Genomic DNA, 46,636 nt, shown 5'->3' with positions numbered 1-46,636 from the left:
TGGATCGAGTGCAGCATAATCAGTGGGCAACGGAAAACGGATCGAGCGCCAATGCCGCCCTGATCGTTCGGTCGCCGGGGACCGCATCTCGGATGGAGAACACCGTCCAAAGCAGTTCGCTGATAGTGCCGCGATGCCGGTCAGGACAGCGTAACTCGACGCGATCACGCCGCCATGCGCCTGCGCGGTATCGGACCAGCTTCGCGCGCAGCACAATCGCTGCCTGACGATCCGTCATGCCGGTGCAGAAGCGATGCGCAGCGGTTCGCAGCAGGTGGTCGCGGATGGCTCTGGCAAGAACATCGGCGGGAGGACGGCGACCGCGACCGTCAATAGGCATCAGACGATGATCGAGCGGCCGCGTCATGGCAGAAACCTGCCGCCGGGTGCGAGCTGCCGCAGGACGCGCGTGCAGGCGGCTTCGATCTCGCTCAAGGTCAGCGTCGCATGGCATCCCGAGCAGAACGCGCTGGTCACGACGATGTCGGGCGCGCCGACCGGCACCGACAGCAGGAACGCGCCGACGCGCGTCTCACCGCCATGGAAGGGCGTCTTGCAGGCGATGCAGATCGGTCGGCGGCTCGCGATGTTGCCGTACCAGTTCTGCACCGCGTGATGAAGGATCGGGTGACTATCGAGCGGCGTGTCGGCGCTGACCAAGTTCGTGGTCAGGTCGCTGTGCCGGATCGATTTTACGGAAGCCCGGCGGGCGTGCCTGTTCATGCGATGCTTCCCTGATGCGAATGATAAGCGACCGCCTCTGCACGCCACAGCGCGGCCCGCTGGTGCGCGTTCGCGTTGGCCGGTGTCGAGCCCGGCCAGCTCCGGCCAACGCATGGACGCGCAGGGTATGTTGGCGCATCAGGCGGAGACATCCCGCTCCAGTTGTTCGAGGTCGTACGCAACACGGAGCGCGACCATGTTCAGCGCCTTCAGCGTGGCGAGGCATATCTCGCCATTGGTCAGGCCGTCGTTGTAGGTCGGGCATTCTCTGAAAATCTGGCCCCTGCCGCTGCTCAGGTCGGCCTTGCGATCAAGCAGCACCATGAGCTGGTCTGCGATGAACTGCGCTGTGATATCGCTTCGGGCCTGATCAAGAATTTTCGTCATTGTAACGTCCTCCTTTGCTTTCTGCCGACATCCGGTCGGCGCGGGTCTTTGATGCCGCTCGTCGCGCGGGCGTAGGGCGTCGTCATGGCTCAGTGAATTCTCCCCTCGCGATGCAGCGTCAGCTCCTGTGCGATCACGCGAAGCAGCTTGAGCTGCCGGATCGAGCAGGTGCCCAGAAACTCGTCCAGCCTGCGTTCCGGCTCCGCGACCGGCCCGATCTCGCCGCGCCCCTGCAGCACAAACAGCATCGCCGCGATCAGCCTGACCTCCGGCACTCGCTCACGCAGCTCCACGATCATGACCTCACGTCGTCTCTGATTTCTGCTCTGCGTCATGCGCTCTCGCTCCTCTCGGTTGTCATTGCCGGTACGCTGCTTGGCGGCCCAAGCCCTCCGCAATGTTGATTGCGTTTTCGATGCACGCGACTGGATCATCCTCGTTAGCAGCGACATCGATCAAATCGAACACGCGCTCGGTAGCGCTGTCCGGATCGAGCGCGCGCTCGGCATCGTGGAACCTCGCGACCAGCGCCTCGCACCCTGCGCCGAGCACTTTGCGGCTATGATCGAGCACGGCGGTGCGCTCGGCATCGGCGTCAGCGTGCGAGCCGTTCGGGGGCCGACCTACTGAGGGTGCGGGGTTGTCGCGATTGGGAGGTTGTCGAGGCAGTGAAGATGTTGATCGTGGCGCGATGTCCGGCTCGCTCCAAGCGCCGTCAGGCGCGCTTGGTTGAGATGCGAGCGGCTCGGGAACTGCGCTGCTGCCGTCCGCGCACTCACTATCAGCACGGGTGGTGTTAGAACTATCCCCACGGGCAGTGTTGGCCCCGCGCTGTGGCGCGGCCACCGGGATTATATCCTCTGGGATTACTTCTACTGGTAAGTCATCCCGGTGGGCCGGGTATTTGGATGGGCCAAAATCGGGATTTGCGGGCTGCTCAAACCGGGATTTGCGGCTGCGTTTGACAGGCGCGCTAAATCCCGGCCCACCGGGTTTTTCGTCCAGCTTAAATCCCGGTCCATCGGGTATTAAAACGTCCGGTATGGCGGGCCGGTAAATCGCGGTGCGCTTGCCTCTCCCGCGCTTGCCTCGCTTGACCTTGACGAGCAGCCCAACGGCGACGCCGACCTCCAATAGTCCTTCGACGGTTGACTTGGCCATGTCGATGTCTGACGCGAGATTTGCGGCGCTGCGCCATGTGAGCCCGCTTTCTTTGTTGAGCCATTGCGTTGCCATCCTCACCGCAAGGTGCAGGAATGATCTCGGGACCATCTCAGCGACGATAGCGGCATCGATGCACGCAAACCATGTGACCTTGTCGGTTGCGCCCTTGATGGTGCCCCACTGCTCAACGGGGACTTCAAGGTCGGGGCGGTAGTTTGTGCGGTCTTGCGGGCGGGTTTTCGATGGCATACAAGGCGGCATCCTTTCGGTGCAGAACGAGGGATTGATCGGTCCTCTGGTTTGTCGGCCGCCTAATCCAACATCAGAGGCTTGAGGTTTGAACGCGGCGAGCTTCGGCGGCTCGCCGCGTTTTCATGTGTAGATCAGGAGATCGCTTCCAATTTGGCTCAATCGAGCGCGTCCTGCCATTTGACGATCTCGTCCTCGTACCAGAACACCCGCTTGGCCGAGGCATGATGCGGCGGCGGGAATTTATCCCCCTTGATCTTCCGCCAGAGCGTAGCGCGCGAGAACGGCACGATCTCCAGCACCTTCTCCTCGCTCAGCATGCGACGCGGGCGCGCGCTGCGCGGTGCAGCATCTTCCGCTTCGAACGCAAGCAGCTTTGCTTCGGTCGCCATGTCCGTGTTTGCCATGGCCGTCACTCCCCGATGCCAGAAGGGGCAGCGGCCTCGCGTTTCTTGGGCGGTCGTCCCCGGCGCGGCAGCGTCGTCGGCACGGGCCGCGTCCGTGCAGCGAGCATGCGCTGACGTGCCGCGCGACATTCCTGCCCGACCCAACGGGCTACGTTGCCGCCCACATTGACCGGCGGCGGATAGAGACCGCTGGCGATGCCGCGATACAGCGTCGAGAGGTGGATCGGCTTCTTCGTGCCGCCGAAAAACTTCTGGACGGTCTGCCGATCCCAAAGCTCAAGATCGTCGGGGTCGGTCGTTACGGAGGTGTTTGGAATTTTGTCGGCGGGATGATCGTCTGTCATCATCAGGTCGCTCCATATCTCGGGCGACTTCTCCCCATAAGCACATTTTAATTCCAGTAAACCCCTAAAAAAAGTTGGAGCCGAAAATCTGCATCGAGCGTCAACTTTGTTGACGCTAATGAGGAGGCCCGGCCAGCTTCACGCTGACCGGGCCGTACTTATCGAGGTTGACGTTTATCAGGCCGCGAGCCGCAGCTTCGGATTGACGGTTGCGGGCCTGCCGATGATCCGCCGCAATTCCGCCGCGACGCCGTCAAGCACCGCGCGCTTTTCCTTCATCCGCTTGCTGTGATTGTAGACCTTGCCGGTGACGGTCGGCACGATGGTGTCGCCCTTCTTGCTGGCCGCATGATCGAGGCATCGCGCGATCCACGCATCGTCAAAGCCGAGGTCGCCAGCCAAGGTCGCCGCCGTCCGCCTCAAATCGTGTGCTGTGAATGGCTTCAATCCCAGAAGTCCGCACAGTCCCGGCGTCTTTCTCTTGTTCGGGTTCTTCTCATGCTTGGTGCCGCGCAACGCTGTTCCCATCGCTAAGCGGTGGATCGGCTGGCCCGGATAGACCGGGCTTTCAAAAACAAACTGCTGATCATCGTCGGCCAGCGCCTCGCGGATGATCTCGACCGCCAGATCGGACAGCGGCTGCTGGATCATCCGCCGCTTCTTCACCCGCTTGAGCGGGACATCGAGGCGCGGGTTTTCGCCGTCGAGGTCGAACAGTTCATCACGGCGCGCGCCCAAGAGTTCGCCGGAGCGCAACATCGAGACCAGAGCGAACTTCAGCGCGAGGCACGTCGGGCGAGACCAGGGAAGGTCGGTCCTGTCGAGGCCGTGCCACAGCGTCCGGATTTCGTCCTCTGAAAGCACGCGCGTGCGCGGGTGCTCGGTGTCGAGCGGCGGCAGGTTGGCGCAAGGGGACGCGGCGACGTATTCGCGCGGCGGCTGCATCGCCCAGTTGAACAGGCCGGACGCCGCGCGGCGCATATGGCGGGCGTTGGCAATCGACGGCTTGCCGCCGTGTCGACCGGCGACGATGTCGTCAGACAATTGCGCAATGTCGCTCCGGGTCACCTCGCTCGCGATCTTCTTGCCGAGCCGGGGACTGAGGAAGCGCCGCAGGTGGCTCTCGACGTTGGCGTGCGTTTCGATCCGGGGCCGCATCTCGCCGTCCGCCTTCTTGACCGGCGTTTTCATCCACTCGGCGCGCTCCGCGATGATCTCATCGACGGTCTTGCCGCGCTTGGCCTGCTGCGCCTTGCGGTCGCGGAAGGTTTCGGCGAGGGCGGCAGCGCCCAGCCCCCTGAGCGCATAACACTTTGCGCGGGCGTCATCGACGCTAAACGCCGGGCTGTGGATGCCGAGCCACGCCGTGCGCTGCTTGCCGGTGCCCGGGTCGCTGAACTTGAGCGAGAAGGCCGTGACGCCGGACACGGTCAGGGAGGCGAAGAGGCCGCGCGCCTTGGCGTCGTAAATCTTCTCCCGCTTGGTGACGCGCCGTTGACACAAGCGGTCGGTGAGGATGACGGCGCGGTTCCGCGCGCGCTTGGCGGGCGCGGTGGGTGTGGTAATCTCGGTACTCATGGTTCAGCTCTCCAAAGGGTGGGACCATGGACCGGGCCTTCGCTTTTCGTGGCAACGGTGGGCGAAGGTCCCGGCCCTATATTTGGCAGACGCGCTGAAAGCCGAAACCGCAGGGTAATCGAAAACCCCTTGTTTTAAAGGCTTTTGTTGATCTCAAGTCGTCTACCAACGTCTCAAAATATAGACGTGTGGTCCTGACGCCCTAGCGGCAGGTGTCTTTTCCGATTGCGCAGTGCGCGTTGCGAAGACGGTGACAAAAAAGCCCAGTCTCGCCGGGGAGAGCACGAAATAAGCCGTAGCCCATCGCGCAGGGAAAGCCGGATTGCTCCGGTTACACCTGTGGTCCTACCCCCGAGCTTTCTACCCATTGCTCGGGGCCCATGGGTGCGATCGGCACCCGGCTTTCCCTGCGCCCTCTGTTCAAGAGAGGGCGGAACGAAGAGCAAAGCTCGGGCGAAACACGCCGCGAGAATGCGGATGTGTGACCCACAGATCGTGCAACAAATTTCAGCGTCGCCCCCGGCGAAGGCCGGGACCCATTGCCACGAATGCGAATTGTTGCGCGACGCTGGGGCCACGGCCTGTTTTTCAACAACGCTACCCTGTGGTTATGGGTCCCGGCCTTCGCCGGGACGACGAATGGAGAAAGCCTGCGCCGGCTTTCGCTTTCAATCCCGATACGATGGATCCGCCCGGTCGAGCTTGCGCAGCAGCGCGGGCCAGGCGAGTTCGCCGTTGCGGGCGGCGCGGCCCGGCTTCGGCAGCATCCGCTCATAAGTGTCTTCGAGGATATTTTGCGGCGGATAGATCAGCTTGGTGTTGCAGGACAGCGCCATCACCTGGGTCTGGCAGGCGCGCTCGAGGCGGAACAGCACGTTGAAGGCGGCGGGCACGGTACGGCCGACGACCAAGAGGCCATGATTGCGCAGGATCATCGCCTCGTTGTCACCGAGGTCGCGGACCAGGCGTTCGCGCTCGTCGACATTGTCGGCGATGCCCTCGAAGTCGTGATAGGCGATGTGCAGGAAGCGCATCGAGGTCTGCGCCAGCGGCAGCAGGCCGCATTCCATCGCCGAGACCGCCATGCCGGCCGGGGTATGGGTGTGCGCGACGCAATCCATGTCGTGCTTGGCCATGTGGATGGCGCTGTGAATCACGAAGCCGGCGACGTTGACGTCGTACTCGGTGGCGTTGAGCAGCGTGTTGCCCTCGACGTCGACCTTGATCAGGCTGGAGGCGTCGATCTCCTCATACAGCATGCCGTAGGCATTGATCAGGAACTGGTCGGTGGTGCCGGGCACGCGGCAGGAAATGTGGTTCGCGATCATCTCGGTCATGCCGTACATCGCCGTCAGCCGATAACAGGCGGCAAGATCGACGCGGGCCTGCCACTCCTCGGCGCTCACCTGCTCGCGAACCGATTTGACGACCTTGATCGCGGGCGAGCTGACGGGGGGATTCATGGCGTTCTCTCCTCGAGATGTCTGCGGGGCCGCGGCCCGATTGTTGCGGCGGACCATGGCAGAATCCGCGCAGCGGCAAGCTGCGGCTGCGCCTGCGTATTTGCAGGTCTGGCGGGCAAAAACCGAATGCGGAGCGGATTGGCGCGCCGCGCCTTCAATGCCACAATGCGGAAAACATCCGAGGCGCACCAAAATGAGCGATCGCTATGGCCAGTTCTGGGTCTGCGTGCGCTTCGGCCGCAACAATGTGCTGATCCTGTCCACCTATCTGGTGCAGGTCATGGAGCCGTTCTCGCTGAGGCCCTGGTGCCCGACATCGGCGCCTTCGACGTGATGGCGATCAAGTCGCGGGTCCATTTCCGGCGCGGCTTCGACGACAATGGATTTGCCAAGACGATCCTCCTGGTCGAGCCCGACGAGCCGTTCCTCGGTACCACGCATCTCGACAAGCTGCCGTACAAGAACGTCGATCTCGCGCAGTTCTATCCGTACGGCAATCCGGCATTTTCGGAGGTATCGTCATGACGGAGAACCGCTATCGCCTGATCGGCTCGACCGCCTCGCCCTATGCGATCAAGTTGCGCGCGCTGATGCGCTACCGCCGGATCCCACACGACTGGGTGATCATGACCAAGGCGCTTCGCGAGGCAACCGCGCATCTGAAGCCGATGCTGATCCCGGTGCTGCAATATCCCGACGGCAGCTACCGCGGCGAGACCACGACGCTGGCCTATGATCTGGAGGCGCGACATCAGGGACGGTCGGTGATCCCCGAGGACAGGGCCATCGCTTTCATCTGCGATCTGCTCGAGGACCTCGCCGACGAATGGGCGGTGAAGCCGTTGTTTCTCTATCGCTGGTGGGATCCGGAAGATCAGGCCTATGTCTCGCGCTGGGCCGGCGAGGAGTGGTCGACATCGGAGGCCGAGGCCGGCAGCCGCGAGGAAATCGAAGAGTTCCGGCAGCGGCAGATTTCGCGCATGGTCATTCTCGGCGCGACGGATGAGAACAGACCGCTGCTGGAGGAGAGCTACCGGCGGACGCTTGCAGCGTTCGAGCCGCATGTCGGCATGAGCAACTATCTGTTCGGCAGCCGGCCGTCGCTGGCGGATTTTGCCTGGTTCGGCCAGCTCAGCGAGATGGCGACCGACCCGACCCCGATGCGGATCATGCGCGAGCGCGCGCCGTTTACCGATCACTGGGTACGGCGGCTCGACGATGCATCAGGTGTCGAGGGTGACTGGTATCCTCGTGAGCAGGCGCTTGGCGGGTTCGTCGAGGCGCTGCTTCGGATCGCCGGCGAACTTTATCTGCCGTTCCTTGCGGCCAACGCGGATGCCTTCGCCAAGGGCCTCGAACGGCTCGAGATCAACGTCTGGGGACTGCCCTACGCGCTGGCGCCGTTCAAATATCAGGTCAAATGCCTGCAGCAGCTGCGCCAGAAGTTTACTGCGCTCGATGCCGGCGATCGCGCGGCGTTGAAACCCGTGCTGGAACGCACCGCGTGCTGGGCGATCCTGAACGGAGGCTGATCGATCAGCGACGATAGGCCGATTCGAAACGGTCGGCGCCTACGTCCGGTGCCGGCCGCCAAGCGCGATCGCGATCGTCTCCGGCTGCTTGATCCGCTCGATCAGCATGTCGATGCGGTCGCCGCCCCAGAACAATTCGCCGTTGAACACCATGCTGGGAACGCCGAACACGCCGAGCGCTTCGGCCTCGTCGATGATGCGATCATGTTCGGCGCGGGCAGGGCCGCGAACATAGGCCTCGAAGGCGTCGGCGGAACCACCGATCGCCGTGATCACGCCGGCTATCTCCGCCAGCTCGTCGATTTCCAGCTCGTGGTTCCAGAACTTCCGGAACACCGTATCGTGATAAGGCCGGAACAGCCCGTGACGCTGCGCGAACAGCATGCCGGCGCTGGCGTAGAAGGCGTCGTAGATCCGGCGCGGCCCCTTCATGGTCAGTCCCTGCGCGTTGGCGAACCGGCGCGCATCCATGTAGGCGTAGCGCACCTTGCGCCAAAAGTGCGGCGTACGCTCCTCGACCGTGCCCATGAATTCGGGAATGCGCAGCGTGTAGGGCAGCCATTCCAGCTCGACGCCGTATGTCTCCTCGAGTTCGAACAGCCGCTTGTTGGCGACATAGGCATAGGGAGACTTGTAGTCGGTGTAGATTCGGACCCGCGGCTTTTCCATCATCATTCCTCATCTCGTCGCGACAATTGTTCCCGATCCCGTGCGGGGGCGCAATGCGGCGTGACGAAGGGGAGCTCGCGGGCAAACGAACGGGCCCCGGTGCAGTCAAGCATCGCGGGGCCCTGCTACTTCGTTTTAGCGAAGGATGTCTGGTATCGACCAGTCGTGTTTCGGGACCTAAAAGCGCGTGGCCTTTGCGCTCCTGTCCTGCGGATATGTTCAGATTGTCGGTGGCGCACGCGGCTAGCAGCTGCTGTTTGCCTCAACGTGCACCGAGACCTTGCCGCTGAGCAAGGTCGCTGGCCTGCGCCGGTGGCGTCATGCTCCTCTCCAAGGGGTGGTCCGACGGACATCTGTCCGCTTCTGCTGCCTGACGGCCGATCCCATAATCGTCCATCAATTCCTGCGACGCGAGGAGCAAGCGCTCCAGCACCCCAACAGGTGCAGTCAGCGAAATGCTGCGGCAGTTATGGCCATCTGTCAAGTTAACGAGCGAGGGAATTCAGGTCAGGAGTCCTGTCGCGACTTGGTCGTTCGATATTGGGTGAAGTCCGGATCGTGCGTCATCTTCCAGTAGTCGACGAACCGCCACGGCATCGCCGAGAACACCCGGCCGCTTCTGTTGCGGTAGTAGGTCGTCATGCCCGGATGCGTCCAGATCAGTTGCTCGTGCTCGGCGTCGACGTCGCGGATATACGCGTCATGCGCGTCGGGATGCACGTCGATCGCGGCGATGTCGTTCTCGATCATCTTGACAAGGCAGGCGGAGATGTAGCGGCTCTGGCACTCCGACTGGAAGATGACGCTGCCGCCATGCGCAGGGCCCGAATTGGGACCGAGCATCAGAAACAGGTTGGGGAAATCAGGCACGGTGAGGCCGAGATAGGCGGTCGGATTGTCGTCGCGCCAGGTCTGCTTGAGGTTCTTGCCGTTACGCCCGGTGATGTTGAGCCGCGCCGCCATCTCGGAGACCTTGAAGCCGGTCGAGATCACGACGACGTCGTGCTGCCGCGACGTGCCGTCGGCCGTGACGATTCCGTGCCGATCGAAATGGTCGATCTTGTCGGTGACCAGCTCGACATTCGGTTTGGTCAGCGTCTTGAACCAGTTGTTGTCGAGCAGGATGCGCTTGCCGTAGGGCGGATAGGTCGGCATGCATTTCTCGATCAGGTCGGGGCGATCCTTCAGCTCGGACAGGATGAAGTCGGCGAGCTCCTGGCGATGCCGGTCGTTGCCCTTGTTGACGGCGCGGTCCGGATGCGGCCAGGCCGGATCCTTGCGCAGGAACGGCAGCAATCCGTCGCCGTAACGCCAGAACATGTTGAAGCGATACCACTGCACATAGAACGGCAGATGGGCGAGCAGCCACTGCGCGCCTTCGGTGATCGGATCGGAATAGCCCTTCACCGGCCGCGCCCACTGCGCGGTGCGTTGGTAGACGGTGACCGAGGCGACGCGGTCGGCGATCGACGGCACCAGCTGCATCGCGGTCGCGCCGGTGCCGATCACGGCGACATGCCTGCCGTCGAGCTTGATATCATCGGACCACAGCGCCGAATGAACCTTCAGACCGGTGAAGGCCTCGTCTCCCTCAAAGCGGGCAGGCAAGGGATCATTGAGCTGGCCGATCGCACTGACCAGCGCGGTGGACTCGAAGGTCTCTTCGCCGCGGGCAGTCTTCAGCGTCGAGATCCAGCGCCGCTTGCCTTCGTCCCAGCGCGAGGCTACGAGCTCGGTATTGAGGCGGACGTGCTTGCGAATGTCGTATTCGCGCACGACCTTGAGCAGATAATCGAGCAGCTCCTGGCGCTGCGCGAAATAGCGGGTCCACGGATTGCGCGCGCCGAACGAGAAGGAATAGGAGTGGTTCGGCGTATCGACGCCGCAGCCGGGATAGCGGTTGACGTACCAAGTGCCGCCGATCTCGTCCTGCCTCTCGACAATCGTATAGGGGATGCCGAGCCGGCCGAGCGCGACGCCAAGCGCGATCGCGCAGACGCCGGCGCCGACGATCAGCACATGCTGCTGCGCCAGCTTCTCGCCAGAAGGGCGCTCGCGCCAGCGCGCGTCGCGTGGGATGAAGCCCATCTCCTCCCGCATCAGCGGCGCATATTCCGGCGCGACATTGTCGCCGAGCGTCGCGCGCATCATCCGTAGCATCAGCTCATTGCCGGGATCGGTGATGACGGGCTTCGGGGTGCCGTTCGCGAACAGGTTCAGGACCGCCGCGCGAATCTCGTCCTGGATCTCCTGAGGCACACCGGCGTCGGGATCCGGGATCAGACGGACGTCGCGCTTCGGCTTGTAGGGCGGCTCGAGCCACTTCTCGTCGCCGGTCATATGCACCAGCACCATCAGCAGCACGCGGATGTCACCCTCGGCGATGGCGGAGGACAGATCGAGGTGTTTGCGCGGAAGCTCGATATTCATGCGTTGTCCTCAGCTGCGTGGGGCTTCCGGCAGGCCGCCATAGGCGGCCCAGGTGGTGCCCGCGATGTAGCCGGCATCGACCGGCAGGTTGATGCCGGTGATGCCGCTGCTCTGCGGCGAGAGCAGCCATGCGATCGCCTGCGCCACTTCGATCGGCTCGACCAGCCGGTTCAGCGCGGTCGGCCGTGCCAGCAGATCCTTGTTGAGGGCGCCCGATGCGATGCCGGCCTCGAGCGCTGCCGTGCGGGTGAAGCCGGGCGACACCGCGTTGACGCGGACGCCGGAACGCCCCCATTCGGCGGCGAGCGTCTGCGTGATCTGGATGACGCCGGCCTTCGCCGCGGTATAGGCATGGATCGGGCCCGACGTCATGCCGGCCACCGAGGCGACGTTGACGATCGCGCCATGCCGCCGCTTCGCCATGCCGATGCCGACGCTGCGCGCGACCAGGAAGGTGCCGCGCAGGTCGATATTGACCTCGCGGTCCCATTGCTCCATCCGCACCCGTTCGATCGTGTGCATCTTGCCGAACACGCCGGCGGCGTTGACGAGGCCGCTGATCGGACCATGCGCGGTCTCGATATCGGCAATGCCCGCGACAACGGCGCTCTCGCTCGCGACGTCGAACGGCGCCGGCCACAGCACGGCGGCTGTTCCAACCAGCGGCTCGGGCGCGATGTCGACGATGACGACGCGATGCCCCTGATCGGCGAGCAGTGTCGAGGTCGCCGCGCCGATGCCGCGGCTGCCGCCGGTAACGAGGATGGTGCCCTCAGCGCTCATGACTTTCTTCCCTTGTCGCTGGTGGTGAACAGGCCGCGGGTGACCAGCTTTTGATAGGCCGTGATCACATAGTCGGGCACCGCGGTGACGCCGCGCTCGGAATAGGAATAGCGGCGGCTGAGATAACCGCGCGCGCCCATCAGCACCTGGACGATGGCCTCGAATTCCTCGTCGCTGAAGGCGTTGGTCGCGCCCGCAGCCCGCGCGCGTTGCAGGATCCGCACATACGCGCTCGAGATGTTGTCAAAATGCTTCTGGTAGCCGATCGGCGCGAAGAATTCGGCCTCGTTGAGGATGCGCAGGAATTCCGGCACCTCGCGGATGAAATCGAAGAAGGCGCCGAAGCGCTCGACCTCCTGCCGGGCCTCGCTCGCGGTGCCGGTGCGCGCATGGATGAAGCGGACCATGTCGAGGCCGATCTTCGGCAGCAGCTGGTCAAGCAGCTCCTGGCGGTTCTCGAAATGATTGTAGAAGGTGCCCTGCGCGACGCCGGCGGCTTCGGTGATGCGCGCGACCGAGGCTTCGGCATAGCCGTATTTGCCGACGACCTTGGTCGCGGCGTCGAAGATCTTCTGCTTGGTCCAGGCGTTGCGCTCGACCCGGTTAAGTTTTGTCACTTTGGCGGATGTCGCTTGCGTCATGCGGTGGCCTCGAGTTCGGCACGGAGCACGCGTTTGAGCACCTTGCCGGATGGATTGCGCGGCAGGCTGTCGCGGATGACGAGCTGCCGCGGCACCTTGAAACCGGCGAGCCGTGTCCGGCAGTGGTCGGTGAGACTGGGCAGGTCGAGCTTGGCGTCGTCGGCCAGCACCACGATCGCGACCGGCTTCTCGCCCCAGCGCGGGTCCGGCAGGCCGATCACCGCGACCTCGCGCACTTCAGGCATTTCGTAGATGACGCGCTCGACCTCGGAGGAGGCGATGTTCTCGCCGCCGGAGATGATCATGTCCTTCTTGCGATCGGTCAGATACAGGAAGCCGTCGTCGTCGAGATAGCCGACATCGCCGGTACGGAACCAGTCGCCGAAGAACGCGGATGCGGTCTTCTCGGGATCCTTCCAGTAGCCCTGCGTGACCTTCGGGCCGCGCAGGCAGATCTCGCCGTTCTGGCCGGCCGGCAGGCGCTTGCCGGCATCGTCGCGGATCTCGATCTCGACATGGGCGATGGCGCGGCCGGTCGAACCGATCTTCTCGATCTCGCGGCCCGCGTCCATGAAGGTATCGCCGCCGCAGCTTTCGGTGAGGCCGTAGGCATCGATGTAGCGCGCGTTCTTGAAATAGTCAGAGAAGGCGCGGATGCGGACTTCCGGTGTCTTCTCGCCGCCGCCGATCGCCCATTGCAGGCTGGAGACGTCGTAGCGCTCGCGGTTCGGATGAGTGAGGAGGGCCGTGGTCATGACCGGCGCGAACCACGCCGCGTTGAGCTTCTCGCGCTCGATAGCGGCGAGCGCAGGTTCAGGCTCGAAGGTGCGGTGAATGCACAGCATGCCGCCATGCCAGAGCACCGCGATGCCGGGCAGGTCGAGCGCGCCGACGTGATAGAGCGGACCGACGACGAGCAGCCGCGTGTCGACGTTGAGCCCGAGCACCAGGGTCTGGTCGGCGGATTTCCAGTAGATGTTTTCGTAACTGAGCATCACCCCCTTGGGACGATCCGTCGTGCCCGAGGTGTACATCAGCCGCATCAGGTCGCGCGGCCCGCGCACATGGATCGGCGCCGGCGCGATGTCGGGCGCAAGGTTGGTGACGCTGGACTGCGCGACCTCATCGAGCAGCACGACCGGCGCGCCGCCGGTTGCGATCGCGGCAAACTCCTCGTCGGCGACCAAGAGGCGCGCGCCGGAATTGCCGACGATGTAGCCGACCTCATCGGCCGAGAGGCGATAGTTGATCGGCAGGAACACCGCGCCGATATGGCTGGTCGCGAACGCCAGCTCGAGAAAGGCCGTGCTGTTCTTCATCAGCACGGCGACGACATCGCCGGGCGCGATCCCGCGCCCCGCGAGCCAGCCGCCGACCTGCCGGATCAGCAGATCGAAGTCGGCGTAGGAGACGTCCTCGCCGCGATATTTCAGCGCACAGCGGTCCGGAGTCCGCCGGGCATGAAATGCGATGAAGCTGGAAAGGTTGATCATTTGCCGCCCGCGGGGCCGATTCCGGCGCCGTTTTCTCCCTAGATGAATTATGAGTCGTAATTCATCTTTGGCTTGACGTCACCCCCCTTGCTCTGAAAACATCGTGGTCATGGAGACGAAACGATCTCCGGCAGGGATTTTGGGAACGCGAACCCGACAGGGAGGGGAATGATGAAGAGCACCCGGAAACCGGGCATCACCCGGCGCTCGACGCTTGCGCTGATGGGCGCCGGTGCGGTGAGCTTTGCCGCGCCATGGGCGGCGCGCGCACAGGCCAAGACGATCAAGATCGGCATGCCGACCATTCTGTCGGGCCGCGTCGCGCAGCTCGGGACGTCCTCGCGCAACGCGGTGCTGCTGGAGGTCGAGAAGGTCAACGCCGCCGGCGGCCTTGCCGGACGGCAGATCGAGATGGTGATCCGCGACTCCAAGGGGCAGCCGCAGGAAGCCGCGCGCATCGCGCGCGAACTCGTCAACACCGACGGTTGCGAGATGCTGCTCGACGGCGAAGCGTCCTCCGGATCGTTCGCGGTTCACGAAGTGGCGCGGGATCTCGGCGTGCTCTGCATCCACACCTGCTCGGAAGCGTCATCGCTGACCGCCGATCCCAAGCAGCACATCCCGAACGCCTTCCGCTGCGTGCGGCAAGGCATTCACGACTCGATCGTCGGCGCCAGCTACGCGGCAGGGATCGCCAAGGCCAAGGGCCTGAAGAAATGGGCGACCTGTTCGCCCGACTATGCCTATGGCCGCGACACCACCGGCGAGTTCGTGCTGTACCTGAAGAAGTTCGCGCCCGACGTCGAGATCATCAGCGAGTCCTGGCCAAAGCTGTTCCAACCCGACTACACCGAGGTGGTGACGAAGATCCTGCAGGCCAAGCCGCAGGCGCTCTATTCCTGCCTGTGGGGCGGCGATCTCACCTCCTACATCGACCAGGCCAACATCTACGCGATGTTCACCCAGATGGAGGTGTTCGCGGTCAACATGGCCGACTACACCGCACTCACCGTGGTGAAGAACCTGCCCAAGGGCATCCACTCCGGCGACCGCTACATCAAGACATTCCCGCCGACGCCGGAAAATGCCGCCTGGGGCGACGCCTACAAGGCCAAGTACAATGAGTATCCGACCAACTGGTCGTGGCAGAACGCCACGGCGGTCATGTTCCTCAACGAGGCCGTCAAGAAGGCGAACTCGACCGACGGCAAGAAGGTCGCGGAAGCGCTCACCGGCCTCACCATCAAGTGCCCGTTCGGCGCCGACGGCACCGTCACCATGCGCGCCGACGATCACACGCTGGTCGGTTACGCCATCGGCTGGGGCACCACGATCCCGCAGGAGCCCTATGTGCCCGATGTGAAGGCCGGAGATTGGAAGACCATCTTTGAGCTCGAAGCCGAGTGGAAGAAGAGCAAGGGCTACACCTGATCCGCATGTCGGGCGGAGGCGGCAATCTGCTGCCTTCGCCTCGCATCTGATGTTTGTCGCGCGCCGACGTTGCGGCCCGCCGTGATGGATGATTTTCCGTGGACCTCGACGCGCTCGCCAGTTGCCTTGCCAGCCCTGCCTGCCTGGTGACGCAAACCACCAGCGGCCTGATCATCGGCATGCTGCTGTTCCTTGTCGCCGTTGGGCTGACGCTGATCTTCGGCGTGCTCAAGGTGGTCAATTTCAGCCACGGCGCCTTCTATATGTTCGGCGCCTACTTCGCGATGACGGCCTATCAGCTCACCGGCAGCTTCGCGCTGGCGATGCTGAGCGGCGCCGTCGGCACCGCGATCCTCGGCCTGATCTTCGAGCGCGTGTTCATGAGCCGGGTTTACGGCCGCGACGTCTTGATGCAGCTCCTGGTCTGCTACGCCTTCGTGCTGATCTTCGACGATGTCGTCCGCATGATCTGGGGGCCTGAGTTCAAGTCGATGGGCATGCCGGCCGCGTTCCAGGTGCCGCCGCTGTTCATCGCCGGCGGCGTGGTGCCGCCGTACTATCTGCTCTTGATCGGGGTGGCGCTCGCCGCGGCCGTTGTTCTCGGCCTGGGGCTGGCGCGCTCCAGGATCGGCAAGGTGATCCGTGCGGCTGCGCATAATCCCGGGATGGTTTCGGCGCTCGGGATCAATACCGGGCTGATCTATGGTGGCGTATTCGCGCTCGGCGGCATGCTGGCGGGACTGGCGGGAGCGCTTGCCGCGCCAGTGCGCTCGCTGACGCCGGGCATGGGCTTCTCGGTACTGATCGAGTCCTTCATCGTGACCGTGATCGGCGGCATGGGCTCGATCCTCGGCGCGTTGATCGGCGCGCTTTTGATCGGCCTGATCCGCTCCTTCGGATCGCTCGGCTTCCCGCTGTTCACCGAGGGGCTGATGTATCTGTTTATGGTGATTGTGCTGGTCTCGCGCCCGACCGGGCTGTTCGGCAAGGAGGTCGCATGACCGAATTGCAGGCCGGGCAGGGCACGCAGCCCCTCGATGTTGCCCGGATCGACGCCAGCCCGCAGCGGTACCGCGATGTGCTGATCGCGCTCGTGGCCTTTGTCCTGCTCGCGCTGCTGCCGTTCATCTTTGGCAGCAAGCAGCTGCTCGACTTCGTGATCCGCTGTGCGGCCTATGGATTGTTCGCGACGTCGCTCAACCTTCTGGTCGGCTACACCGGTTTGATCTCGTTCGGCCACGGCATGTTCTTCGGCCTCGGTGCCTATGGTTTCGGGCTGATGATGCAGAAGACCGGCGTGCCGATCCCGGTGGCCTTCGTCGCCACGCTGGCGATGACCCTGGTCGTCGCCGTCGTCATCGGCGCGATCTGCGTGCGGCTGAAGGAGATCTATTTCGCGTTCGTCACGCTGGCATTCCAGATGCTGATTCACTCGACCATCCTGTCGTGGCAGTCGCTGACCGGCGGCGACCAGGGACTGCGCGGCGGGATCCCGAGGCCGCCGTTTCTCGGCATCGATCTGTCGAATCATCTACATCTCTACATCACGAGCTGCGCCCTGCTGGTGATCGGCCTGCTGCTCATGCGCCAGATCGCGCAATCGCCGTTCGGCTACACGCTGCGCATGATCCGCGACAACGCCACGCGGGCGAGCTTCATCGGCATCGATGTCTGGCGCGCCAAGCTGACGATCTTTGTGCTCGCCGCGCTGTTCGCCGCGACCGGCGGCATCATCATGGCGCTGTTCGTCTCCGGCGCCTATCCCGAGTTCGCCTATTGGACGATCTCGGGCGAGGGCATCTTCATCAACATGCTCGGCGGCGTGACAACCTTCCTCGGACCGATGGTCGGCACGGTGCTGCTGCTGATCCTCAACGATACCGTTACCCGCCTGACCGAGTATCACGGCATCGTGCTCGGCATTGTGATCCTGTTCTTTGCCATCGGCCTGCGAAAGGGCCTGATGGACTTTGTCGTCGAATGGTTCGCGCAGCGTCGCGGAGAGCCCGGGGAGCGCGCGCCATGACTGCACAGACGCGGATCAGCGTCGTTACCGGCGGCGCCAGCGGCATCGGCGCTGCGTGCGTGCGTGAGCTCGCAGCGGCCGGCGATCTCGTCGCCGTCGTCGACCGCGACATCGCCAAGGCGCAGACAGTTGCGGCGGAAGTCGGTGGCAAGGCGTTTGCGGCCGACGTGGCGGACGAGCGCAGCGTCGAGGCCTGTGCGGCCGCGATCGAGCGCGACTGCGGCCCGGTCGCGGTGCTGGTCAACAGCGCCGGCATCATCCAGGTGCCGGTCCGGCCGCACGAGCTGCCGATGACCTCCTGGGACGACGTCGTGCGCGTCGACCAGCGCGGCACCTATGTCGCCTGCGTTGCCTTTGCGCGGCAGATGATCTCGCGCAAGCGCGGCAGCATCGTCAACATCGCCTCGATTGCCGGCATGCGCTCGATGCCGTTGCATGCCTATGCGCCCGCCAAGGCGGCGGTGATTGCCATCACCGAATGCCTCGCGGCCGAATGGGGGCCGTCCGGCATCCGCGTCAATGCCGTGTCCCCAGGCTATACGCTGACGCCGGCGCTGAAGAATGCCATCGATCGCGGAGAGCGCGATGTCTCGGCGCTGGCTGCCAATGCAGCACTTCGCCGGCTCGTCGATCCCTCGGAGATCGGCCGCGTCGTCGCATTCCTGGCCTCCGACGCGGCCTCGGCGATGACCGGCGCCAACGTGCCGGTCGATTGCGGCTGGCTTGCCGGCACATCGTGGAGCACTTACGGCGGTCTACGGGAGGCGAGTGGCTAGCCATGCTGGAGATTCGCGGACTCTCGAAATCCTTTGGCGGCGTCAAGGCGACCGACAACGTCTCGCTCGACTTCGCCGACGGTTCGCTCACCGCCGTGATCGGCCCCAACGGCGCCGGCAAGAGCACATTCTTCAACCTGATCACGGGCGCGCTGCAGCCTGATGCCGGGCAGATATTGCTCAACGGCGTCGATATGGCAGGCAAGGCCCCGCCGGAGATCGTGCGCCATGGCATCGGCCGCGCCTTCCAGGTCGCGAGCATCTTCCCGTCGCTGACGGTGGAGGAGACGATGCTCGCTGCAGTCTGTGCCGATCAGCGCCGCGCCGGCGTGATGCATCGCCGGTTTCCGCTGGCCGAGACGCGCGACCGCGCCGAGCATGCGATGGAGCTGCTCGGCCTCGCCGGCAAGCGCAACCGGACCGCGGCGACGCTGTCGCATGGCGACCAGAAGCTGCTCGATATCGCGCTCGCGCTGGTGCTCGAGCCCAAGGTGCTGCTGCTCGACGAGCCGACCGCGGGCATGGGTACCGAGGAGCGCTGGCGCATGATCGACAAGGTGCGCGAGCTCTGGGAGAAGCAGAAGATCACCGTCGTATTCATCGAGCACGACATGGACATCGTGTTCAAGATTGCGCCCCAAATCGTCGTGCTGTGCTACGGCCGGATCCTGGCGACCGGGACGCCGGACGCGATCCGCAGGAACGATGCCGTGATCGAGGCCTATCTCGGCAGCGACGACCACGCGGGAGCGGTGGCATGAGCGCGCAGCCGGTGGTGCAGGTCGAGGACCTCGACGTCTATTACGGTACCAGCCAGATCCTGTTCGGCGTCGGCCTGTCGGTGCGGCAGGGCGAGACCATGGCGCTGCTCGGCCGCAACGGCGCCGGCAAGTCGACCACCATGAAAGCCATCATGGGACTGGCGCCGGCGCACCGCGGCAGGGTGACCCTGCGCGGCCAGGTGGTCTCGGGAATGCGGCCGCATCACATCGCGCGGGCCGGGCTCGGCTTCGTGCCGGAAGACCGCCAGATCTTTCCCGAGCATACCGTCGAGGACAATCTCGTCATCGGCCAGAAGAAGGGGCCCGATGGCGAGGACGAGTGGTCGATCCGCCGTGTCTATGACGTGTTCCCGCTGCTCGAGCCGTTGCGACACCGGGTCGCCGGAAGGCTGTCCGGCGGCGAGCAGCAGATGCTGGCGATCGCCCGCACGCTGATGGGCAATCCGGTGCTGCTGCTGCTGGATGAGCCGAGCGAGGGGCTGGCGCCGATCATCGTGCAGCGCATCGGCGAGCTGCTGCGGCAGCTCCGCGGCACCGGTGCCACAGTATTGATCGCCGAGCAGAACATGCATTTTTGCCTTGGCCTTGCGAGCCACGCGACGGTTATCGACAAGGGACAGATCGTCTACACATCCTCCATCGAAGAGCTGAAGGCCAACGACAACATCCGGCAGCGCTATCTGGCGCTGTAGGGCATGATCCGGGAAAGGCGCGCAGCGGTTTTCCCTCGCGACAAGCGCGCAGCGGTTGAGCCGGGATCATGCCCCAAGGACAAGGCTCTTCGACAGCGATGGGAGGACAAATGGCGGGCAAGCTGACGCCGACGCATGAAGCGCCGTATCGCGGGCTGAAGGTACTCGATTTCGGGCAGGGGATTGCCTCGCCCTATTGCGCGATGCTGCTCGGTGTCTACGGCGCCGACGTCATCAAGGTCGAGCCGCCGGAGGGCGACTGGTCGCGCTATCTCGGCACGACCTACGGCAATCACACAACGCTGTCGGCGGTCTACAACCGCGGCAAGCGCAGCCTGTGCCTCGACATGAAGCACAAGGACGGGATCGCCATCGCGCAGCGGCTGGCGCGCGAGGCCGACGTCCTCATCGAAGGATTTCGCCCGGGTGTCGCCGAGCGGCTCGGGCTCGGCTATCAAGGCCTGTCGCGCGACAATCCCGGCCTGGTCTACCTGTCGGTCAGCGGCTTCGGGCAGAGCGGCCCGTACGCCAAGCGGCCCGGCTCGGATTCGGTGGCGCAGGCGTTCTCGGGGCTGGTCTCGGTCAATGTCGGCGCCGATGGCGTGCCGCATCGGGTCGGCACCACGATCTCCGACGTCGTCACCGGCGTCTATGCGTTCCAAGCCATCGCCACGACGCTGTTCGCGCGCGCGACCGTCGGCACCGGCCGCTGGATCGACGTTAATCTCTGCCAGTCGACGTCGGCGCTGCTCGGCCACAAGGTGGCGGAGTTCATCCTCGAGGGCGGCGCGCCGCGCGCGCTGAACGTTCCGGCCGGCACCTACCAGACCCAGGACGGCTGGATGATGGTCACCCTGGTGAACGAGCCGCAATACAAGCGGCTGTGCGGTGCGATCGGCCGTGAGGACCTCGCCGGCGATCCGCGTTTTGCCGACTTCGCCCGCCGCGCCGACGCGGCCGACGCGCTGATCCCGCAATTGCGCGAGGTGTTCCTGACCCAGGCGACGGACGCCTGGCTGACGCGGCTGCATGCGGCCGATATCATCGCCGAGCGGATCCTCGATCCCGGCGAATGGCTGCGCAACGTTCATGTCGAGGCGACCAGGGCGTCGGTGCGCCAGGACACACCCGGCGTCGGCGCGGTCTACACGCCACGCACGCCGGGGATCGCGGGCCTGTCCGAGGATCACCTTTGCCCCGCGCCTGACGTCGGGCAGGATAGCCGCGCCGTGCTGACGGAGGCCGGCTTCGGTTCCGCCGAGATCGACGGCCTGCTGCTGTCGGGCGCCGTGCGGCAGGCCAAAGAGCTAACGGGAGGCAACACATCATGAGCACCGACCTCGTTCGTTACTCGGTCACCGACCAGATTGCGGAGATCGTGCTGGATCGCGCGCCGGTCAACGCACTCAGCATTCCCCTGATCGATGCGCTGCTGGCGGCGCTGGCGAAAGCGCGCGATGACGACGCAGCGCGCGTCGTCGTCATCGGCAGCGCCCATAAGGTGTTTTGCGCCGGCCTCGATCTCGACATCGTCAGGGGCAAGCCCGCGATCGAGACCAAGACATTCCTCGAGCGGCTATACTTCGCGTTGAACGATACGCAGTATCGCATGGGCAAGCCGACCATTGCGGCGATCGATGGCGCGGTGCGCGCCGGCGGCATGACGATCGCGATCTCCTGCGACATGATTGTCGCGGGCGACGGCTCGACATTCGGCTATCCCGAGATCGATGTCGGCCTGATCCCGGCGATCCATTTCGTGCAGTTGCCGCGGCTGGTCGGAAAGCACCAGGCATTCGGCCCGCTGTTCCTTGGCGAGCCCTTCGATGCCGCGACCGCCTTTCGCATGGGGCTGCTCAGCGAGGTGGTGCCGAAGGGCACCGCGCTCGCGCGGGCTCGCGAGATCGCACGCAAGCTGGCGGCGAAATCGCCAATCGTGATGAAGATCGGCCGCGACGCCTTCATGCGCGCGGTCGATGCCGATTTCCGCCGCTCGGTGGAAAACACGGCGGAAAGCTTTGTTGTGGTCGCATCGACGGAAGATTGCCAGGAAGGGCTCAATGCGTTCGTCGAGAAGCGGACGCCCAACTACAAGGGACGGTAATGGCTGGATTGTATTTCGAGGAGTTCGAGATCGGACAGGAATTCCATCACGAATTCAGCCGAACCGTGACCGAGATGGACAACACCATGTTCAGCCTCCTGACCATGAACCCGCAGCCGTTGCATATCGACGCGCATTTCTCCGAGAAGACCGAGTTCGGCCAGCGACTGTTCAACAGCCTCTATACACTCAGCATCATGATCGGCATGAGCGTGTACGACACGACGTTGGGAACCACCGTCGGCAATCTCGGGATGACCGACGTCAAGTTCCCCAAGCCGGTGTTCCATGGCGACACGCTGAAGGCGCACACCAGGATCATCGGCAAGCGCGCCAGCAAGTCGCGGCCGACCCAGGGCATCGTCGAGTTCGAGCACACCATGACCAACCAGCGCGGCGAGGTGGTGGCGAGCTGCCGCCGCACTGGCCTGATGCACTGCAAGCCGAAGGCGTAAGCGATGCGATCGTTCCTGTTCGTTCCCGGCGACAGCACCCGGAAATATGAAAGCGCGAAGAAGACCGCAGCCGATGCGCTGATCCTCGACCTCGAGGATTCCATCGCGCCGGACCAGAAGGTGGTTGCGCGGGGCATCACGCGCCAGATGCTCGATGCGCGCAATCCGGAGCAGAAGCTTTATATCCGCGTCAACGCGCTCGACACCGATCTGACGCTCGGCGATCTCGCCGCCGTGATGCCCGGCAAACCCGATGGAATCGTGCTGCCGAAATGCGCCGGTGCCGCCGACGTCAACCGGCTCGCGCTCTATCTCGACGCATTCGAGGCCGCCTCTGACATCGCGCAGGGCACCACCCGGATCGTGACGGTCGCGACCGAGACGGCGCGGGCGGTGCTGAAAATCCTCGATTTCGAGAACATGAGCCCGCGGCTGTGGGGCATGATGTGGGGCGCGGAGGATCTCGCGGCCTCGCTCGGGGCAACGCGCAACCGCAGTGATGGCCGCTATCACTCGCCCTTCATCCTGGCGCGCGATCTCTGCCTGATCGGCGCAGCCGCCGCCGGCGTCGTCGCGATCGACACCATCGCGACCGACATCAACGATCTCGATGCTTTGAAGGCCGAGGCGGTCGCCGCGCGCCAGGATGGCTTCCTCGCCAAGGCCGTGATCCACCCCAAGCATGTCGACGTCGTCAATGCGGCCTTCATGCCGACGGATGAGGAAATCGCATGGTCGGAGCGGGTGATCGCCGCGTTCGCCAATAATCCATCGGGAGTCGCCAAGATGGACGGCAAGATGCTGGACAAGCCGCATCTGCGCGCCGCCGAGAAGATCCTGGCGTCGCGCAGGAAATAGTCGGGGAGGCGGGCTCGATACCGCGATGTTGCGCGATAGCGAGGCGCGGCTGCAGCGGTCGCTGGCGATCGACTAAACCGCAGGAATCAGGAATGAGCGACGGCCGACTTGCCGTCCTGCTGCTTCGACCACGAGACGTAGTAGGCGACGGCCGTCATCGCCGCGATACCGGCGATGCTGACCGCGACCTGCCTTGCCAGTGAGTATGGGCCCGTAATCAAGATCAGGTGCGCAGCGAATGAGAGGAAGACGCCTGCACAGAACACGGCCAGCCATTCCTCGCCGCACTTGATGATCGGCTGCAAGGCGGGAGATCGCAGGTATTCCCAATCGCGCGGCACCAGCCAGCTGAACAGGAATGTCAGGACCAGGAAGTGCAGGATGCGATGAGGCGCGATCTCCTCCCGGTCGTTTGGCAGCAGCACATCGCTCAGCCCACTCGGCATCATTTGCGCGAGTGCCGGGATATCGCTGATCGAGACAATTGTCAGGGCGAACAGCAGATACAGCAACGCTATGGCGCGCAGCGCGGGAGCCGCCTGCATCGCGCGGATCGCGGGCGCATATCGCGTGCCGATCAGCGCGAGCCAGCCGCCCATCACGAACAGCAATTGCCAGCAGAACGGATTGAGGTACCAGTCTCCATACGGATATGACGACAGGTTCCAGTCGAGCAGCCGGCCGGCCGCGTAGAGGGTCACGGACGCGACGACCGTCACGTTCGGCACGTACAACAGCCCGAACACGATGATGGGCTGGAACGCCATCAAGGCAATGGTGAGTTGCAGCACGTCGAGATTGAGCGGCTTGGCCTGCAGGAACAGGCCGTAGATCAACGTCCGGATCGGGTGATCGATGAAGCCGGTGATGTTGAACTCGCTGATGATCTCCGGCGCCGCGGTCCGGGTAGCGACATAGCTGATCAACTCGACATAGATCACGAACAGAACGATATAGGCGGCATAGAGCTGCCATACGCGCTTGAAGATGCGGGTTGCGGCCACCAGGAATCCGCGTTCCAGCGTCATCCTGGCGTAGATGAGCGTCACGGCGTAGCCGCCGACGAATACAAAAAGGTCGGTTGCGCCGCTGAAGCCGAAGTTGCGCATGGTCAGCGCGCCGACGACGTTGTGCGGAATATGGTCCAGAAACAGAAACCAGTTTGCGATCCCAAGCAGCAGCGCGATCCTGAGATCGCCATCGGCTTTCGCGATCTCGGCGTTTGTTGTCGAAGTCATCTGAAGCTGAAATTTGCCGGCCCGAGAAACGAATCGCTAGTCTAGAGGGAACCCGCGCCTGGTCCGAATAGACTTTGCGTGAACCCTATCTAGTCCGTTTCGGGTTCCGGCCAAGTGGCCGGCTCAAGAAAGATCACGTTTTCGCAATCACCCCGTGAGCAGTGTCAGACCGGCTCGTGTTTGCGCAGGTCGCGGGCGTGATCCAGCGTATTGGCTTGCAGGTTCGCGCCGGTCACGGGGAGCTCCGGCAGGGCGGCCTCGGCCAGCAGGTCGTCCGTGACATCCTCGACCGAACGCTCGGCAATCTCGTGAATGAAGCTGATGTTCGTATATTCGCCCGAGGCGATTCGTGAGACGACGTCGCGTCGTGTCATTTCGGGATCGACGATCGCCTCGCGGCCACGGCGGCCATAGTCGATCATCACGACGAAGTACTGCATTGTCTGATCGTTCGATGTTCTGACTGTCACCGGGCATTATTTCCGATAATCGGAAGTATGTCAAGGTGAATTGTCGAAAACCGAAATTCAGGCATGCATGGCCGGACCGATTCGTCCCGAAGGCGTCCGAATCGGTCCGGCCGGTCCCTGAAGCAGCGCGGTTACTTCTCGGACGATCGCCCGCCCTGCGTCCGGGCAGATTTGCGACCCTTCGCCGCCGACTTGCCGCGCAGCCTTTCGATCTGGCCGCGAGGCAGGGTGACGCAGATTTCGCCGATCCATTCGAGCTTTACGCCGTTGATCGGCTTGGCATTAAAGCTCTTGAGGTTGACGGTGCCGGACGAACTGCCGCGTTCGATCGTCTTCAGATACCGCTCGCCGCTCTTCAGCCGGACCGCAGCTTCCTCTCCGTAGAAGCTCGACAGCGGATAGCGCTGCTCGCGATACACCACGATGACGTCGCCGTTCTCGTATTTCGGCAGCATCGAATCGCCTGAGACCTCGAAAGCGACGGTCTCCTCCGTCATCGGGAACGGAAGCTCGATTTCGCCGAGACCCTCCGGCGGGACCTGCTCAAGCTCCGGTTGGATCGAGGCGCCGGCGCCGACCCGGCCCACGATCGGCACCGAATTCAGCTCCAAATACTCCATGATCGGGGCAATCTCGGATGCCTTGATCAACCTTATTCCCGACAGGATTTCGGAGACCGCCCCGGCCCGAACCCCCATCGCGCGGGCAAGCCCGCCTTTGCTCTTCCCAGTCTTTTCCAGTGCTCGTTCGATCAGCGCCGCGTCCAGCATGTTTCATCCTTTCCCAAACCCGGAGACACTATATCCGTTACGATTATCAGAAACAAGCTTGACTTTTTTCTTCGGAATATCGGAAGGTATGCGAGGCGCCGGCGGAATGACAGAAACGGGAATTTGGAATGGAAATGATGAACTGGCTGCCGGAGCATTCGGCAGCCCTGCAGGATCTCCGCGCCCGCGGCTTGTCCTATTCGGAAATCGCTGACACGATCAACGCTACCTTCAATACGGCCTATACGCGCAACGCGGCGCTCAGCCGAGCGCAGCGCATGGGGTTGGCGGGCCTCGAAAGGCTCGAGCCGTCCCTGCCGGGGCACCTCGATCCGCCCAAACCGTCTCTGCCGGAGCTCCCAAGGATCGGGCGGCTGCGTGAAGGGCACACTGAACTGACGCCGGATCTGCTTCGCGGGCCAAAGATCTTCAATGAAACGGTGGAGATGCCGCAGCTTCGTTGCGCGGCGGTCGTGCCGCGGCATCTTTCGCTGCTCGACCTCAAGCCCGGAGACTGCCGCTATCCCTATGGCGGAGATAGCGACGGCGAGACGATGACCTTCTGCGGTCATCCGTGCCGGTCGGGCTCAAGCTACTGCACCCCGCATTTTCACCTGAGTCGCGATCCTGAGGCCACGGCGAGGCCGGTATTGAGCGCCGCCTGGCTTCAAGCCATCGGGGCCGGTTGAGGCAATTCATCACCTGACCGACGGATATCGGTCCGCAACCGCGATCGCGCGGAAGCCTCCGCGCGCCCATCACCAGACATTTTGGAGGTTACCAATGCCGCGAGCCAAGCGCCGGAAGCCGTACGATCCCGCCGGAGCGCACGATCGACGTGCCCAGGATCTGCCCTTTAATGCCGAGGTGGCGACCGTCGACGTCGACAATCCCCTTGCGCTCGAGCCCGGCGAGAAGATCGTTGCCTTTCGCTCGATCCGCAACGATCCGCTCGGCCGGTTGCACGCGCACCGCCAGATCGACGATACGCAATATCGGAGTGGCCGGGCATTCCAAAACGACTGGGAAAAGGCCGAGCGCGGGCCGCGCGCGGTGGATACGACACGCGAATTCGTCGATGGCGGCCTGCGACGCGAGCCGATCACCGAGGGGCAGCGCCAGGCGACGCTGCGCCTGAATCGCGCCGAGCATGAGCTCGGCGCCGACGGTTCGGCGCTGGTGCACGATGTCCTGATCCTCGGCATGACCATGCAGCAGGTTGGACAGCGGCGCGGGCTGCGCACGCAGCGCTGGCAGGACTATTTTGCGCGGCGTCTCAAGGAATGCCTGGATCGGCTGGCACTGATGTACGGGCTTGCGACGGCAGGCAGGGTTCCGGTGAAGGACCGTCGCTGATCTGACGCGGTTTGTCGCGCAGGAAATCCGGCACGGCAGCCATCATCGCATGACTGTGCCTTGCCTCACACTGAACTCCTTCCTTGTGTGCGGTCGGGATTGGGCCCGGCCAAGGCTGTGAAGATGGTCGACAGCGGCGAGGACTCTCATGTAACTTCCGTCGCGTCGACGACCTGCCTGCATTCGAGGCCTCTCGCGCAAGGAAGGGTCTGGTACGTCCACGCAAGGGAGTTCGCCGCGGCTACGCACCTGTCGACATCTTCTCTGCATCACGAACACCACGAGCAACGTGGATCGATGCCGACGCGGAGCCCAATCAAAATAACCCAAGGGAGAAACGACCGATGAATCACACTGGAAACTGCTTTTGTGGCGCCGTCGAACTCAAGGTCAGCGGAGAGCCTGAGGCAATGGGCTATTGCCACTGCCGTTCATGCCGTTCCTGGTCCGGCGGTCCGGTGAATGCGTTCAGCCTCTGGAAGCCCGAGGCGGTCGAGGTCACCAAGGGCGCCGACCACATCGCGACATTCGAGAAGACCGCGATGAGCCAGCGCAAATATTGCACAAAGTGCGGCGGTCACCTGATGACCAACCACCCGACGCTCGGGCTCGTCGACGTGTTCACTGCAACGATTCCGACGCTGAAATTCAGCCCAGGGGTTCACGTCAACTATTCCGAGGCAGTGCTGCAGATACGCGACGGCCTACCGAAGTTGAAGGATTTTCCGGCTGAGTTCGGCGGCTCCGGCGAAATGATCGCCGAATAGCTCGAACGCTCCCCATCACGAAAGCGGGTGGCGGCGGCGTGCCGCCACCCGCCTGCGTATGGGCTCCGCGCCCCACAATTCGGCATCCGGCAGGCTTGCTTCGTATGCGAGGCGTCCGACAATGTCGGCGGCCGCCGGGTCGTCTTTGGGCCATCGACAGCCATGTCGGACGAAGGTCCCGCTTGCAAAATCCGGGTTTGGTTTTGCTGACGAGCTTCCGCTAAAAGGCGAGCGGTGCCGGTCTTGGCAGGGACCGTCGTATTTCGCCTGACAAAATAACAGAGGAAGCGTCAGATCATGACCAGACCAGAATTGCCGGGGCGCGCGCCGCGCGGGGAGGGAGTTCCGACGGCGCTCGACGGCCTGCTGGTCGTCGACTTCACCCGCGTCGTGGCCGGCCCGGCCTGCACGCAAACGCTGGCCGACTTCGGCGCCGAAGTCATCAAGATCGAGAATCCGGACGGCGGCGATGACACGCGCGCGTATGAGCATGCTGAAATCGGCGGGGAGAGCGCAGCGTATCTGAGCCTCAACCGCAACAAGCGCGGTATTGCGCTCGATTTCAACAATCCGGCCGCGCTCGAGGTCGCGCGCGCGTTGATCGCCAAGGCCGACGTCGTGGTGGAGAATTTCTCCGGCGGCGTGATGAGGAAATTCGGTCTCGATTATGCGTCGGTGGCCCCGACCAACCCGCGGCTGATTTATTGCTCGATCTCCGCCTACGGCCGCGAAGGCGATTTCGCGCTGCGCCCGGGCTTCGACCCGATCACGCAGGCCGAAAGCGGCTTCATGTCGCTCAACGGCTTTCCGGATGGCGAGCCGGTGCGCACCGGGCCGCCGATCGTCGACATGGCAACGGGCATGTCGGCCTGCAACGCCATCCTGCTGGCGCTGATTGCGCGCGATCGGCTCGGTCGCGGTCAGCAGGTCGAGGTCGCATTGATCGACACCGCGGTGTCAATGACCGGCTTCTACGGCATGGCCTATCTTATCAATGGCAACAATCCCGGCCGTTTCGGCAACTCTCCGAATGGTTCGCCGACCGTCGGCGTCTACCGGGCCTCAGATGGTCCGCTCTACATGGCCTGCGCCAATGACCGCCTGTATCGCCGGCTCGTCACCGACGTGCTGGAACGCCCGGATCTCGTCACCGACCCCGAGTTTGCTCACCGCAAGGCGCGCACGGCCAACAAGGAGAAGCTGCGCGCGATCATTGCCAGCGTGTTTGCGGGCGACACGCTCGAGAACTGGATGGCGAAGATGAAGAAGGCCAACATTCCGGTTGGCTATCTGCGGACGGTCGAGGAGGGGTTCAACGCGCCCGAGGTGCGCGACCGGCATCGCCTGAGCAGGATTACGCATCCAACCGCCGGCACGGTTCCGAACATCGAGTCGCCGGTCAATATGAGCCTGACGCCGAGCGTTGATCCCGTTGCGGCTCCGCTGCTCGGTCAACATACGAAGGACGTGTTGAGCAAGACGCTTGGCTACGACGACCGGCGCATCGCCGCGCTGGCCGAAGCCGGCGCGTTTGGCAAGGCAGGCAACACCGGCTAGAGCCTTTTTTTTGCCGATGGAATCGGAACGGGGCTCTGGATTCTAGTTTAGACGCGTTTCCTTGACGCGAACCGGTATCCGCTTCGCTCGAAAACGCTCCAGCGTGCTCAACCTGCACAAAAGATCAACTATTCGCAAAACAACCTGATAGCAGGCGAGAGGAAAGCCTCTCGCCTGGCGAGATGTCTTTCAGGCGTCGCGGGCCCCGGCGCGTCGCCGGCGGCCTTGGAGCTGGTCCGTTTCGGGAACTCAGTTCGGCTTGCTGCGCAAGTTGTTCCTTGGCATACTTTCAACTTCCTCGGGCTCCGCCCGATCAATCTCGAGGCGTGCCATCCGGAGGATGAGGGTTGCCGTGGTGAGGCCGAGGCGTTCGGCCTCTTGTGCTGCGGTGTCGACCTTCTGGGCCAAGCCTTCACGCTTACCTGGGTATGCCATTCGTAATCCTCACTTAAGGTGCGAGATGAAAAATCCCACATACGTTGCAGAGCTGCAGAAGAAGCTCGGAGCTCCATCGAGCGAAACACTGGAAAGCCTGCGACTGTTGAAGGCTTTCCTTCGACTTGCGCCCGACCAGCGTTCCGAGGTCATCGAGCTGGTCGAACGTTTGGCGGTTGAGCCGCCGCGCGATCCCTCACTGTCCTGAGGTGCTCGCAAATCCTTCCTGTGCGTCAGTTGCTCATCGGCTTGGCGGGTGTTTGCGTCGCGATCACGTAGATTGCGCCGCCCTCGAGCGCTTCGGATTGATGCCGGGTACCGGCCGGCAGCAGGATGGTATCGCCGGCGCCGACCACCCGCTCGCCACCATCCCAGATGAAGTGCAGCCGGCCGCTGATGATCATCAGGATCTCGTCGACCGGATGAGTATGGAATTGATGCACCTTGCCGGCCGCATCATGCTGCAGTTCGACCGAGCCCTGGGCCGGGAGCAGGTTCAGGATCTCAGGGTCGATGGCAAATTCAGTCTTCGTGCCTGCGATGATCTGGGTCATGCTGCCTGCTCCTTGTTCGCGATCGGTGGCGTCTTGTTTTGCGCGAGCTTGGCGAAGGGGCAGCCCGAGCTCGCATTGTTGTCGTCGTGCAGGAAGTACTGCAGATACTCGCGGCCGTCGGTTGCGCCGTAGCGGCCAAGAAGCGGAGAGGGGCTCGCGCTGTCGTACGGGATCAGGCGCTTGCGCACCTCCGCGAACGCGGCGTTCGCAGCCTTCTCCGTCCCGAGGATCTTCTCGAACACCCAGCGCGGCTGGAACGTGAGCATGAACGCGCTGGACCGGCGGCTTTGCCGCATCACATGCGCGGGCGTCGTGCAGACCACGAAGATTGGCTCGCCCGCAAACGAGAACTCCCACATCGGATGGTCGATCTGTTCCGGAATCTCTGATGGCCACGGGTTCTTGTCTAGCCGTGCGAGCTGGTCGAGCGTCAGCCACATCTTGCGATAATAGGCATCGAGCGTCTGCACCGGGCGGGGCCGCGTGAACACGATCAACGAGGTGTTGGGACCGAACGAGCGCGCCTGCGAGACATATTGCCCGAGTTGCTCGCCCAGCACTGCCACATCATACGGATCGAGGAAAAGGTAGCGGAGCTGGTCCTGGCGATGTCCGGTCACGCCGAACACGCAAGGGAACGGCCTTGCCTCGCTGCTCATCTGCGCTTCAAACTCGGAGAACATCACGCTCTGCCAGCTGCTGACCGGAAAGTTTGACGCGACTTCGCCTTTTCTCAAGAACAAGCGCTCCATAACACCCCCTACACTCATAACCACGCTAACGAGCTATCAACTTGCTTCTCATCAAGAGCGGCCCGGCAATGCCGGGCAGCGACATGAGAAGCAGAATGACAATCAAGGCGCTGTAGCCGCCGTCGCCGATCGCGGCCGTGTTGTGTACGGCGTCGGTCCCCGAGGCGTTGCTGGCGGCGAGCATCGCGAAGCCGATGATGGGCTGCGAGATGCCGGCGAAAATTCCGGCGGCAGTGGTGTTCACGGATGCGCCCACACCGATCAGATCGGCGGTGTAGAGCTTCTTGACGCATTTCAGCACCAGCGGAACGGTGCCGCCGGCGACGAGCCCCAAGGCAGTGAATATGACGGTGACGTAGGCGAGTCCAAATGTCTGGGCGATCGGAGGCAGCAGCATCGCGATCAGCAGCATGCGCAGCACGCAAATGCCGATCAGCGCGCGATCGAGCGCCGCCGCGGCGCGATCGGCGGCGTGACCCAGGAAGATCGAGCCGAGCGCATTGCCGATCATGAAGGCGAGCAGGGGCGTGCCGGCGGCTGTCGGGGAGATATGGAAGAAGTGCGCGACCATCGGAATGCCCCAGACGCCCGACAGCGTCGTCACCACCGCGAAATGCGACGCAAACGTCATTGCGCAACCCCAGTTCGCGACATGGGCCAGCGATTGCCGCGCGGCGATCACCACGCCCTTCAGCGTCTTGTTGCTGTGCGAGGCCGGATCGGGCTTGAGGGCGAGCTTGGCGAAAGCGAGGTTGGCGAGGCCAATGCAGGCGATGAACAGGAAGCAGGCCCGCCAGCCAAAGCCTGAGACCGCGGCTGCAAGCGGCGTGGTCGCGATGACGCCACCGACATAGCCCGAGACCTGCGAGATGCCCGACATCATGCCGAATCGCTCATCCGCGAAGCTCTGTGCCACGAGCTTCAGGAGTGTGGTAAAGACCAGCGCATCACCGCAGGCGACGATCAGGCGCGCAACAAAAACGTCGAGCAGGTTCGGCGCCAGCGCGAACGCGGCGCTGCCGAGCGAGGAGGCGATCATGCTGACGAGGACGACGCGCTTGACGCCGTAACGGTCGACCAGAAGGCCTGCCGGAATCTGCATCAAGGTGTAGCCCCAGAAGTAGCTTGAGGCGAGCATCGCAACACCGGCCGCGTCGGTGTTGAAGTCGTGCATGAAATTGAGGCTGACCGACTGCGGCGATACGCGCTGCAGGAAGGCGATGGCGTAGGCGATGGCCACCGCCGTCCACGCGAGATAGGCGCGATCGGTGAAGCGCGCCGTCGGGGCATAAACAGCTTGTTGTCCGAGCATCGACATCACACCCTCGCGTAACCCACCGAGAAAAGGGCATCCGCAGAATTCGGAATCTTCCGCGACATCGCGGCATCGACCAGCGACGCGGTGCCATGATAGGCCTGCCGATGGTGCTTAATGTGGCCGTAAGCGCCACGCATGATCATGTCGGGCAGTTCGAGCGGCTTGCCCGGATAGAGCGAGGTGCACATCTCGATACAGGCCGCCTGCAGGGCGAGATCCTGCGTATCGTCGAGCAAGGATGGAGTCACTTTTTCGCAAATCTTAGCGTTCGCTGCCCAGACGATCGGGTTGCGGGTTCGCCAGCCGTAGAGCACGTTGCCCTCGGCTCTCGCGGCAGCGCCGGAGCATTTCAGGACTTCCGATGTGAAGAAGCCGTAGAAGCCGCGGCCCTGGTGCGCCGGGAGCACTTCCGTGCCGCTGCGATAGATTCCAAGTCCGGCCGACATCTCCAGCATGCGGTAGACCGAGAAGGCAATGAGGCCGGACCGATCGTAGACAAGGATCAGGCTATACTTCTTGTCGAAGGGCGAGGAGGTTGTTGTCCAGTGCGGCTCGGTGGCCTGCCAGTTGACGGCAATGATGCCGTTCATAGCGTCCATCAGCGGCTGACGGTCGCAGGCTTCGACCCGAGAGGCATCGGGTAGACTGTAGATCGCGTAATCCGTCCAAGGCGATTTGATCGCCTCGTATCCGCTGCCCAGATTTCGCGACATGGCAGAGCTCCAGAATTCCATTGCGAGCTATACAGGGCAGCCTCGAATGGCTTAAAGGACAATATGCCCTCGAAAACTGCCAAAGCGCCCCGGCCTGAGCCGCGCGACAAGAAAGCGACGCGGCGGGTCGCGATCGTTGCCTTTCCCGGTGTGACCTTGCTCGACATCTCGGGACCGGCGCAGGTGTTTGCAGAACTGGAAGCGATCGAGCTGCCGGGACCGGACTACTCGCTGTCCTACCTGTCGACCTCCGGCGGGTTGGTGCCGACCGATGTCGGCATGATGATCGACACGGCGCCGATCGACAGTATTGCGCCCGCCGAGGTCGACACGCTGGTGATCCCCGGCGGACCCGGCATCTGGAAGATCCGCAACGACGCGAAGTTGATGAACTGGATCGCGGAGGCGCTGCCCAAGGCGCGCCGTATCGCGTCGGTTTGCCTTGGCGCATTTGCGCTGGCCTGGACCGGGATTCTGGACGGCAAGCGGGCAGCAACGCACTGGCGTTATTGTCCCCGTCTGCAGGATAGCTTTCCCAATATCCGGGTTGAGCCCAACGCGATCTTCGTCAAGGACGGACGGGTCTGGTCATCGGCCGGGGTCAGCGCCGGCATCGATCTGGCACTCGCCATGATCGAGGAGGATTTCGGCCACACTATCGCGCTCGATGTTGCGCGCAGACTTGTGGTGTTTCTGAAACGGCCGGGCGGTCAGAGCCAGTTCTCCACCGTCCTTGCCGCACAGGCATCGGACGTCGAGGGACGCTTCAGCGCGCTGCACGCCTGGATCATCGAGAACATCACGAGCGACCTCAAGGTCGAGACCCTCGCGGAAAAGGCGGGGATGACGCCTCGCACCTTTGCCCGGACCTATGTCAGCCGCACCGGCATGACGCCTGCAAGCGGCGTCGAGGCGCTGCGCGTGGAGACGGCGCGCTTGCTGCTCGAAAGCCGCCAGATCGGCGGCGTGGTCGAGGTCGCCAAGCGCGCGGGATTTGGCGATGACGAGCGAATGCGGCGGGCCTTCCTGCGCCACCTCGGCGTATCGCCGACCGAGTACCGAAACCGGTTTTCCGGCAGCTAGCTCGCCTCGGGCGAGGCCGTCTGAACGCGGACCGCTTCGCGTCGGAAGCCGATCTATCTCACGAGCGAATAGCTGGCCTTCGCTGGCAGGATTCGCGGCTCAAGGTGGTAGCTTTTCCGGTTTGTCTGCGGCTAATGTGCCGGCCAAATCGGGAGAAGAAGCACCATGAATGACGGGACCCCCATTCGACAGGCGCGCAATGTCGAACTCGGCGCCAGCGGCGAGGAATTCCAGAACCTGCACGAATTCGCGCGAAAGGCCCGCGCCAAGCTGAATCAGAACGCCTGGGACTACATCGTCGGCGCCTCGGAGACCGAGACCACGATGCGCCGCAACAGAATGGCGCTCGATGAGATCGCGTTCCGGCCGCGCGTCCTGCGCAACGTCATCAGCGTCGATCCTTCTACCGAGGTATTCGGACGCAAGCTCCGGCTTCCCGTGATGATCGCCCCGGTCGGCGCGCTCGAGATCTTCGATCCGGATGCGGGCGCGGCCGTCGCGCGTGGAGCGGGAACGTTCGGCGCGGCGCACATGCTGAGTTCGGTGTCCGAGCCCGGGCTGGAGAACACCGCCAGGGCGGCACCGGGTGCGCTTCGCATCTTCCAGCTCTATGTGCGCGGCGACGATGCCTTTGTCGAGGATGTGGTCAGTCGCAGCATCGACAACGGTTACGTCGCGTTCTGCCTCACCGTCGACACCGCCCATTACAGCCGGCGCGAGCGCGACATAGCCAAGCGCTATGTCCGCGAGAGCCGCATCCGCGCCACCGGTGGCGATTTCCAGAAGGGTCTGGAATGGCGGACGGTGAAGCTGATCAAGGACAAGTTCAAGATTCCACTTATCCTCAAGGGGATCGCCACCGCCGAAGACGCTAAGATCGCCCTCGACCATGGGGTCGACTGGATCTACGTCTCAAATCATGGCGGCCGACAGCTCGACCATGGCCGTGGGTCCATGCATGTCCTGCCCGAGATCGTTCAGGCGGTCGCAGGCCGTGCCAAGATCATGGTCGACGGCTCGTTCTGCCGCGGCACCGACATTGTGAAGGCTATCATTTCGGGCGCTGATCTTGTCGGCATCGGCCGGCTGCAGTGCTGGGCGCTCGCCGCGGCCGGCGAGGCCGGCATTGTCCGGATGCTTGAACTGCTGGAGGACGAGGTGATCCGCTGCCTCGGTCTGCTCGGCGTCACCAGCTTTGCCGAACTGGACAAATCCTACCTGCATCCGGCGATGCCGACCAACCCGCCGAGCGTGTTCAGCGCATTCCCGCTTCTCGATATCGAGCCCTACCGCTACTGAGCCGCTGCAAGCGGTGTATGAAGCGTTGGCGCGGTCGAGGCATTGTGCGCCTCGATCGCGCCAGCGGCCATCTATCTGTGGTGTGCATGAAGCCGCCGCGGCAACGACAAAGTCTGATCCAAATGCCGCGCTAGTCGAGGCGGATGGCAGATAATCCATTCGCGGAATTTTCACTCGAGCGCGCGATCGGCTTGCGCTGGACCTTGCGGGATATCCAGGCCGGCAGGCTCAAATTGTCACCGGTCAGCGAGGAGGATCTGGACATCCTCGCTGAGCTAGGTCTCGTCGAACTGCATGACGACGAGCCCGGGCTGACGGAGGCGGGGGCCGCCGTGCTGAGGGACTGAACAGGCGCGTAGCCTAGCGCGCGTTCAGGAAGCTTTCACCGGAATTGCAAGGCGTGCACTGATAGGTCAGCACGTCGTAGACTTGGTCGCGCGGCTCGATCAAGGCAAGCCGCATTTGCGTGCCGCACTTCATGCACGGCATCTCTATGCTGGTCTTGAACCGGGTGCAGGTCGGTGTCGGACGAACGGCGCGCAGCATCGGATCCCCTTATTCCCCAAGAGACGCGAACGCGACCGACGAAGAAGCCGAATCACTATGCCACAGTGCTGACATGATTGGAATCGGCTGTCGGTCGCGGCTAGGTAATTTTTCCTCAATTGGCCGGAGCGGGTGGGGTCTTCATAGCTCGCGATCCGGCGCTGACGCCGTCACAATCTATGCTAACGTCGCCGGACGCTTATTTCAGGGGGCGCGATCATGATTGAGCCGAAGCTTGAAGTTCCCGCCGAGTTGCGCGATCTCGCGGAAAAGACCATCGACCAGGCCGAACAGGCCTTCAGCCTGTTCTTTGATGCCGCGAGCAAGTCGATGACGTCGATGCCGGGCGCCGGTACCGAGATCTCCAAACAAGCGCTGTCGTTCACCGAGCAGAACATGAAGGCGGCGTTCGAGCATGCGCGCAAGCTCGTGCACGCTACGGATCTGCAGGAGGCGATGCGAATCCAGTCGGAGTTCCTGCGCAGCCAGTTCACCAATGCCGGCGAACACATGCGGCAGATCAGCGGTAGCGTGATGTCGGCGACCAAGGACGCGACGAAGGGCAAGTTCTAGGACGGCGTTCGCGGGCCCATCGACGCCTTAGCGCCGGCGCGCGACGGCGACGCCGAGCAGAAACGCGACGAACAGGCTTGCGAGCGGCGCTTCGCGCGTGACCGCACTCACGGTGGCCAGGGCTCCGCCCGGTCGGCGCGAGGTCGCGATGGCATCGCTGAGGCGATCGGCGGCGGCTCGAAGTCCGTCCGACACCTCCGTGATCGTACGCGAGACGTCCGTCGCGGTGTCGATCGCTCGTTCACCGAGTGTGGGTTGAAGCGGGAACTCGGGTGTTTCGGAGCTCATGTGCCGTGCCGCGATTTATTGAAGGCCAGGTGACCGACGTCAGGTGACCGACGCCTACGCTATCCGCACGTCTTGAACGGCGGTGGCGGCCACATATCCCAGAAATTCCGCAGCGGCGGATTGGTTCCACCGACATGCCTCGCTTTCACATCGGGGAACGGGAAACTTACGCGTGGGTCGCGGCTTGTTTCCGTGGAGGAGGCGATGATGACAATGCAGGCGCATGGCATTGCGGATGGCGGTTCGGTCAAGCATCGAAATCGGCATGGTGGCACGCCGCTGTTGGTCGCGGCCGTGGTTGCGATCCTCGGCGTGCTCGGCATGCTGATTGTGGATCACGGTCCGTGGAACAAGCCGAACGCGCAGCCGGCCGCTTCGGCCAACTACTCAACGACCGGCGAGGCGGCGCGCGCGGCTGGCGCAAAGGTCATACCGACCGAGCCCAAGGCACCGATCGAGCCTGATCCGCCCGGCCCAAAGCCCGCTCATCCGGCAAACCCGAGCACGCCGCAATAGATGCGGGCGTTCGTGGGATCACATCCCGACGCAGGGCGGAGGAATTTGACTCGTCGGGCAAATCGGCGGCACAAAATCATCGTCGGAAATATCGCGGGATGATCAGCGAATGCTGACCAGCATGCCCCACGCTGCTGCAAATCCTGCACCGACGAGAACCAGCACCGGGCTGTCGCAGAAGATGCCGCCATACTGGCACATGGTGGCGCCGAGAGAGCCGATCTGATGATGACCCGCGGCGTAGAACAGGCCGGACAGGACCGCGAGCACGGCAGCAACGAAATACATCGACGCTTCCTCCTTGCAATCAAATGCGGCGCGGGTCAGTCCGACCGACGCAAGCCAAAACTGTATTGATGTCGATCCAAATATTGTGAGCTGTCCGCTTGACGCGTCGGGCAACTCAACGGCACACTGACATCATCGCAATGAGCATAGGCGCTTGGCGCGGCCTGCGCTGCGATTCCGGATCAATGCTCAAACTTTTCGCTCAAGTCGGTTTCTCACCGTCGAAGCCGACGCATCGCATTTTACCGATCGCATTCAGCCCGAAAAAAGAGTTTGACACGTCGGGCAACTCAGGGGCATAATCCGAAAATCAGAAATTGTTGAGCCCGCGCGGAGCAATCCGCGGCGGGCTTTTTCTTTGCCGTTTCACCAATCGGACGGCGGCCGCACCGTCACGACGCCACATCCTCCCAGCCCGTCGCCTGAGCGTCGCAAGCGTGCCGCCGTCCGAACCCTTTGAAAAGAGCAACGAATTGGCCGGTGCGCGCGAACGCGCCGGTCCTGCGGCGCGGCGCAAGCCGGCGCCGCCCGCGGCCCCACTCGTCAGGGATAAGGTTCGCGCCCCAAAGATCGCCGCCCGTGCGCGATCTGCCGCACATTCATTCCATGCCGCATCGCGCGCTGACGGCCGATCAACGAGGTTTGCATGACCGCCTATCTGGTATCGCTCGCGCTCGCGGGCCTGGTTGCCGTCGCGTTGTGGGAGCTAGCATGAGCGCCGAGATCATCCAGTTCATTCCGCGCCCGCATCCCAAACGGGAGCAGACGGACTTTCCCACGATCGCATTTCGCTCCGCGTTGCCCGATCCCGAGACGAATTGCATCGACACGGCGCCGAGCGAATACCTCCCGACCGATTGGCAGGAGAAATGAGTGGCGAAAACGATTACGCAGATACGCTCGCTTGCCCGAAGCCATACGCGAAGCGCACTCAACGCTTTGGTCGGGGTGATGCGATCGACCAGCGCGACCCCGGCTGCCCGCGTTTCCGCTGCCAACGCCATCCTCGATCGCGGCTGGGGTAAAGCGCCGCAGGCGATCGAGAACGGTGACGGGGCGCTAGAGCTTGTGCACCGCATCGAACGGATCATCGTCGAGCCCGAAGAAGTCGAAGACGAAAATACCTGAGAGGCGAGCGAGCAATCCTCCCTGAGGCAGAGCGCTCGATCTGCCTTTGTCCGACGTCTGTTCGAATACGTTCAATCACTTCACCGCTAGCGGCCGGACCACTCCTGTCGCCGCTCGCGGTACCGTGCTTCAGAACCGCCCTACCAGGGCACGGATCAGCATGATATCTATCATGGCGTGCTCCGCGCAAAAAGTGCTGCTATGGCGAGAGTCTGATGTGGATCGTCGCGACGGCTGTTGAACTGCTTGTATTGTTTTTTGTCGACCTCGTTGGTTACAACGTGGCGCGGTTTGTCCTGCCACTGCTTTCGTTTGGAAGAATTAGCGTGGCGCCCGGCATGTCGAGCGACCAACGAGAGTTCGGCTGGCTCGGTGCCAGGCGTGACGGGCTCGGAAGAGTAGAGCTGGGGGCGAGCGCTGCCGGCGGGATTGGGCTTATTATCTGTGCTCTCTGTTTAGCGGCGGTCTTGTTCTTCGTGCGCTGATGTAATCGTGTGGCCGATAAGGGTCTCGGTGGAAGTGCCGGCGATGGCATTCGTTGCGATAAATCGCACGATGTTCGCAGCATTGATCGGATTGGCAGTCTGTTGCGCCGGTCTTGCGGTGGTTCTGCGTTCCGTCCGTCGGTAGCCTCTCCCAAGCGAGCAAATTCTGAAAACACTCGAGAACGATAAGACGTCTTCCCGAAATCGCGCATGCGCGGGCCAAATTTACTCGGACCAATTCGGGCGGACCTCGAGCCAAGGCTGAAAGCACTCATGTGGCAGTTGATTCTGGAAGAAGTTGCTCGAGAACTTGAGAGGAGGGCTGCCCAATGGGCGGGACGAAAGGTCTTCCGCAAAACTGTAGATGGGGGCGAGCCGAATAAGCCTGAAGCATATGCCGACAGGATCAATCGAGAGTTCGGGCTCCGCGATTATTTCAAGGCCTGGAATCTTTATGATTCGGATCGTGCATATTGGGAAGAACTCTTCGGTAACGACCCTTTGAATTCCCCCGATCATCCTGCCTCACCTCCAGGCAACCTGTTGCCGCGCGCGGACGCGCCGCCGCGTTATGATTATCTCAATCCGGCGACGAGGGGGCTGGCGCCTTCGGCCGGTTTGGCACCGGCGGACAGTTTTCGGCGGGATCAGCTAAATCGTCGCAACCGCTCTACGAGACGCGATCGTTCGTGGGGCCACCTGACGGCTCTCCGCAAGAATCGGACAGCAACGGAGCGCCTGTCCGGCGGCTGGTGCGAGTACCGACGGCGGGCGAGAGCCAGGCCAGATTCGAAGGTGGAGCACCGGCCGTGCCGTTCGTTCCACGCGCTGCGAAACCGGGGCGTCCCGCCACATTCGGCGAGCGCTTCGGGGGATTCGCATCCCCAATCGCTGAGCCTCGGGCTCCCATCGATGGACGGCCTATGCCGAGTCCTCCGTTGCCGCCGTCGGTCTTTCGCTTTCCGGACAATTCCGACATTCCGGAGATGGATTTCAATAATTGGCTTGCCAGTCTGATCAGGCCGCGCGCTCGTCAATGACAGTTCACGGCTGACGATTGCAGCAGGGCAGCTGCCCGGCGCTCAAGCGGTCTTGCCTCATCGAGAGTAGTCTTGTCGATCCTGAAAATTCCAACCGCAAAGGTGTTCGAGCCGCTGTTGCGGCCGGCGCGTTACAAGGGTGCATTCGGTGGCCGCGGATCGGGAAAATCCCATTTCTTCGGCGAACTCCTAGTCGAGATGTGCCAGGCCGAGCGCGGCACGCTGGCGGTTTGCATCCGCGAGGCGCAGCGGACGCTGGCGCAATCATCGAAGCGGCTGATCGAAAGCAAGATCGCGTCGCTTGGTGTCGGTCAGGGGTTCAAGAACTATTCGGACAGGATTGCGACGCCCGGTGACGGCGTGATGATCTTCCGCGGGATGCGGGATCATACGGCCGACTCGATCAAGAGCCTCGAGGGCTTCAAGATTGCGTGGATCGACGAGGCGCAGTCGCTGAGCGCGCATAGCCTCGCGTTGCTGCGGCCGACGATCCGTGCGCCCGGCTCGGAATTGTGGGCGAGCTGGAATCCGAGGCGGAAGTCGGACGCGATCGATGACTTCCTCCGGATACGCCAGCCGCCCGGAGCCATCGTCGTCAACGCAAATTGGCGAGACAATCCGTGGTTTCCCGCGGTGCTTGACGAAGAGCGGCGCACTGACCTCTCGCTCTATCCCGATCGCTACAATCACATCTGGGAAGGAGGCTACGTGCAGGCGTTCGAAGGCGCGTACTTCGCGCAGCTCTTGACCCAGGCGCGCAAGGACGGCCGGATCGGCAAGGTCGCCGCGGACCCGCTGCTGCCGTTGCGCGCGTTCATCGACATCGGGGGCGCCGGCGCGACCGCCGATGCCTTCACGATGTGGATCGTGCAATGGGCCGGAAGCGAAATTAGGATCCTGGACTATTATGAGAGTGCTGGCCAGGTGTTGGCGTATCATGTCGATTGGCTGCGCTCGCGCAACTATCAGAACGCGATCCTCTATCTTCCGCATGACGGCATGGCGACCAACAACGTTACCGGTAAGCGCTACGAGGACCATCTGCGCGACGCCGGCTTCGCCGTCGAGCCACCGGTGAAGAACCAGGGCCGCGGCGCAGCGATGATGCGCATCGAGGCACTGCGCCGGTTGGGGCCGCAGATCTGGTGGAACGAAACCAGGACGGAAGCCGGCCGCGATGCGATCGGCTTCTATCACGAACGCAAGGATGAGGTGCGGAATGTCGGACTCGGCCCGGAGCACGATTGGTCAAGCCATGCCGCAGACGCGCTCGGCCTGATGGCGATCTGCTACGAAGCGCCGGGTAGGGCAGGGAGCTTCAACCGGGCGATCAGATACAAAGATCAAGGTTGGGTGTGAGGCGATCGCAAATGTGCCCTTCGTCGTACGGCGAAGCCTCCGCTTTTCCATCCGTGTTGAACGACGTTGTTTTTAGCCGATTGGGCGACTGCGCTCTGGCTCCCAATTGAGCGTTGCGTGTTATGCGCGGAGGCGCAGCGACGCCGAGGGCCGATTGAAGATGTTCTTGATTCGTTCTAGTTGGTGATAGGGGCGTCTTTTGCACAACTCATGAGTAGCCAGACTGCATTGCCCAACATGGTTCACCTATGGCTGACGGCTGCTCAGACCGTCCACGAAATCTGATCGTGACGCGCCATTTGCCTTCGAGCAGAGAGGTTCGGCCGATGGCTTTGTCGGATACGTTCCAGCATGGGCTGGATGCCACGGGTAGTGTTCGCGACGCGCAGCGCCGTTAGTGCTGTCGATCAAAGCCGTGGATTGCAATTGCAGGTGATGCATGAAGGCTAATGGGCGACGTTTCGTGGCCACAACACTTCTGCTCAGCGGATTTGTCGCTACTCCTGCGTTTGCAGCCGACTACAGCGTGGATGTTGGTGTCGAGACCAAAGCCGGCAAGGACGCTGGGTCTCTTGGCTGTGTGTATGAGGAGACCTGCGGGCTGAATATGCCGTCGCTGGGGCTAAGGGTTACTCTTCTCTCGCTCAGGACTGATCCAAGCCGCGTGACCATCTATGTGAGCCGCCATGATCTTAGCTGCTGCTATTTTGAGAGCGCCGCCGACTCGCTTCATGTTGATCGGCGCAAGTCAACCTTCCGGGTACCCATCTTTACTGGTGCGCGGGCCAAGGGCGGCCTGTTTATTCAGAATGAGCGCGTGGGCACTCTGTACCTGCGATTTGACACGCGTTGAATCATATTAGCGACATTGGGATTTCGCGACATGGCGACGATTGAACGAAAGCCTCTGCCGCCGCCAGATTCCAAGCCGGTTAGGATAACTGAAGCCGATCGGGCAGAGATCATGGCCCAGGCTGACGACGTCATCAACTATTACGTGAATGGGCCAGGATCCTATTTTGAGTCAGGTACGCAGAAGCCGCTGGCGGGTGAACTCGGACGAAGCAGTTGCAGACCTGAAGAACTTTAGGGACAAGGTAATTGCATCGAGGCAGTTTGCTGAGGATCCTGCTTCGATCATCGACGCTGTCGTTGATCAAACAAGAGATCCGCAAAGCCTGGAGATACGGCATCGAATCCTTTTGCGACGGTTCCATCGGGATCCTACGAATCACAATTTCGGCCCGAGGGGGCGAATGGATCAGTGTTTCCTGCGTCCGATAAGAACTTCCGCTTCCTGGCTCGCAGTGTTGCTGGATAATCGCAACCACCGGTGTTCGACACAGGCACTCCGACCATAGCGTTCGTTCCGCCGGATGGTCTGAAACCCTGGCGCGGCGAGCAGAGTCCGCGCGAGGCGTTGGCAAGCGGAGCGTCCAATCTGCGCCAGCCCGTGCTGACTAAGCAGACTGCGCGACCGATCGGTCTCGTCAGCGGGGAGCCGATGCCTGACTACCTGTTTGGATTGCCGATCTGGGAGCGAACGGAAAGTTCGGGCCAGCGCGATGCGAATGATGATGATTGGTTGATGCATTTGTTCCGGACCTCTGTCGCCAGCTGATTGCGTCGCTGTCGAGCTCGTCTTGCAGCTCTATTCCGAGTCGGGCGCTAGCGTCGAAAGCGATTTCAAATATCCAGCTTTTCCAATGAGCGCTGTTGCGTGAGGCGATCAGCGTTGGAATGCTGCCCTACTTGCACCCATATACCAAGGCTTTCACGAATGACTAAAATGTCGACGTCCGAGCTCAAGGCGATGCTCGCCTCCGAAAAGGCCGATGCGCTCGCGGCGCTGTCCGCGGCGCGGCTCGCCGAGGAGCGCGCGGACGCAATGGACTATTATCTCGGCGACATGCGTAAGGACATGCCGGCGCAGGACGGCCGCTCGCGCGCGGTCTCGACCGACGTCGCCGACACTATCGAGGGGTTGATGCCCTCGCTGATGGATATCTTCGCCGGCTCCGACGAGGTCGTGCGCTTCGAGCCCGTCGGCCCCGAGGACGAGGCCGCCGCGCAGCAGGAGACCGACTATGTCAATCATGTCTTCATGCAGCAGAATCCGGGTTTCATGACGCTCTATTCCTTCATCAAGGACGCGCTGCTGTTGCCACGGGCTTTCTCGGAGCGGTTTGGTTGGGCGTCAAGGCCACGCTCGGAAAATGACTCGCAGAGCGCGGAGCGGATTGATGTCCTAGGACATGGATCTGGGGCCTTGGCGGACAACAGAATTATTGAGGCGCATAAATGTATCGGATACGCGAGGTCGAAGCCCAGGACGAAGCGGTGGCGGACTCGCTCGCCGAGCTTCATCAGCTGATATTCTGCGACGGGACCCGTGTACCGGACTTCGAGCAAGGATATTGGTGGATTGCGTTCCGTGGAGCGAAGCCAATCGCATTCGCGGGTGTCATTCCTTCAACCTATGTTACAAATGCTGGATATCTGTGCCGCGTTGGCGTCGTGATGCCGCACTGCGGCCACGGCCTGCAGGTGCGGCTTACTCGCGCGCTGGAAGCACGAGCGCGGCGTGCCGGCTGGAAGGCGATCGTTTCGGATACCACCGACAACATCGTCTCGGCCAATAATTTTATCCGGCAGGGGTATCGGCTCTTCGAACCTGTCTCGCCCTGGGCATGGCAGCACACGCTGTACTGGCGGAAGGAGCTCGTCTAAATCCTGCAACGCGGTTCGGGTTGTTGCGAACAATCGATGACGTGGAGCGCCCGGTGGCTTCGGCCACCGGGCTTTTTTGCGTTTCTGGCCATGGATAGCTCCCTTTGGCAAGCCGCGGTCGTAACGGGCATCGAATCTTGGGCGTGGGGATGCTAGAATGCGTCTGTGCAGTGCGAACGAAGCATCGCTGGAAGCGTTTCCTCAAATGGGCGCCCGGCGGCAGTCGTGGATCCTGAGCCTTGAATTGGCGGAATGCAGGCTTGCGCGTCTTGATCTCTGGTGATCGATCGATAAACTGAGTTAACGGCTCGATCGCACGCGCAAACGTCTTGGAGATCGAACGAAGGAAGAGACCATGGTTGAGGTTGGCCGCGGGCTCGACACGAAGGTACAGCCAGGCCCGGATATGGATCGCTATTCGGTCATGGTCGCACGAGCCAGGGGACTTGTTCCGGCTTTGCGCGAGCGGGCATCGCGGACCGAAGAGCTGCGCAGATTGCCGCCGGAGACCGAGCGGGATTTGCTTGATAGCGGCCTTTTCCGGATCCTGCAACCCAAGCGCGTCGGAGGCAGCGAGCTCGACTATGTTGCGCTGGTCGACTGTGCCGATGCCCTCGGGCAGGGAGACGCCTCGGTCTCCTGGAATTTTGCGAACCTTGCAAGTCACCACTGGATGCTGGCTATGTTCGCGCCCGAAGCGCAGAGCGCGGTATGGGGAGAGGATCCGGATGCGCTGATCGCGTCCTCCTTTGTCTTCCCGGCAGGTCGTGCGAGGAAGGCCGGCGGCGGGTATGTTCTGAGTGGTCATTGGCCGTTTTCGTCCGGGGTGGAATCCTGCGAATGGAACATGCTCGGGAGCGTGGTCGCCTCGGATGATGAGGCCGATGGTGTCGAGTATCGGCTATTCCTGTTGAACAGACGGGACTACAGCATCGACGACACCTGGAATGCGGCTGGTTTGCGCGGAACGGGATCGAACGACGTGCGGGTAACCGACGCATTCGTTCCCGAGCATATGACGGTTGCCGTCAGCGATCTTGCGGGAGGTGCGACGCCGGGCAGTATCGTCAATCCGAATGCGCTCTACATGCTTCCGGTCTTTTCGTTGTTTCCCTATGTGTTGTCCGGGGTTGGTTTGGGAAATGCGCAAGCTTGCCTTGATGACTATGTCGAGATCGCGCGACACCGCGCTTCGACATATAACCGGGCCAGGATCGGGGACCTGCAAAGCACACAGATCAAGATCGCCGAAGCGTCGGCGAAGATAGATGCCGCGCGGCTGATCATGCGCACCAACTGCGTTGAGACGCTTGCGGAGGTCCGGCGTGGCGATATCCCGGGCATTGCAGCGAAGACGAAGCTTCGGCGCGACGGTGCGTTCGCGGTCAATTTGTGCACCGAGGCGGTGTCTCTTCTATTTGCGGCGGGCGGCGCACGCAGCCTGTTCACCTCGGGAGCGTTGCAGCGCCAATTCCGCGACGCGCATGCGGTGAATTCGCATCTCGCGTTCAATTTCGACGCGGCGGGCACCAATTACGGGCGGGTGGCTCTTGGGCTGCCGTCTGAAAACCTGACGCTTTGAGGTAAGCCGGATGTCCGACTCGCCCAAACATCCGCTGGATCCCGCCAGTGAGCTCGCAAGCGATAGTTCGTCGATCGATCCCCGTGATTTCCGCAATGCGCTCGGTACGTTCGCAACAGGTGTGACGATAGTCACCGCGATGTCGGCTGAAGGAAGGCCGTATGGAATTACTTGTAATTCCTTTGCATCGGTGTCGCTCAACCCGCCATTGGTGTTGTGGAGCCTGGGCATGTTTTCGCAGGGGCTGCCGATCTTCCAGAATGCCAGCCATTTTACGGTCAACGTTCTGGACGCGTCGCAGCAGGCGCTGGCGATGCAGTTTGCCAGATCGTCAGATGACAAGTTCGCGGGTGTGAGCTGGACGCCGGGTCTCGGGAATGCTCCCGTGCTTGCCGATGTGGTCGCGAATTTCCAATGCCGTGCCGCCAACCGCTACTATGGCGGGGATCACGTCATTTTCCTGGGCGCGGTGGAAGCCTACGCCTATAACCGGAACAGTCCGCTGTTGTTCGCGCGCGGAGGTTTTGGCCGGTTCCAGGCTGACGGTGGTGACAAGACATCATGAATCGAAAAACGCCCGTCAAGCGTGTTCGTGCCAAGCAGAGGCGACTATCAGCTGTCGATCGTCGCAGTGAATTCGTTACCAAGGCAACCGAACTATTTGCGGAGGAGGGATTTGGCGGCGGCACGCGCGCCCTTGCTCACAAGCTCGGCGTGACGCAGCCGCTGCTTTACCGCTACTTTCCGAGCAAGGACGATCTCATCAAGGAGGTCTACCGCAAGGTATATCTCGAGCCGCTTG

At 62.8% G+C, this 46,636-nt stretch carries 60 protein-coding genes (1 of these 60 cut by a window edge); 35 read left to right on the top strand and 25 right to left on the bottom strand.

Going from position 1 to position 46,636, the window contains the following annotated elements:
• Positions 1-19: 19 nt before the first annotated feature.
• From ACVI1L_RS41930 to ACVI1L_RS41890, 9 genes are all read right to left on the bottom strand, one after another.
• The gene (locus ACVI1L_RS41930; RefSeq protein WP_456785492.1) at positions 20-367 is read right to left on the bottom strand and encodes a hypothetical protein; all 348 of its coding nucleotides are present in this window, start codon (positions 365-367) and stop codon (positions 20-22) included.
• The gene (locus ACVI1L_RS41925; protein ID WP_456785491.1) at positions 364-723 is read right to left on the bottom strand and encodes a hypothetical protein; all 360 of its coding nucleotides are present in this window, start codon (positions 721-723) and stop codon (positions 364-366) included. The genes ACVI1L_RS41930 and ACVI1L_RS41925 overlap by 4 nt, the downstream gene beginning before the upstream one ends.
• 138 nt (positions 724-861) lie before the next feature.
• Complete coding sequence (locus tag ACVI1L_RS41920) at positions 862-1,110, bottom strand: hypothetical protein (RefSeq protein ID WP_456785490.1); 249 nt, start codon at positions 1,108-1,110, stop codon at positions 862-864.
• Positions 1,111-1,199: 89 nt separating this feature from the next.
• Entirely contained in the window at positions 1,200-1,409 is a 210-nt protein-coding gene (locus tag ACVI1L_RS41915; RefSeq protein ID WP_456785489.1) for a hypothetical protein, read from the bottom strand.
• A gap of 58 nt (positions 1,410-1,467) precedes the next feature.
• Positions 1,468-2,523, bottom strand: a complete 1,056-nt coding sequence (locus tag ACVI1L_RS41910; RefSeq protein ID WP_456785488.1) for a hypothetical protein — start codon at positions 2,521-2,523, stop codon at positions 1,468-1,470.
• 158 nt (positions 2,524-2,681) lie between these two features.
• Positions 2,682-2,930, bottom strand: a complete 249-nt coding sequence (locus ACVI1L_RS41905; RefSeq protein ID WP_456785487.1) for a helix-turn-helix transcriptional regulator — start codon at positions 2,928-2,930, stop codon at positions 2,682-2,684.
• 5 nt (positions 2,931-2,935) lie between these two features.
• Complete coding sequence (locus tag ACVI1L_RS41900) at positions 2,936-3,277, bottom strand: helix-turn-helix transcriptional regulator (RefSeq protein WP_456785486.1); 342 nt, start codon at positions 3,275-3,277, stop codon at positions 2,936-2,938.
• Between the two features lie 174 nt (positions 3,278-3,451).
• Positions 3,452-4,852, bottom strand: coding sequence for a tyrosine-type recombinase/integrase (locus ACVI1L_RS41895; RefSeq protein ID WP_456785485.1), 1,401 nt, complete (start codon positions 4,850-4,852; stop codon positions 3,452-3,454).
• Between the two features lie 668 nt (positions 4,853-5,520).
• Positions 5,521-6,315, bottom strand: coding sequence for a class II aldolase/adducin family protein (locus tag ACVI1L_RS41890; protein WP_456785484.1), 795 nt, complete (start codon positions 6,313-6,315; stop codon positions 5,521-5,523).
• A gap of 193 nt (positions 6,316-6,508) precedes the next feature.
• Here ACVI1L_RS41890 and ACVI1L_RS41885 point away from each other — a divergent pair, with 193 nt between their 5' ends.
• From ACVI1L_RS41885 to ACVI1L_RS41875, 3 genes are read left to right on the top strand one after another with little or no spacing between them, the layout of a single operon-like run.
• Positions 6,509-6,649, top strand: a complete 141-nt coding sequence (locus ACVI1L_RS41885) for a hypothetical protein (protein WP_456785483.1) — start codon at positions 6,509-6,511, stop codon at positions 6,647-6,649.
• Entirely contained in the window at positions 6,622-6,840 is a 219-nt protein-coding gene (locus ACVI1L_RS41880; RefSeq protein WP_456785482.1) for a hypothetical protein, read from the top strand. The genes ACVI1L_RS41885 and ACVI1L_RS41880 overlap by 28 nt, the downstream gene beginning before the upstream one ends.
• A complete protein-coding gene (locus ACVI1L_RS41875) occupies positions 6,837-7,847 on the top strand; it encodes a glutathione S-transferase N-terminal domain-containing protein (protein ID WP_057020550.1) in 1,011 nt (336 codons plus the stop codon). Before ACVI1L_RS41880 ends, ACVI1L_RS41875 begins: the two co-directional genes overlap by 4 nt.
• A gap of 39 nt (positions 7,848-7,886) precedes the next feature.
• Here the strand turns inward: ACVI1L_RS41875 and ACVI1L_RS41870 are convergent, their stop codons facing one another.
• The 5 genes from ACVI1L_RS41870 to ACVI1L_RS41850 form a co-directional block, all read right to left on the bottom strand.
• Entirely contained in the window at positions 7,887-8,516 is a 630-nt protein-coding gene (locus tag ACVI1L_RS41870) for a DsbA family protein (protein WP_456785680.1), read from the bottom strand.
• A gap of 507 nt (positions 8,517-9,023) precedes the next feature.
• A complete protein-coding gene (locus ACVI1L_RS41865; protein ID WP_456785481.1) occupies positions 9,024-10,946 on the bottom strand; it encodes an NAD(P)-binding domain-containing protein in 1,923 nt (640 codons plus the stop codon).
• 9 nt (positions 10,947-10,955) lie between these two features.
• Complete coding sequence (locus ACVI1L_RS41860; RefSeq protein WP_229188805.1) at positions 10,956-11,729, bottom strand: SDR family NAD(P)-dependent oxidoreductase; 774 nt, start codon at positions 11,727-11,729, stop codon at positions 10,956-10,958.
• Positions 11,726-12,370 (bottom strand): TetR/AcrR family transcriptional regulator, encoded by a 645-nt coding sequence (locus tag ACVI1L_RS41855; RefSeq protein WP_057020547.1) that lies wholly within the window; start codon positions 12,368-12,370, stop codon positions 11,726-11,728. Before ACVI1L_RS41855 ends, ACVI1L_RS41860 begins: the two co-directional genes overlap by 4 nt.
• Positions 12,367-13,863 (bottom strand): AMP-binding protein, encoded by a 1,497-nt coding sequence (locus ACVI1L_RS41850; protein ID WP_456785480.1) that lies wholly within the window; start codon positions 13,861-13,863, stop codon positions 12,367-12,369. The genes ACVI1L_RS41855 and ACVI1L_RS41850 overlap by 4 nt, the downstream gene beginning before the upstream one ends.
• Positions 13,864-14,034: 171 nt before the next feature.
• On the opposite strand from ACVI1L_RS41850, the gene ACVI1L_RS41845 reads away from it, so the two are divergent.
• From ACVI1L_RS41845 to ACVI1L_RS41800, 10 genes are all read left to right on the top strand, one after another.
• Entirely contained in the window at positions 14,035-15,294 is a 1,260-nt protein-coding gene (locus tag ACVI1L_RS41845) for an ABC transporter substrate-binding protein (RefSeq protein ID WP_456785479.1), read from the top strand.
• Between the two features lie 98 nt (positions 15,295-15,392).
• Positions 15,393-16,295: a branched-chain amino acid ABC transporter permease gene (locus tag ACVI1L_RS41840; protein ID WP_304496297.1), complete on the top strand. Its 903-nt coding sequence runs from the start codon at positions 15,393-15,395 to the stop codon at positions 16,293-16,295.
• Positions 16,292-17,320 carry a branched-chain amino acid ABC transporter permease gene (locus ACVI1L_RS41835; RefSeq protein WP_456785478.1) on the top strand — a complete coding sequence of 343 codons (1,029 nt, stop codon included), beginning with the start codon at positions 16,292-16,294 and terminating at the stop codon, positions 17,318-17,320. The genes ACVI1L_RS41840 and ACVI1L_RS41835 overlap by 4 nt, the downstream gene beginning before the upstream one ends.
• Positions 17,317-18,096 (top strand): SDR family NAD(P)-dependent oxidoreductase, encoded by a 780-nt coding sequence (locus tag ACVI1L_RS41830; protein WP_456785477.1) that lies wholly within the window; start codon positions 17,317-17,319, stop codon positions 18,094-18,096. Before ACVI1L_RS41835 ends, ACVI1L_RS41830 begins: the two co-directional genes overlap by 4 nt.
• Before the next feature lie 2 nt (positions 18,097-18,098).
• Positions 18,099-18,857 (top strand): ABC transporter ATP-binding protein, encoded by a 759-nt coding sequence (locus ACVI1L_RS41825; protein ID WP_075968244.1) that lies wholly within the window; start codon positions 18,099-18,101, stop codon positions 18,855-18,857.
• A complete protein-coding gene (locus ACVI1L_RS41820) occupies positions 18,854-19,570 on the top strand; it encodes an ABC transporter ATP-binding protein (protein WP_456785476.1) in 717 nt (238 codons plus the stop codon). Before ACVI1L_RS41825 ends, ACVI1L_RS41820 begins: the two co-directional genes overlap by 4 nt.
• A 110-nt stretch (positions 19,571-19,680) precedes the next feature.
• A complete protein-coding gene (locus ACVI1L_RS41815; protein ID WP_456785475.1) occupies positions 19,681-20,901 on the top strand; it encodes a CaiB/BaiF CoA transferase family protein in 1,221 nt (406 codons plus the stop codon).
• Positions 20,898-21,674, top strand: a complete 777-nt coding sequence (locus tag ACVI1L_RS41810) for an enoyl-CoA hydratase/isomerase family protein (RefSeq protein ID WP_456785474.1) — start codon at positions 20,898-20,900, stop codon at positions 21,672-21,674. The genes ACVI1L_RS41815 and ACVI1L_RS41810 overlap by 4 nt, the downstream gene beginning before the upstream one ends.
• Entirely contained in the window at positions 21,674-22,129 is a 456-nt protein-coding gene (locus ACVI1L_RS41805; RefSeq protein WP_456785473.1) for a MaoC family dehydratase, read from the top strand. The genes ACVI1L_RS41810 and ACVI1L_RS41805 overlap by 1 nt, the downstream gene beginning before the upstream one ends.
• Before the next feature lie 3 nt (positions 22,130-22,132).
• Positions 22,133-22,987: an HpcH/HpaI aldolase/citrate lyase family protein gene (locus ACVI1L_RS41800; RefSeq protein WP_050383900.1), complete on the top strand. Its 855-nt coding sequence runs from the start codon at positions 22,133-22,135 to the stop codon at positions 22,985-22,987.
• Positions 22,988-23,073: 86 nt separating this feature from the next.
• On the opposite strand, the gene ACVI1L_RS41795 is transcribed toward ACVI1L_RS41800, so the two are convergent.
• From ACVI1L_RS41795 to ACVI1L_RS41785, 3 genes are all read right to left on the bottom strand, one after another.
• A complete protein-coding gene (locus ACVI1L_RS41795; RefSeq protein ID WP_456785472.1) occupies positions 23,074-24,225 on the bottom strand; it encodes an OpgC domain-containing protein in 1,152 nt (383 codons plus the stop codon).
• Between the two features lie 164 nt (positions 24,226-24,389).
• On the bottom strand, positions 24,390-24,665 hold the full coding sequence (locus ACVI1L_RS41790) for a hypothetical protein (protein WP_229188817.1): 276 nt from the start codon (positions 24,663-24,665) through the stop codon (positions 24,390-24,392).
• Between the two features lie 161 nt (positions 24,666-24,826).
• Entirely contained in the window at positions 24,827-25,465 is a 639-nt protein-coding gene (locus ACVI1L_RS41785) for a LexA family transcriptional regulator (protein ID WP_016847350.1), read from the bottom strand.
• A gap of 128 nt (positions 25,466-25,593) precedes the next feature.
• Between ACVI1L_RS41785 and ACVI1L_RS41780 the strand changes: the two genes are divergently transcribed.
• The 4 genes from ACVI1L_RS41780 (at position 25,594) to ACVI1L_RS41765 (ending at position 29,145) form a co-directional block, all read left to right on the top strand.
• Positions 25,594-26,154, top strand: coding sequence for a GcrA family cell cycle regulator (locus tag ACVI1L_RS41780; protein ID WP_456785471.1), 561 nt, complete (start codon positions 25,594-25,596; stop codon positions 26,152-26,154).
• Positions 26,155-26,248: 94 nt separating this feature from the next.
• A complete protein-coding gene (locus tag ACVI1L_RS41775; protein WP_456785470.1) occupies positions 26,249-26,821 on the top strand; it encodes a DUF6456 domain-containing protein in 573 nt (190 codons plus the stop codon).
• 344 nt (positions 26,822-27,165) lie between these two features.
• Positions 27,166-27,588 carry a GFA family protein gene (locus ACVI1L_RS41770; RefSeq protein ID WP_026193083.1) on the top strand — a complete coding sequence of 141 codons (423 nt, stop codon included), beginning with the start codon at positions 27,166-27,168 and terminating at the stop codon, positions 27,586-27,588.
• Positions 27,589-27,882: 294 nt separating this feature from the next.
• On the top strand, positions 27,883-29,145 hold the full coding sequence (locus tag ACVI1L_RS41765) for a CaiB/BaiF CoA transferase family protein (RefSeq protein ID WP_456785679.1): 1,263 nt from the start codon (positions 27,883-27,885) through the stop codon (positions 29,143-29,145).
• A 249-nt stretch (positions 29,146-29,394) separates the two neighbouring features.
• Here the strand turns inward: ACVI1L_RS41765 and ACVI1L_RS41760 are convergent, their stop codons facing one another.
• On the bottom strand, positions 29,395-29,553 hold the full coding sequence (locus ACVI1L_RS41760) for a hypothetical protein (RefSeq protein ID WP_225645895.1): 159 nt from the start codon (positions 29,551-29,553) through the stop codon (positions 29,395-29,397).
• A 52-nt stretch (positions 29,554-29,605) separates the two neighbouring features.
• Between ACVI1L_RS41760 and ACVI1L_RS41755 the strand changes: the two genes are divergently transcribed.
• A complete protein-coding gene (locus ACVI1L_RS41755) occupies positions 29,606-29,788 on the top strand; it encodes a hypothetical protein (protein WP_016847357.1) in 183 nt (60 codons plus the stop codon).
• A 25-nt stretch (positions 29,789-29,813) separates the two neighbouring features.
• Here ACVI1L_RS41755 and ACVI1L_RS41750 read toward each other — a convergent pair whose 3' ends face one another.
• The 4 genes from ACVI1L_RS41750 to ACVI1L_RS41735 are packed head-to-tail and all read right to left on the bottom strand — an operon-like array spanning position 29,814 to position 32,938.
• The gene (locus tag ACVI1L_RS41750) at positions 29,814-30,134 is read right to left on the bottom strand and encodes a cupin domain-containing protein (RefSeq protein WP_057020532.1); all 321 of its coding nucleotides are present in this window, start codon (positions 30,132-30,134) and stop codon (positions 29,814-29,816) included.
• Complete coding sequence (locus tag ACVI1L_RS41745) at positions 30,131-30,871, bottom strand: YqcI/YcgG family protein (RefSeq protein WP_229188818.1); 741 nt, start codon at positions 30,869-30,871, stop codon at positions 30,131-30,133. Before ACVI1L_RS41745 ends, ACVI1L_RS41750 begins: the two co-directional genes overlap by 4 nt.
• A gap of 40 nt (positions 30,872-30,911) precedes the next feature.
• The gene (locus ACVI1L_RS41740) at positions 30,912-32,204 is read right to left on the bottom strand and encodes an MFS transporter (protein ID WP_456785469.1); all 1,293 of its coding nucleotides are present in this window, start codon (positions 32,202-32,204) and stop codon (positions 30,912-30,914) included.
• Positions 32,204-32,938 (bottom strand): hypothetical protein, encoded by a 735-nt coding sequence (locus ACVI1L_RS41735; RefSeq protein WP_456785468.1) that lies wholly within the window; start codon positions 32,936-32,938, stop codon positions 32,204-32,206. The genes ACVI1L_RS41740 and ACVI1L_RS41735 overlap by 1 nt, the downstream gene beginning before the upstream one ends.
• Positions 32,939-32,980: 42 nt before the next feature.
• Here ACVI1L_RS41735 and ACVI1L_RS41730 point away from each other — a divergent pair, with 42 nt between their 5' ends.
• The 3 genes from ACVI1L_RS41730 to ACVI1L_RS41720 all read left to right on the top strand — a co-directional run bounded on the left by ACVI1L_RS41730 (position 32,981) and on the right by ACVI1L_RS41720 (position 35,646).
• Complete coding sequence (locus ACVI1L_RS41730; RefSeq protein ID WP_456785467.1) at positions 32,981-34,000, top strand: GlxA family transcriptional regulator; 1,020 nt, start codon at positions 32,981-32,983, stop codon at positions 33,998-34,000.
• A 165-nt stretch (positions 34,001-34,165) separates the two neighbouring features.
• Positions 34,166-35,299: an alpha-hydroxy acid oxidase gene (locus ACVI1L_RS41725; protein WP_456785466.1), complete on the top strand. Its 1,134-nt coding sequence runs from the start codon at positions 34,166-34,168 to the stop codon at positions 35,297-35,299.
• Positions 35,300-35,442: 143 nt separating this feature from the next.
• Positions 35,443-35,646 (top strand): hypothetical protein, encoded by a 204-nt coding sequence (locus ACVI1L_RS41720; protein ID WP_229188823.1) that lies wholly within the window; start codon positions 35,443-35,445, stop codon positions 35,644-35,646.
• A gap of 13 nt (positions 35,647-35,659) precedes the next feature.
• On the opposite strand, the gene ACVI1L_RS41715 is transcribed toward ACVI1L_RS41720, so the two are convergent.
• Complete coding sequence (locus ACVI1L_RS41715) at positions 35,660-35,845, bottom strand: hypothetical protein (protein ID WP_018272817.1); 186 nt, start codon at positions 35,843-35,845, stop codon at positions 35,660-35,662.
• Between the two features lie 219 nt (positions 35,846-36,064).
• Between ACVI1L_RS41715 and ACVI1L_RS41710 the strand changes: the two genes are divergently transcribed.
• Positions 36,065-36,418 carry a phasin gene (locus ACVI1L_RS41710; protein ID WP_016847366.1) on the top strand — a complete coding sequence of 118 codons (354 nt, stop codon included), beginning with the start codon at positions 36,065-36,067 and terminating at the stop codon, positions 36,416-36,418.
• 27 nt (positions 36,419-36,445) lie between these two features.
• Here the strand turns inward: ACVI1L_RS41710 and ACVI1L_RS41705 are convergent, their stop codons facing one another.
• Positions 36,446-36,706, bottom strand: coding sequence for a hypothetical protein (locus ACVI1L_RS41705; protein ID WP_050383887.1), 261 nt, complete (start codon positions 36,704-36,706; stop codon positions 36,446-36,448).
• 213 nt (positions 36,707-36,919) lie between these two features.
• On the opposite strand from ACVI1L_RS41705, the gene ACVI1L_RS41700 reads away from it, so the two are divergent.
• On the top strand, positions 36,920-37,222 hold the full coding sequence (locus ACVI1L_RS41700) for a hypothetical protein (RefSeq protein ID WP_229188859.1): 303 nt from the start codon (positions 36,920-36,922) through the stop codon (positions 37,220-37,222).
• A 102-nt stretch (positions 37,223-37,324) separates the two neighbouring features.
• Here ACVI1L_RS41700 and ACVI1L_RS41695 read toward each other — a convergent pair whose 3' ends face one another.
• Complete coding sequence (locus ACVI1L_RS41695) at positions 37,325-37,510, bottom strand: hypothetical protein (RefSeq protein WP_057020637.1); 186 nt, start codon at positions 37,508-37,510, stop codon at positions 37,325-37,327.
• A gap of 711 nt (positions 37,511-38,221) precedes the next feature.
• Between ACVI1L_RS41695 and ACVI1L_RS41690 the strand changes: the two genes are divergently transcribed.
• The 12 genes from ACVI1L_RS41690 to ACVI1L_RS41635 form a co-directional block, all read left to right on the top strand.
• Positions 38,222-38,383, top strand: a complete 162-nt coding sequence (locus tag ACVI1L_RS41690; protein WP_156436535.1) for a hypothetical protein — start codon at positions 38,222-38,224, stop codon at positions 38,381-38,383.
• Positions 38,384-38,638 (top strand): hypothetical protein, encoded by a 255-nt coding sequence (locus tag ACVI1L_RS41685; RefSeq protein WP_304496278.1) that lies wholly within the window; start codon positions 38,384-38,386, stop codon positions 38,636-38,638.
• Between the two features lie 215 nt (positions 38,639-38,853).
• Positions 38,854-39,123 carry a hypothetical protein gene (locus ACVI1L_RS41680; protein ID WP_438073033.1) on the top strand — a complete coding sequence of 90 codons (270 nt, stop codon included), beginning with the start codon at positions 38,854-38,856 and terminating at the stop codon, positions 39,121-39,123.
• 1,112 nt (positions 39,124-40,235) lie between these two features.
• A complete protein-coding gene (locus tag ACVI1L_RS41675) occupies positions 40,236-41,522 on the top strand; it encodes a PBSX family phage terminase large subunit (protein ID WP_456785465.1) in 1,287 nt (428 codons plus the stop codon).
• 463 nt (positions 41,523-41,985) lie between these two features.
• Positions 41,986-42,375 carry a hypothetical protein gene (locus tag ACVI1L_RS41670; protein WP_283069970.1) on the top strand — a complete coding sequence of 130 codons (390 nt, stop codon included), beginning with the start codon at positions 41,986-41,988 and terminating at the stop codon, positions 42,373-42,375.
• 30 nt (positions 42,376-42,405) lie between these two features.
• Positions 42,406-42,612, top strand: coding sequence for a hypothetical protein (locus ACVI1L_RS41665; RefSeq protein ID WP_456785464.1), 207 nt, complete (start codon positions 42,406-42,408; stop codon positions 42,610-42,612).
• A gap of 243 nt (positions 42,613-42,855) precedes the next feature.
• The gene (locus ACVI1L_RS41660; RefSeq protein WP_456785463.1) at positions 42,856-43,143 is read left to right on the top strand and encodes a hypothetical protein; all 288 of its coding nucleotides are present in this window, start codon (positions 42,856-42,858) and stop codon (positions 43,141-43,143) included.
• 168 nt (positions 43,144-43,311) lie between these two features.
• Positions 43,312-43,896, top strand: a complete 585-nt coding sequence (locus ACVI1L_RS41655; protein WP_456785462.1) for a portal protein — start codon at positions 43,312-43,314, stop codon at positions 43,894-43,896.
• A complete protein-coding gene (locus ACVI1L_RS41650; RefSeq protein ID WP_057020523.1) occupies positions 43,824-44,252 on the top strand; it encodes a GNAT family N-acetyltransferase in 429 nt (142 codons plus the stop codon). Before ACVI1L_RS41655 ends, ACVI1L_RS41650 begins: the two co-directional genes overlap by 73 nt.
• Before the next feature lie 406 nt (positions 44,253-44,658).
• The gene (locus ACVI1L_RS41645) at positions 44,659-45,834 is read left to right on the top strand and encodes an acyl-CoA dehydrogenase family protein (protein ID WP_456785678.1); all 1,176 of its coding nucleotides are present in this window, start codon (positions 44,659-44,661) and stop codon (positions 45,832-45,834) included.
• 10 nt (positions 45,835-45,844) lie between these two features.
• Complete coding sequence (locus ACVI1L_RS41640) at positions 45,845-46,399, top strand: flavin reductase family protein (protein ID WP_456785461.1); 555 nt, start codon at positions 45,845-45,847, stop codon at positions 46,397-46,399.
• Positions 46,396-46,636: the 5' end (the start) of a TetR/AcrR family transcriptional regulator gene (locus ACVI1L_RS41635; RefSeq protein ID WP_057020520.1), read on the top strand. 446 nt of this gene lie beyond the right edge of the window; only the first 241 of its 687 coding nucleotides appear in the window; its start codon is at positions 46,396-46,398; its stop codon lies off the right edge, out of view. The genes ACVI1L_RS41640 and ACVI1L_RS41635 overlap by 4 nt, the downstream gene beginning before the upstream one ends.

It is taken from the genome of Bradyrhizobium sp. USDA 4516 (assembly GCF_054055915.1).
Note: the sequence above shows the minus strand (reverse complement) of the source record. Positions and strands in the feature narration are given on the sequence as shown.

Coding starts and splice junctions, on each gene's coding strand:
- ACVI1L_RS41930 (WP_456785492.1), bottom strand. CDS start 367: ATGACGCGGCCGCTCGATCATCGTCTGATGCCTATTGACGGTCGCGGT.
- ACVI1L_RS41925 (WP_456785491.1), bottom strand. CDS start 723: ATGAACAGGCACGCCCGCCGGGCTTCCGTAAAATCGATCCGGCACAGC.
- ACVI1L_RS41920 (WP_456785490.1), bottom strand. CDS start 1,110: ATGACGAAAATTCTTGATCAGGCCCGAAGCGATATCACAGCGCAGTTC.
- ACVI1L_RS41915 (WP_456785489.1), bottom strand. CDS start 1,409: ATGATCGTGGAGCTGCGTGAGCGAGTGCCGGAGGTCAGGCTGATCGCG.
- ACVI1L_RS41910 (WP_456785488.1), bottom strand. CDS start 2,523: ATGCCATCGAAAACCCGCCCGCAAGACCGCACAAACTACCGCCCCGAC.
- ACVI1L_RS41905 (WP_456785487.1), bottom strand. CDS start 2,930: ATGGCAAACACGGACATGGCGACCGAAGCAAAGCTGCTTGCGTTCGAA.
- ACVI1L_RS41900 (WP_456785486.1), bottom strand. CDS start 3,277: ATGATGACAGACGATCATCCCGCCGACAAAATTCCAAACACCTCCGTA.
- ACVI1L_RS41895 (WP_456785485.1), bottom strand. CDS start 4,852: ATGAGTACCGAGATTACCACACCCACCGCGCCCGCCAAGCGCGCGCGG.
- ACVI1L_RS41890 (WP_456785484.1), bottom strand. CDS start 6,315: ATGAATCCCCCCGTCAGCTCGCCCGCGATCAAGGTCGTCAAATCGGTT.
- ACVI1L_RS41885 (WP_456785483.1), top strand. CDS start 6,509: ATGAGCGATCGCTATGGCCAGTTCTGGGTCTGCGTGCGCTTCGGCCGC.
- ACVI1L_RS41875 (WP_057020550.1), top strand. CDS start 6,837: ATGACGGAGAACCGCTATCGCCTGATCGGCTCGACCGCCTCGCCCTAT.
- ACVI1L_RS41870 (WP_456785680.1), bottom strand. CDS start 8,516: ATGGAAAAGCCGCGGGTCCGAATCTACACCGACTACAAGTCTCCCTAT.
- ACVI1L_RS41865 (WP_456785481.1), bottom strand. CDS start 10,946: ATGAATATCGAGCTTCCGCGCAAACACCTCGATCTGTCCTCCGCCATC.
- ACVI1L_RS41860 (WP_229188805.1), bottom strand. CDS start 11,729: ATGAGCGCTGAGGGCACCATCCTCGTTACCGGCGGCAGCCGCGGCATC.
- ACVI1L_RS41855 (WP_057020547.1), bottom strand. CDS start 12,370: ATGACGCAAGCGACATCCGCCAAAGTGACAAAACTTAACCGGGTCGAG.
- ACVI1L_RS41850 (WP_456785480.1), bottom strand. CDS start 13,863: ATGATCAACCTTTCCAGCTTCATCGCATTTCATGCCCGGCGGACTCCG.
- ACVI1L_RS41845 (WP_456785479.1), top strand. CDS start 14,035: ATGAAGAGCACCCGGAAACCGGGCATCACCCGGCGCTCGACGCTTGCG.
- ACVI1L_RS41835 (WP_456785478.1), top strand. CDS start 16,292: ATGACCGAATTGCAGGCCGGGCAGGGCACGCAGCCCCTCGATGTTGCC.
- ACVI1L_RS41830 (WP_456785477.1), top strand. CDS start 17,317: ATGACTGCACAGACGCGGATCAGCGTCGTTACCGGCGGCGCCAGCGGC.
- ACVI1L_RS41825 (WP_075968244.1), top strand. CDS start 18,099: ATGCTGGAGATTCGCGGACTCTCGAAATCCTTTGGCGGCGTCAAGGCG.
- ACVI1L_RS41820 (WP_456785476.1), top strand. CDS start 18,854: ATGAGCGCGCAGCCGGTGGTGCAGGTCGAGGACCTCGACGTCTATTAC.
- ACVI1L_RS41815 (WP_456785475.1), top strand. CDS start 19,681: ATGGCGGGCAAGCTGACGCCGACGCATGAAGCGCCGTATCGCGGGCTG.
- ACVI1L_RS41810 (WP_456785474.1), top strand. CDS start 20,898: ATGAGCACCGACCTCGTTCGTTACTCGGTCACCGACCAGATTGCGGAG.
- ACVI1L_RS41805 (WP_456785473.1), top strand. CDS start 21,674: ATGGCTGGATTGTATTTCGAGGAGTTCGAGATCGGACAGGAATTCCAT.
- ACVI1L_RS41800 (WP_050383900.1), top strand. CDS start 22,133: ATGCGATCGTTCCTGTTCGTTCCCGGCGACAGCACCCGGAAATATGAA.
- ACVI1L_RS41795 (WP_456785472.1), bottom strand. CDS start 24,225: ATGACTTCGACAACAAACGCCGAGATCGCGAAAGCCGATGGCGATCTC.
- ACVI1L_RS41790 (WP_229188817.1), bottom strand. CDS start 24,665: ATGCAGTACTTCGTCGTGATGATCGACTATGGCCGCCGTGGCCGCGAG.
- ACVI1L_RS41785 (WP_016847350.1), bottom strand. CDS start 25,465: ATGCTGGACGCGGCGCTGATCGAACGAGCACTGGAAAAGACTGGGAAG.
- ACVI1L_RS41780 (WP_456785471.1), top strand. CDS start 25,594: ATGGAAATGATGAACTGGCTGCCGGAGCATTCGGCAGCCCTGCAGGAT.
- ACVI1L_RS41775 (WP_456785470.1), top strand. CDS start 26,249: ATGCCGCGAGCCAAGCGCCGGAAGCCGTACGATCCCGCCGGAGCGCAC.
- ACVI1L_RS41770 (WP_026193083.1), top strand. CDS start 27,166: ATGAATCACACTGGAAACTGCTTTTGTGGCGCCGTCGAACTCAAGGTC.
- ACVI1L_RS41755 (WP_016847357.1), top strand. CDS start 29,606: ATGAAAAATCCCACATACGTTGCAGAGCTGCAGAAGAAGCTCGGAGCT.
- ACVI1L_RS41750 (WP_057020532.1), bottom strand. CDS start 30,134: ATGACCCAGATCATCGCAGGCACGAAGACTGAATTTGCCATCGACCCT.
- ACVI1L_RS41740 (WP_456785469.1), bottom strand. CDS start 32,204: ATGTCGATGCTCGGACAACAAGCTGTTTATGCCCCGACGGCGCGCTTC.
- ACVI1L_RS41735 (WP_456785468.1), bottom strand. CDS start 32,938: ATGGAATTCTGGAGCTCTGCCATGTCGCGAAATCTGGGCAGCGGATAC.
- ACVI1L_RS41730 (WP_456785467.1), top strand. CDS start 32,981: ATGCCCTCGAAAACTGCCAAAGCGCCCCGGCCTGAGCCGCGCGACAAG.
- ACVI1L_RS41725 (WP_456785466.1), top strand. CDS start 34,166: ATGAATGACGGGACCCCCATTCGACAGGCGCGCAATGTCGAACTCGGC.
- ACVI1L_RS41720 (WP_229188823.1), top strand. CDS start 35,443: ATGGCAGATAATCCATTCGCGGAATTTTCACTCGAGCGCGCGATCGGC.
- ACVI1L_RS41715 (WP_018272817.1), bottom strand. CDS start 35,845: ATGCTGCGCGCCGTTCGTCCGACACCGACCTGCACCCGGTTCAAGACC.
- ACVI1L_RS41710 (WP_016847366.1), top strand. CDS start 36,065: ATGATTGAGCCGAAGCTTGAAGTTCCCGCCGAGTTGCGCGATCTCGCG.
- ACVI1L_RS41705 (WP_050383887.1), bottom strand. CDS start 36,706: ATGAGCTCCGAAACACCCGAGTTCCCGCTTCAACCCACACTCGGTGAA.
- ACVI1L_RS41700 (WP_229188859.1), top strand. CDS start 36,920: ATGCAGGCGCATGGCATTGCGGATGGCGGTTCGGTCAAGCATCGAAAT.
- ACVI1L_RS41695 (WP_057020637.1), bottom strand. CDS start 37,510: ATGTATTTCGTTGCTGCCGTGCTCGCGGTCCTGTCCGGCCTGTTCTAC.
- ACVI1L_RS41690 (WP_156436535.1), top strand. CDS start 38,222: ATGAGCGCCGAGATCATCCAGTTCATTCCGCGCCCGCATCCCAAACGG.
- ACVI1L_RS41680 (WP_438073033.1), top strand. CDS start 38,854: ATGTGGATCGTCGCGACGGCTGTTGAACTGCTTGTATTGTTTTTTGTC.
- ACVI1L_RS41665 (WP_456785464.1), top strand. CDS start 42,406: ATGGCGACGATTGAACGAAAGCCTCTGCCGCCGCCAGATTCCAAGCCG.
- ACVI1L_RS41655 (WP_456785462.1), top strand. CDS start 43,312: ATGTCGACGTCCGAGCTCAAGGCGATGCTCGCCTCCGAAAAGGCCGAT.
- ACVI1L_RS41650 (WP_057020523.1), top strand. CDS start 43,824: ATGTATCGGATACGCGAGGTCGAAGCCCAGGACGAAGCGGTGGCGGAC.
- ACVI1L_RS41645 (WP_456785678.1), top strand. CDS start 44,659: ATGGATCGCTATTCGGTCATGGTCGCACGAGCCAGGGGACTTGTTCCG.
- ACVI1L_RS41640 (WP_456785461.1), top strand. CDS start 45,845: ATGTCCGACTCGCCCAAACATCCGCTGGATCCCGCCAGTGAGCTCGCA.